This window comes from Streptomyces sp. NPDC048182 (genome assembly GCF_043202555.1).
Classification (GTDB): domain Bacteria; phylum Actinomycetota; class Actinomycetes; order Streptomycetales; family Streptomycetaceae; genus Streptomyces.
The window spans coordinates 113,901-168,990 of sequence record NZ_JBIDAQ010000006.1; the positions used below are offsets into that span (position 1 = coordinate 113,901).

A 55,090-nucleotide genomic window follows, 5' to 3' on the forward strand; every position below is an offset into this window, starting at 1 on the left:
GGCAGCGAGGAGTTCACGAACTGCGGCGGCACCGGCGCACCGCCGGGCCCCGCCTCCACCGGCACCGCCACGATGGCCGCCGTGCCGTACTGCACGCAGACCGCCTTGCCGAAGTCGCTGCCGACGACGAGGTACGAGCCCGCGTCCGGGGCCGGCTGCACACCCCGCTCGGCGGCCAGTTCGGCCAGCGTCGGCACCGGGCGCCCCGGCTGGGCCTGCGCCCAGAAGAACGGGCCCATGTCCAGCGGCAGGCCCGCCGCCACCAGGGTGTGCGCCACCACCGGCGGCACGCCCTGCCGGGACACCGCCGCCTGCTCGAACCGGAAGACGCCCGGCCCGAACGCGCCGGCCAGCTCCTGCCCGATCGCCTCCGGCGGCACGGGCGGCACCGGCTGCACCTGCGGCAGCGGGGCGCGTACCGGCGCCGGCCGCGCGGGGCCGTCGGCCACCTGGTGCAACTCGCCCTGATGCACGAGGAGTTGCCCCATGCCCTGCTGCCGGCTGCCGTGGTCGGTGCCGTACGGCGCGATGGAGGTGATGCGCGCCTGCGGCCACTGCTCCCGGATCATCCGCGCGCAGTACGCGCCGGGCAGCTCGCACGACTCCAGCTCGGTGTGCAGCTCGAGCACCCGGTCCGGCGGCACGTTCATGGCGCGCAGCTCGTGGAAGATCTGCCACTCCGGGTGCGGGGTGCCCGGCGCCGAACGCCGGATCACCTGCTGCTCGGAGCCGTCGTGCGCGCGGTAGCGCAGGACGGCCTGGTAGCCGGGGCCGACCGTCGGCAGGCCCTGCGGCGGCTGCGGATAGCCGTACGACGCCGGGGGCGGGACCGCGCCCGGCGGGGGCGGCGGCACGGCACCCGGCGGCGGCGGCACGCCCGGGCCGCCGGCCGGGGCAGGCGCGGCCAGCACCGTCTCCGCGTGGTGCACGGCGCCGCGGGCACCGCCGGCCGCGCCCTGCGGGCCGGGGGCGGGGGCGGCGGCCGGGGGCGGCGGGGCGCCACCGCCCGTACGGCCCGGGTCGGCCAGCATCGTGGCGGCGTGGTGCACCCCGCCCGGCGGCGTGCCCGGAGGGGCCGGCGGGGCGGACGGGTCGGTCGGGCCGGGCGGAGGGGGTGGAGTGGGCGGACCCTGCGGTGCGATGGGGTTGTTGCCGCCGAGGGACGGCACCATCTGCGTCGGCACGTAGCCGCCCGCCGACGCGCCCGACGCGCCCGACGCGCCCGGAACCGGCGGCGCCGCCTGCGGCGGAGGCGGGGCGCCCGCGCCGCCGCCACGCCGGGGCGGCGGGGCCTTGCTGGTGGCGGCGTCGGCGATGTCCCCGGCGTTCGGCGCGAGCGGCCGGCCCGGCGCCTGCGGCACCCCCGGCGGCGGCGTCGCGGCATGCGGCGCGGGAGCGGCGGGCGGCATCGGCACACCCGGCGCGGTGGCGGGCGGCCCCGACGCGGGCGCACCCGGCGTCGGCACACCCGACCCCGGCGTCCCCGGCCCGGACGCCCCCGGCACCGACCCGGCCGACTCGTCCACCGCCGGTGCCAGCGCCGTCGGCGGCAGCTGGCTCCCCCCGCTCATCAGCGCCGTCTTCGCCTCCGGCACCGCGGGCGGAGGCGGCGGCGTGCCGTCGTCCTCGCTCAGCTGCGGCGCGAACACCGTGTCCGGCAGCGGCACCGAACGGTCCTCACCGGCGTCGGCGTTGGTGTCCGTACCCGCCCAGGGCGTCGCCCCGGCCGGCGCGTCCGGCGCACCACCGGCACCCTCCACACCGGCGGACGGCCACACCGCGCCACCGGTGTCCGAGGACGCCGCCGCACGCTCACCACCGGTGTCCGAGGACGCAGCCGCACGCTCACCCCGCTCACCCCCGGAGGGCTCGCGCCGGTCCGGGATGCCGATCCGGTCCGCCGCCTCCTGCAGCCACTCCGGCGGCGTCAGCAGGAACGACGTCTGGTTCAGGTCCACCCGGGCCGGCGGCGCCGGCGCCGCGTCGTCCTCCTCGTCCGTCTCCGGACGGCCGTACTCCTCCTCGTAGCGGCGGATCACCTCACCCACCGCGAGCGCCGGCCACAGCGTCGCCTCACCGCTGTCCCGCGCGATCACCAGCCGGTGCGCGCCGCCGTCCGAGCGCGGCCCGTCCGCCCGGTCCTCGGCCCACACCACGAACCCCAGCTCGAACTCCCGCACCCGCACCTCCCGGTGCTGGTAAGCCGGCAGCTCGCCGTTGATCCACTCCTCGGCGCGCTCCTGCGCCTGCGCGAAGGTCACCATCGCCCTGCTCACTCCCCTGCCGACGCGTCGTCCGCCCCGGACACCACCCGGGCGAAACCGCCGTCCACCATCAGGTCGGCCACCGTCTCCAGCTCCGGCGGCGAACCCGCCAGCCGGGACAGGAAGACGTCGAAGTCCTCACCGCACGGCAGCAGCAGCCGCCCCACGCGCTCCGCCGGCGGCCACGCCGGATCCACGTCCCGCACGTCGTCGTACGCGCAGAACCACACCGAACCGGCCTTCTCCCCGCGCACCTTCACCGCGAGCAGACCGCCCTGCACGAACGCCACGCACAGGTAGTCCTTCGTCAGATGGTCCCGCAGGCACTTGTTGACGTAGACGAGGTCGTTGACCGCCGCCTCCTCGCGCACCGTGAAGAACGGCTGGTCCACCAGGAGCCCCAGCTCCGCGTCGAGCGCCGTGCCCACCGGCGCGCAGCCGCCCGCCGCCTTCAGGAACGACCGGTAGGCGCCCGGCAGCCGGTACCCGAGGTCCTCCTCGACCCCCTGCACCTGCTGCTCCGTCACCGCCACCCCGGACTTCGGCAGCCCGAAGTGCGCCGGCCGCGTCTCCTGCAACGGCCGCGTACCGCGCTTGCCGTGGTCCACCGCCGACGTCGCGATCCCGCCGTGGTGGCGCAGCAGCGCCTTCACCTCCACCGGGACCAGCTCGAGCCGCCGCGAGTCCGCCACGTGGTGCCACGTCCAGCCGTGCGGCGTCGCCACCGACGGCACCGTGTCCCACAACTCGTGGCCCTCCGCCGCCAGCGCCGCGTTCGCCGACACGTAGTCCGTCAGCCGCAGCTCGTCCACGCCGAAACCCTCCGGCGGCTCCGCGATCTCCACGGCGGCCCGGGCGTACGGCGAGAAGTCGGGATACCCCGCCCCGTCCACCCGCACCCCGCGGGGATGACGGGCCGCCCGCACCGGATCCGGGAAGTGCACGACCTGCCCGGCGTAGGCCGCGTTCGGCGGCGCGGCGTGCCCGAGCCGACCTGTCGTCATGGCGGTAGCCCCCTGCGGCGTCTGTCTCGTCTGCTGCTCTGCACTGCTGGACCGACAGCCTATGCGGTACGCCGACCCCGGTCACCGGCGGCGGAACACCACCCGGCGACCACCGCCCCCGGGCCGTGACCAGCCGTCACCCTCCCGTGACGCACCGCCCATCCACGGGCGTGTCGCCGCGCCCCAGCTTCCTTCCCGGCCACGGCATTTGGCACCCTGTGACCTCCGGGGGATGCACAGGAGGGGAACACACCATGACGGCGACGACGGCGACGACGGAAACACAGACGAAACCGGAGACCGGGTACTCCGGCGACCCCCGCGTCGGCTGGAGCACCGCCGACACCGCCCACGCGCCCGTGCTGCGCCACCGCCGCGACGGCATACTCCCCACCGTCGCCGCCGCCCTCTCCGTACGCGGCACCACCCTCACCGGCACCGCCGCCCGCGCCGACACACCCCCCGCCCTGCACCCCCTCGTGCAGGACTTCCTCGACGCCCTCGCCAGCGGCCAGCGCGACCGCTTCACCGGCCGCTGCGCCGAGACCCTCCTCATCTCCCGGCACCTCACCACCGCCGACACCGGCCGCAGCAAACGCGCCGCCCGCCGCCCCATGACCAACGGCGAGGCCCGCAAGGCCCTCAAACACGCCAAGCTCACCACCCGCCGCATCCGCGAGGACGGCGACCCCCTGCACGGCCACTTCGCCGCGCCCTGCCGCGCCTGCACCGCCCTCACCGCCCACTTCGGCGTCCGCGTCGTCGACCCCGCCGCCCAGGACTGACGCGCCGCCCCTCCCCCGTATCCCCCCGTACGAGACGAACCAAGGGCCGATGCACGCCGACCGCACCTCCACCACCCGCTTCCCCGTCCCCGTCGACGCCGCCCTGCGCGACGCCGGCTGGCAGCCCGGGCGCTGGGACATCAAACAGGCCGAGGACTGGGCCGACACCCTGCGCGACCACACCTCACCCGCCGGGCACCGCCACACCGTCTTCCCCGCCGCCGTCGAGGTCTGGGCCGAATTCGGCGGGCTGCGCATCACCCCCACCGGACCCGGCCGCCAGGTCGCCCCCGCCGGCCTCGACCTCGACCCCCTGCACGGCCTGCACATGGCCCGCACCCTCGCCGACCTCGGCCGCGCCCTCGACACCCACACCTGCCCGCTCGGCACCGAGACCGCCGCCGGCGCCCTGCTCGCCGTCGACACCGAGGGCCGCGTCTACGCCCTCGACCACACCGGCGACTGGTACCTCGGCGCCGACATCGACCACGCCCTGGCCACCCTCGTCACCGGCAACCACCCCGTGCGCCTCACCACCGGCTGAGCCCCTGGACCGGCTAGGCAGTCCCGGCCGCCGGAATCACCGCCGACACCCGGAAGCCCCCCGCGTCCGTCGGCCCCGACACGAAGACGCCGCCCAGCGCGGCCACCCGCTCCTTCATCCCCACCAGCCCGTTGCCCCCCGACGGCAGCCGCGCCGACGACGCCGCCTCGGGTGGCGGCCCGTTCTCCACCTGCATCGCGATCTCCGACCCCCGGTGCGCAAGGCGTACGTACGTCTTCGCGCCCGCCGCGTGCTTGTGGACGTTCGTCAACGCCTCCTGCACCACCCGGAACGCCGTCCGCTCCACCACCGGCGGATACGACCGCTCCTCCCCCTCCACCGACAGGTCCACCACCATCCCGGCCGCCACCGACTGCCCCACCAGCTCGTCCAGCTCCGACAGGCACGGCCCCTCCCCCTCCCCGGCCGCCCGCGACGCGGCCGCCGCCGCGGCCACCCCCACCGCCGCCAACGGCACCGACGCGCCCACCGCCGACGCGACGGGAGCCGACCGCTCCTCGGGCCCGCTGCGCAGCACCCCCAGCATCTCCCGCAGCTCCGTCAGCGCCTGCCGGCCCATGTCCCCCACCAGCGCCGCGTTGCGCACCGCCTTCTCCGGATCCTTGCGCGCCACCGCCTGCAACGCCGCCGCGTGCACCACCATCAGGCTCACCCGGTGCGCCACCACGTCGTGCATCTCCCGCGCGATCCGCGTCCGCTCCTCACCGCGCGCCCACTCGGCCCGCTCCTCCGCCCGCTCCGCGAGCAGCTGCAACTCCCGCTCCAGGCTGTCCGCCCGCTCCCGCAGGCTCTCCATCAGCCGCCGCCGCGCCCCCACATACAGGCCGAGCAGCAACGGCGGCGCGGTCAGCCCCAGCGAGGTCGTGATCGACGCGAAGGGGACGAACCAGTCCCCGATCGTCAGCTCCCCCGTCTCCATGTCCTGCCGCACCCGCACGAACGTCACGATCAACGTCCCGAGCAGCGACATCCCCGCCAGCGAGGCGATCACCCGGCGCGGCAGCTCGCACGCCGCCAGCGTGTACAGGCCGACGATGCCCATCAGGAAGCCCATCTGGGCCGGCGTGATGGCGATCGACACCAGCACCACCGCGATCGGCCACCGGCGGCGCACCACCAGCACCGAACCGGCCAGCAGCCCGAAGACGACCCCCGCCGCCCCCGGGATCCCCGCGTCCCGCGCGAACGGCACGCCCTCCGCTGCGCACTCCACCGCGGACACCGCGGCGAGCCCGACATCCAGCGCCGCGCCGCGCCGCCGCTCCCACCACCAAGGCCCACCCCGGGCCGGTGCGCACTCTTCCCCCGTCGTGGTCATGCCCTCCACCCTACGGGCGCGGCACCTCCCCGAACCGGTGACTTTTCCCAAGCGATACGACGCGATATCCCTCGAACTGATGAACCCCTCGGGGTTTACCCCCGCAACCGGGCATTCCGGCCGGACGGTATGCCCATGGCACGTTCACCGAGCAAGTACGCGGACTTCGAGAACCTGCGCGAGCAGGCGGTCGCGCTGCGCCGCGAGGGCTACAGCCTTCGGCAGATCCGGGATGAGCTGAAGGTCTTCAACAACGACATCCTCAACCAGCTGGTGAAGGGCGAACCGCCCCCGCAGTGGACCAAGCGCCCCCGCGCGAAGGACGACATGCGGGCCAAGGCTCGGGAGCTGCGCCTCCAGGGCTGGACCTACGACCAGATCGAGGTGGAGCTGGGCTGCTCGCGCAGCTCCGTGTCCCTGTGGGTCAGGGACCTGCCGAGGCCGGAGCCGCGCTACACGCCCGAGGAGCAGAGGGCGCTCATGAACGCGGGGCTGCGGCGCCTGCGCGACGCTCAGGACGAGGAACGCGAGCGCGTCAGGGCCGACGCCGCGCGGGAGGCAGGCACGCTCACAGACCGGGAGCTGTTCATGGCGGGTGTCGCGCTGTATTGGGCGGAAGGGTCCAAGAGCAAGCCCTACGACCGGCGCGAGCGCGTGGTGTTCGTCAACAGCGACCCGAGCGTGATCCACGTCTACCTGGCGTGGCTCGACCTGTTGGAGGTGAGCCGCGACCGGCTCGGCTTCCGGATCCTCATCCATGAGTCCGCCGATGTGGAGGCAGCCCATGGCTACTGGGCGGGGCTCGTGGGCGTGGACGCCGCGACCTTCATGAGGCCGACGCTGAAGCGGCACAACCCGAAGACGGTCCGCAAGAACACGGGCGACGACTACCACGGTTGCCTCGTGGTCACGGTCGCTCGCGGCGCCGAGTTGTACAACCGCATCGAGGGCTGGTGGCGGGGCATCACGGGTTACGCGCGAGGGCGTCTCGGGTAAGGTCTGAGGCGCTGTCCCCCGTGGTGTAACTGGCAGCACACAGGTTTTTGGTGCCTGTAGGACAAGGTTCGAATCCTTGCGGGGGAGCTCACGGAACCCAAAGCCTCGGTTCGGGTCCTCACCGGCATCACCCCCGGTGGGGACCCGCACGCGTACCGGCCCGGTAACGCCCCCGGTATCCTGCGGATGTCCACCCCTCAAAGCCGAAGGGCATCCCGTGAGCGCCATTCGCCCGGCCGCCGTCGTCGTACTCGCCGCGGGTGAGGGCACCCGTATGAGGTCGGCCACCCCCAAGGTCCTGCACGAGCTGTGCGGGCGTTCCCTCGTCGGGCATGTGCTGGCCGCCGCCGGTGAGCTGGCGCCCGAGAACCTGGTCGTCGTCGTGGGGCACGCGCGCGAGAAGGTGACCGCGCATCTCGCCGAGGTCGCCCCCGAGGCGCGCACCGCCGTGCAGGAGCAGCAGAACGGCACGGGGCACGCCGTCCGGATGGGCCTGGAGGCCCTCGGCGGCGGCGTGGACGGGACCGTCGTGGTCGTGTGCGGGGACACTCCGCTGCTGACCGGCGCCACGCTGGCCGCCCTCGCCGGGACGCACACCGGAGACGGCAACGCCGTGACGGTGCTGACGGCCGAGGTGCCGGACGCGACGGGGTACGGCCGGATCGTGCGGGACGGTGCGACCGGCGCGGTGACCGCGATCGTGGAGCACAAGGACGCCGACGAGGCGCAGCGCGGCATCCGGGAGATCAACTCGGGCGTGTTCGCGTTCGACGGCCGCCTGCTGGCGGAGGCGCTGGGCAAGGTGCGCACCGACAACAGCCAGGGCGAGGAGTATCTGACGGACGTGCTCGGCATCCTGCGGGAGGCCGGTCACCGGGTCGGGGCCTCGGTGGCGGCCGATCACCGGGAGATCGCCGGGATCAACAACCGGGTGCAGCTGGCCGAGGCGCGCCGGACGCTGAACGACCGGCTGCTGGAGGCGGCGATGCTGGCCGGCGTGACGGTGGTGGATCCGGCGTCGACGTGGGTGGACGTGACGGTGACGTTCGAGCGGGACGCGATCGTGCACCCGGGTACGCAGTTGCACGGCGCGACGCATCTGGCGGAGGGCGCGGAGGTCGGCCCGAACTCGCGGCTGACGGACACCCGGGTCGGTGAGGGCGCCCGCGTGGACAACACGGTCGCGATGGGCGCCGAGGTCGGCCCGCAGGCGTCGGTGGGCCCGTTCGCGTATCTGCGGCCGGGTTCGCGCCTCGGGCTGAAGGCGAAGGTCGGCACGTATGTGGAGACGAAGAACGCGACCGTCGGTGAGGGCACGAAGATCCCGCATCTCTCCTATGTGGGGGACGCGACGATCGGCGAGTACAGCAACATCGGCGCGGCGAGCGTGTTCGTGAACTACGACGGCCAGGAGAAGCACCACACCACGGTGGGCTCGCACTGCCGTACCGGTTCGGACAACATGTTTGTGGCTCCTGTCACGGTCGGGGACGGCGCCTACACCGCCGCGGGCTCGGTGATCACGAAGGATGTGCCGGCGGGTTCGCTGGCCGTGGCCCGTGGCCAGCAGCGGAATATCGAGGGCTGGGTGGCCCGTAAGCGTCCGGGGAGCGCGGCGGCGAAGGCGGCCGAGGCGGTGTCCCGGGAGGCCGGTGGCGAGGGCTGACCGGCGTTCGGGTGCGCCGACGGGGGCGTACCGTGATAAGTGCACATCCGCACCCCAACCGGCCCAGCCGCGCCACCTGGCTGAGCCGTGCAACCTCTGAGGAGAACGTGCTGTGACCGGGATCAAGACGACCGGCGAGAAGAAGCTGATGTTCTTCTCCGGCCGCGCCCACCCCGAGCTTGCCGAGGAGGTCGCCCACGCGCTGGGTATCGAAGTCGTCCCGACGAAGGCGTTCGACTTCGCCAACGGCGAGATCTATGTGCGGTATCAGGAGTCGGCGCGTGGTGCGGACTGCTTCCTGATCCAGAGCCACACGGCCCCGATCAACAAGTGGGTCATGGAGCAGCTGATCATGATCGACGCGTTGAAGCGTGCGTCGGCGCGCTCGATCACGGTCATCGTGCCGTTCTACGGTTACGCGCGGCAGGACAAGAAGCACCGGGGTCGTGAACCGATCTCGGCGCGGCTGATCGCGGATCTGATGAAGACGGCGGGCGCGGACCGGATCCTCGCGGTCGATCTGCACACGGACCAGATCCAGGGCTTCTTCGACGGCCCCGTCGACCATCTGTTCGCGCTGCCGCTGCTCGCGGACTATGTGGGCGCGAAGGTGGACCGGTCGAAGCTGACGGTGGTCTCGCCGGACGCGGGCCGGGTGCGGGTGGCGGACCGGTGGTGCGACCGGCTGGGCGCGCCGCTGGCGATCGTGCACAAGCGGCGGGACAAGGACGTCGCGAACCAGGTGACGGTGCACGAGGTCGTCGGTGATGTGAAGGGCCGGATCTGCGTCCTGGTGGACGACATGATCGACACGGGCGGCACGATCTGCGCGGCGGCGGACGCGTTGTTCGCGCACGGTGCGGAGGACGTCATCGTGACGGCGACGCACGGTGTGCTGTCGGGTCCGGCGGCGGACCGGCTGAAGAACTCCAAGGTGAGCGAGTTCGTGTTCACGGACACGCTGCCGACGCCGAAGGAGCTGGAGCTGGACAAGATCACGGTGCTGCCGATCGCGCCGACGATCGCGCGCGCGGTGCGCGAGGTGTTCGAGGACGGCTCGGTGACGAGCCTGTTCGACGAGCAGTAGAGGTCCTGCGCCCTGCTGCTGTAGATCGTTTTGGGTGCGGCCTCCCCTGCCGAGTACACTTCCCGAGTTGCTCGGCGAGGGAGGCCGCACTCGTGTGTTCACGGGTCTGGTGCTCCGTTATCGACGCGCTCTTCGTAGCAGGCCGTTCGTGGCCGGGTGACCACGTCCGTACCTACCTCTACGAGGAGTGATCATGTCCGAGGTGAAGATCTCCGCCGAGTCGCGTACCGAGTTCGGCAAGGGCGCCGCCCGCCGTATCCGTCGTGACGACAAGGTTCCCGGTGTGCTCTACGGTCACGGCAGCGACCCGCTGCACCTGACCCTGCCGGGCCACGAGCTGCTGATGGCGCTGCGTACGCCGAACGTGCTGATCGCGCTGAACGTCGACGGCAAGACCAACGAGCTGGCGATCCCGAAGTCGGTCACCCGTGACCCGATCAAGGGCTTCCTGGAGCACGTCGACCTGCTGCTGGTCAAGCGCGGCGAGAAGGTCCAGGTCGAGGTCCCGGTGCACACCGAGGGCGACCTGGCGCCGGGTGGCTTCCTGCTCGAGCACGTGCTGGCCGCGCTGCCGGTCGAGGCCGAGGCCACGCACATCCCCGAGTCCGTGACGGTGTCGGTCGAGGGTCTGGAGGCCGGCGCCTCCGTCCTGGCCAAGGACATCGAGCTGCCGAAGGGTGTCACGCTGACGGTCGAGGACGACACCACCGTCATCCAGATCGTGACCGCGCAGGTCGAGGAGGAGCCCGCCGAGGAGGAGGCCGAGGGTACCGAGGCCGCCGCCGAGGGCGACGAGGCCGCCGCGGAGGCCTGAGCCCGAGGGTTCGCCGGCCGCCGTCCCCGCTGTGGGGCGGCGGCCGACGCGTATGCGCTGACGGTGGCTGAGGTGGAGGAGACATGGACGTGACGACCGACGCGGGCGCTCCCTGGTTGATCGCGGGGCTCGGCAATCCGGGTCCGGGGTACGAGATGAACCGGCACAACGTGGGGTTCATGGTGGCGGATCTGCTGGCGGAGCGGATCGGTGGGCGGTTCAAGCGGCACGGCAAGGCGCAGGCGCAGGTGGTGGAGGGCCGGATCGGTCCGCCGGGTCCGGGCAGCCGGCGGGTGGTGCTGGCGAAGCCGATGTCGTACATGAACCTGTCGGGCGGGCCGCTGAACGCGCTGCGGGACTTCTACAAGGTGCCCCTCGCGCATGTCGTGGCGGTCCATGACGAGCTGGACATCGACTACGGGGTGCTGCGGCTGAAGCTGGGCGGCGGGGACAACGGGCACAACGGGCTGAAGTCGATGACGAAGGCGATGGGCGCGGAGTACCACCGGGTGCGGTTCGGGATCGGCCGGCCGCCGGGGCGGATGCAGGTGGCGGACTTCGTGCTGAAGGACTTCTCCGGCGCCGAGCGCAAGGAGCTGGACTATTTCGTGGACCGGGCGGCGGACGCGGTGGAGTGCCTGGTGGTGGACGGCCTGGAGCGGGCGCAGAGTTCGTACAACTCCTGATCGCTCCCGACCGTTTATGATCCCGGCCATGCGCTTTGGAAGAGTCACCGCGATGGGGGCGGTGGCGGTGCTGATCCTGATAGCCGGCGTGTGGGCGTCCTGGGGGACGGCCCAGCACGTGCTGCTGACCAAGGGCCGCGAGCGCGGCACGGTCGAGGTGACCCGCTGCGCGGGCGGCACGTGCTCCGGCACGCTGACGCAGGGGGCGCCGCCCCGGGGCGGCATCGTCCTGAAGGACACCGTGGCCGTCTCGGAGGGCCACACCTACGCGGTGATCATCAAGCCCGGCACCGACGAGGCGGTCCGCTCGGGCCCCTCCGGCATCCTCTACGCGTGGGTCCCCCTGGGCGGCGCACTCCTCCTCGCGTCGGTGGTCGTGGCCGGCGGCATGCGCCGCGTCCGAGCGGGCTGGGCCCTGGCCGGCACGGGTATGGCGTTGCTGACGGCAGCGTTCCTGGCGGTGTGACCCGCCGCCCCGCACAGGAAATGCCGGTGCCCCGAGCCCCCTCGGAGCCCGGGGCACCTTTCGAAGACGTCAGCCGGTGTTGCGCAGCCCCGCGGCAACCCCGTTGACGGTCAGCAGCAGCGCCCGCGCCAGCAGCGGATCCGCCTCGTCCCCCGCCGCCGCGGCCTCACGCTGCCGCCCCAGCAGGGCGACCTGGAGGTAGGAGATCGGGTCGAGATACGCGTCCCGGATCGCGAACGTCTGCTTCAGGTCGGGCTGAGCGTCGAGCAGTTCGGCCTCGCCGGTGATGCGCAGGATCTCCGCGACGGTGAGGGCGTGCTCGGCCTTGATTGCCTCGAAGACGTGCTTCAGCTCGTCCGGCACGAGGGTGTCGACGTAGTGCTGGGCGATGCGCAGGTCGGTCTTGGCGAGGGTCATCTCCACGTTGGAGACGAAGTTGCGGAAGAAGTGCCACTGCTCGTGCATCTCGCCGAGCACCGTGTCCAGACCGGTCTCGCGCAGCGCCTTGAGCCCGGAGCCGACGCCGAACCAGCCGGGCACGATCTGCCGGGACTGGGTCCAGCCGAACACCCACGGGATCGCGCGCAGCCCGTCGAGCGAGACGCCGGAGCCGGGGCGGCGGGAGGGCCGCGAGCCCAGGTGCAGCTCGGCGAGCTGGTCGACCGGGGTGGAGGCGAGGAAGTAGGTCGGCAGGTCGGGGTCCTCGACGAGCCGGCGGTAGGCGGCGTGGGCGGCGTCGGAGACGGTGTCCATCGCGGCGTCCCAGCGGGCGAGCGCCTCGTCGGACTGGCGGGGCGCGGTGTGCAGGGCGGACGCCTGGAGGGTGGCGGCGACCGTCAGCTCCAGGTTCTCCCGGGCGAGGGAGGGGATGAGGTACTTGTCGGAGATGACCTCGCCCTGCTCGGTCACCTTGATCTCGCCCTCCAGGGTGCCCCAGGGCTGGGCGAGGATCGCGTCGTGCGAGGGGCCGCCGCCGCGGCCGACGGTGCCGCCGCGGCCGTGGAAGAGGCGCAGGCGTACGCCGTAGCGGTGGGCGACGTCGCGCAGCCGGCGCTGGGCGCGGTGGATCTCCCACTGGCTGGTGGTGATGCCGCCGAACTTGGAGGAGTCGGAGTAGCCGAGCATGACCTCCTGGACGTCGCCGCGCAGGGCGACCAGGCGCCGGTAGGAGGGGTCGGAGAGGAGGTCCTCCAGGATGGTGTCGGCGGCCTTCAGCTCGTCGGTGGTCTCCAGGAGCGGCACGATGCCGATCTTCGCCCAGCCGGCGTGCAGGTCGAGCAGGCCGGCCTCGCGGGCGAGGACGGCGGCGGCGAAGACGTCGTCGGCGCCCTGGCACATGGAGATGATGTACGACTCGATGACCTCGGGCCCGAAGACCTCCAGGGCGCGGCGCACGGTCTGGAAGACGCCGAGGGTCTTCTCGCCGGCCGCGTCGACGGGCGCCGGGGTGGGGGCGAGGGGCCGCCGGGAGCGCAGCTCCTTCGCGAGGAGCTTGGCGCGGTACTCGCGGGGCATGTCGGCGTAGCGCCAGGACTCCTCGCCGAGCCGGTCGAAGAGCTGGCCGAGGGCGTGGTGGTGGGCGTCGGCGTGTTCGCGGACGTCCATGGTGGCGAGCTGGAGGCCGAAGGCGGCCAGGGTGCGGATGGTGCGGGCGAGGCGGCCGTCGGCGAAGAGGGCGCCGCGGTGCTCGCGCAGCGAGGTCTGCACGATGCGCAGGTCGTCGAGGAGCTGGGCGGTGCCGAGGTAGTCGCGGCCGGGTTCGTGGCCGGTGGAGTTGGCGAGGCGCTGCTTGGTGTTCTCCAGCTTCTGCCGGATGCAGGTGGCCTTGAGCCGGTAGGGCTCCTCGGCGTTGAGCCGCTTGTAGCGGGGGCTGATCTCGGGGAGCCGGTCGAGGTCGGCCTTCAGCGAGGTGAGGAGTTCCTCGGTGGCGCCCGCGTAGCGGATGGAGTTCGACAGGAAGCCGCGCAGCTCGTCGATCATGTCCAGGGCGTCGTTGATGCCGTGCTCGTGCTGGAGGATCAGGACGTCCCAGGTGACCTGGGGGGTGACGTTCGGGTTGCCGTCGCGGTCGCCGCCGATCCAGGTGCCGAAGGTGAGGGGGCGGGTGTCGTCGGGGAGGTCGACGCCGGCCCGCTGGAGTTCGGCGGTGAGGTCCTCCAGGACGTCGCCGACGGCGCCGGCGTGCAGCTCGTCCAGGTAGTAGATGGCGTTGCGGGCCTCGTCGGCGGGCTCGGGGCGGACCACGCGCAGTTCGTCGGTCTGCCAGACGAGGTCGATGTTCTCGGCGAGGCGGGTGTCCAGGCGGCGCCGGTCGGAGGCGAGGACGGGGGTGTCCAGGAGGGCGGCGATGCGGCGCAGCTTGTTGAGGACGGAGCGGCGGGCGGCCTCGGTGGGGTGGGCGGTGAAGACCGGCCGGACGTTGAGGTTGCGGACGGTGTCGCGCAGGTGCTCGGGATCGGCGTCCTTCAGGCGGTCCGCGGTGCGGGCCAGCAGGCCGCCCTCGGCGGCGCGGCGGGCGCGCAGCTCGCGACCGCGGTGGACCTGCTCGGTGACGTTGGCGAGGTGGAAGTAGGTGGAGAAGGCGCGGACCAGCTTGGCCGCGGTCTCCAGCTCCGTGCCGCGCAGCAGCTCGGCTGCGGCGTCGCCGTCCTCGCGGGTGAGGCGGCGTACCTTCTCGACGAGTTCCAGCAGCTCGGGGCCCTCCTGGCGGACGAGGGTCTCGCCGAGGAGGTCGCCGAGGCGGCGGATGTCGGCCCGCAGCTCGGTGCTGGTGGTCGTGCTCTGGTCGTCGGCACTGCTCACAGGTGCGGCTCCTTGCAGTGTTGAAGCTCGTCCGGGAGGGGAACATTGAGAGCGGACCGCGCTGTCCGACCGGTACCAGGATAGGTGTCGGGCGGCACGCGCAGGCTCTCGGGCTCTTGCCGCCGCGCGAGGCGCTGCCATACTTACGACGCCGTAGGTTACGGACCCGTAGCAATGGTGCGTTTCCGGACCTACGGCACCGGCCATCACCCTCGACCCCACAGGGGACCGCATGACCACGAGTTCCGATGTGATCCAGGACGCCGAGCAGGCGTCCTCCGCCACGCTGGGCGGTGAGAAGAAGCGGTCGGTGGAGCAGCTGGCCCTGCTGGCGTTCATCGTCGTGCCGTTCCTGGCCCTGCTGGCGGCCGTGCCGCTGACCTGGGGCTGGGGCGTGACGTGGCTGGACCTCGGCCTGCTGGTCTTCTTCTACTTCCTGGGCTGCCACGGCATCACCATCGGTTTCCACCGGCACTTCACGCACGGCTCCTTCAAGGCGAAGCGGCCGTTGAAGATCGCGCTGGCGATCGCGGGGTCGATGGCGGTGGAGGGGCCGCTGGTGCGCTGGGTGGCCGACCACCGCAAGCACCACAAGTTCTCCGACGCCGAGGGCGACCCCCACTCGCCGTGGAAGTACGGGGAGACGGTGCCGGCCCTGATGAAGGGCCTGTGGTGGGCCCACATCGCCTGGATGTTCGACGAGGAGCAGACCTCGCAGGAGAAGTACGCGCCCGACCTGATCAAGGACCCTGCGCTGCGGGCGATCTCCCGGCAGTTCGCGATGTGGACGCTGGTGTCGCTCGCGCTGCCGGCGCTGATCGGCGGGCTGGCGACGATGTCCTGGTGGGGCGCGTTCACCGGGTTCTTCTGGGGGTCGCTCGTCCGGGTGGCGCTGCTGCACCACGTGACGTGGTCGATCAACTCGATCTGCCACGCGGTGGGCAAGCGGCCGTTCAAGTCCCGGGACCGCTCGGGCAACGTGTGGTGGCTGGCGATCCTGTCCTGCGGCGAGTCCTGGCACAACCTGCACCACGCCGACCCGACCTCCGCGCGACACGGTGTGATGCGCGGGCAGCTGGACTCCTCGGCGCGGATCATCCGCTGGTGCGAGCAGCTGGGCTGGGCGTACGACGTGCGGTGGCCGTCGGCCTCGCGGCTCGACTCGCGGCGCAACACCGAGGCCGGGGACTCCCGCCGCCGGAAGGAAACCGCCGAGGCGGCATGATGGTCGCCGTGGCGACCGACTCCAGCACCCCCGGCAACGACAAGCCCCGGCGCGCGCGCCGCACCCGGATGACCGGTGCGGAGCGCCGCCAGCAACTGCTGGAGATCGGTCGCACCCTCTTCGCCGAGAAGGGGTTCGAGGGCACGTCGGTGGAGGAGATCGCGGCGAAGGCCGGGGTGTCCAAGCCGGTGGTGTACGAGCACTTCGGGGGCAAGGAGGGGCTGTACGCGGTGGTCGTGGACCGCGAGATGCGCCGGCTCCTGGACATGGTGACCGGCTCCCTCACCGCCGGCCACCCGCGCGAGCTGTGCGAGCAGGCGGCCTTCGCGCTCCTCGACTACATCGAGGAGTACACGGACGGCTTCCGCATCCTCGTCCGGGACTCCCCCATCCCGCAGTCGACGGGCACGTTCGCCTCGCTCATCTCGGACATCGCCACCCAGGTGGAGGACATCCTGGGCCGCGAGTTCAAGAACCGCGGCTTCGACGCCAAGCTGGCCCCCCTCTACGCGCAGGCCCTGGTCGGCATGGTCGCCCTGACCGGCCAGTGGTGGCTCGACGTCCGCCGCCCGAAGAAGGCCGAGGTCGCCGCCCACCTGGTCAACCTGGCCTGGCACGGCCTGGACGGCCTGGAGGCGAAGCCGCGGCTGATCGGGCACCGGAAGAGTTGAACGCCGGGCGCGCGGCGGGGGTCCTGCGCCACCATGGGGGCATGCTCACGATTCCCGTCGATGTCGCCGCCCCGCAGCTGGACGAGCTGATCGACCGCGCCACCCGCGACCGCGAGCCCATCGCCCTCGTCGACCACGGCCAGGTGGCGGCACTGCTGGTGTCGCCGCGGGTGATCGCCGACCTGAAGGCCGCCATCGCCCTGGCGGAACGGCGAAGGCAGAGCGCGGAGGGGTGCGCCGGGCCGGAGTCCGGGCGGCCCTGACTGACCCATGGCCGCCGGTCCGGCAGCGGCTCCAGGAACTCCAGGCGGTTGCCGACCGGGTCGGCGGCGTAGAAGCGGGCGTGGTCGGGCAGGGCGTCGTCCCAGGTGACGTGGGTGCCGGCGGCGGTGAGACGGGCCGCGTACGCCGCGATGCCCCGGACCCTGAGGCCCGGGTGGGCCTTGCGGGCGGGCCGGAAGTCGGCTTCCACGCCCACGTGCAGCCGGACGGAGCCGGCCTCGAACCAGCAGCCGCCGCGGGCCGCGAGCGGCGCGGGTTTGGGGACCTCGGTCATGCCGAGGACGCCGGTGTAGAAGGCGCGCAGCGCGGGCTCCGAGCCGGGCGGGGCGGCCAGCTGGACGTGGTCGAGGGCGATCAGCATGCTCAGGTCTCCTTCGCGGCCACCGCGAACACGCGGCGGAACGGGAACACCGTGCCGTGCGGGCCCGCCGGGTATGCCGCGCGGAGCAGGGTGCGGTACTCGGCGAGGAAGGCGTCGCGGGACTCCGGGTCGTCGGCGAGGGCGGTGAGGACGGGGCGCAGCCCTGTGCCCTTGACCCAGTCGAGGACCGGGTCCTCGCCGGGGAGGAGGTGGAGGTACGTCGTCTCCCAGACGTCGGCCGCGCAGCCGGCGGCGGTGAGGTGGGCGAGGTAGTCGGCGGGGGCCAGGACGGCGTCGGCGTGGCGCAGGGTGCCGGCGAGGCGGTCGGCCCAGCGCGGGGAGCCGGCCAGTTCGCGCATCAGGCGGTGGCTGGGGGCGTCGAAGTTGCCGGGGACCTGGAAGGCGAGGACGCCGCCGGGGGGCAGGGCCGCCAGCCAGTCGGGGAGGCGGTCGGCGTGGGAGGGCACCCACTGGAGGGTGGCGTTGGAGACGAGCAGGTCGTAGGGCTCGTCGGGGGCCCAGGTGCGCAGGTCGGCCGGGGCGAAGTCGAGCCGGCCGCCGCCCGGGGTGGGGCCCTCGTGGTCGACGTGGGCCTGGTCGAGCATCTCGGGCGAGTTGTCGTAGCCGGTGACGTGGGCGGTGGGCCAGCGCTCGGTGAGCAGGGCGGTGACGTTGCCGGGGCCGCAGCCGAGGTCGGCGACGCGGGGCCGGTCCGCGGGGAGGTCGGGGATCCGGGCGAGGAGGTCGGCGAAGGGGCGGGCCCGGTGGCCGGCGTGGCGGAGGTACTGGGCGGGGTCCCAGGTGGGCTGCGTCATACGTCCCACCATCCCTCCCAAAGTCTCTTGACGTCAAGAGAGTCGACGTCAAGAGACTTCATGTCGACACAACCACTACACTGATCGCCATGGAGGACGAGGTCGATCGGCTGGTCGCAGCGTGGCGCCGGGAGCGCCCCGACCTCGACGTGGAGCCGCTGGAAGTGCTGAGCCGGGTGAGCCGCCTCGCCCGGCACCTGGACCGCGCGCGCCGGCTCGCCTTCGCCGAGCACCAGTTGGAGCCCTGGGAGTTCGACGTGCTGACCGCGCTGCGCCGCGCCGGCACCCCCTACCAGCTCTCCCCGGGACAGCTGCTCACCCAGACCCTGGTCACCTCCGGCACCATGACCAACCGCATCGACCGCCTGGCCAAGAAGGGCCTGGTCGGCCGGCTGCCCGACCCCAGCGACCGGCGCGGCGTGCTGGTCCGCCTCACCGACGAGGGCCGCGACCGCGCCGACCAGGCACTGGCCGGCCTGCTCGACCAGGAGCGCGCGATCCTGGCGGAGCTGTCCCGCGCCCAGCGCAGCGAACTGGCCGCGCTGCTGCGCCAGTTGACGGCCCCGTTCGACAACATCCCCGGCTGAGCAGGCCGGCGCGGCTCAGGCGCTCGCGCTGTCGCTCCGCTCCGGCGCCAGCCGCGCCGCCGGCTCCACGTCCACCGGCCCGACCCCCGCCCGGCGCGCCAGCGCCACCGCGGCCAGGGTGGAGTGGACGCCCAGCTTGCCGAGGACGTTCTGCATATGGGTGCGCACCGTGTGCGGGGAGAGGAACAGCCGCTCGGCGACGGCCTTGCGGCCGAGCCCGGCGACCATGCAGCGCAGCACCTCGCGCTCCCTCGGCGTGAGCGACTCCACCAGCCGCTCGCTCTCGGTGCGGTGCCGCCGCGCCGCGGTCAGCTCCCGCAGCACGCCGGTCAGCAGGGCCGGCGGCAGATGCGTCTCGTCGCGCAGCACCCCTCGGATGACGCTGAGCAGCCGGGACAGCGAGCAGTCCTTCGCCACCCACCCCGACGCCCCCGCCTGCAGCGCCAGCGCCGCCCGCCGCGGGTCGTCCTTCTCGGCGAGGACGACGATCCGCACCGTCGGCTGCGCGGCCCGCACCCCGGTGACCAGGGCGAGCCCGTCCACCAGGCCGTCCTCGTCACCGCGGCGCACCGGCACCGCCGCCCGGGGCGCGGGCACCTGCCCGCCCAGGTCGGCGTCGACGAGCAGGACGTCGTAGCGCCGCCCCTCGACCGCGGCCCGCTCCAGGCAGCGCAGGGCGGCCGGGCCGCTGCCCGCGGCGGAGACGTCGACGTCGGGCTCGGCGGCCAGCGCGGCGGCGAGCGACTCGGCGAAGATGCGGTGGTCGTCCACGACCAGCACCCGGATGCGCACCATGAAACCCCCTTGCCCGGGGTCCCGAGGCAGGGGACACCCCCGGTGCTGCCCATCAGAGTACGGACGGGCGCCCGGAGCGGAAGGGCCTTTGCAGAACTGACCTCACGGGCCGTTTATGGTGTGCCGCATGTTTCGTCTGGTGACCGAAGTGGACAAGGAGCGGCGCGGTCTGCTGCACAGGCGGCTGCGCGAGGCGAACACGGCGGCCTCGCCGGTGCTGCGCGCGCTGCGCGGGACCCCTCACGAACGCGAATCGCCGCTGCACGTCTGGGCGTCGGACGAGGCCGGCGCCCTCGCCGGCGGCCTGGTCGGCCACACCTGGGCGGGGTGGCTGCACGTCACCTACCTGTGGGTGGACGAGCGGCACCGCGGCGCGGGCCTCGGGGCGGCGCTGCTCGCCGAGGCGGAGCGCACCGCCCGCGCGGAGCGCGGCTGCGCGCGCTCGCGGGTGGAGACGTGGGACTTCCAGGCGCCCGGCTTCTACCTCCGCCAGGGCTACGAGACGGTGTGCGTGATCCCCGACTATCCGCCGGGGATCACCGAGTACACCCTCGTCAAAGTGCTCGCCTAGGCGAGCCGCCGCGCCCCTGCCGACGGGACCGCCTCGAACACGCGCGGGGCGGTGAACCCGGCGTCCGCGAAGGCGCCCTCCACCGCCTTCGTCACGCCGTCCACGTCGGCCGCCTCGACCAGCACGATCGCCGAGCCGCCGAAGCCGCCGCCGGTCATCCGGGCGCCGAGCGCGCCGCTCGCCAGGGCGGTGTCCACGACCAGGTCCAACTCGGGGCAGGAGATGCGGAAGTCGTCGCGCAGGGAGGCGTGGCCCGCGACGAGGACCGGGCCGATGGCGCGGGTGTCGCCGGCCTCCAGGAGCGCCACCACCCGCTCGACGCGGGCGTTCTCGGTGACGATGTGCCGGACCAGGCGCTGGGCCTCCTCGTCGTCGGCGAGGCGTTCCAGGGCCGCGTCCAGCTCGTCGACGGCCACGTCGCGCAGCGCGGCGACGCCGAGCAGGGCGGCGCCCCGCTCGCAGCCGGCCCGGCGCTTGCCGTACTCGCCCTCGCTGTGGGAGTGCTTGACCTGCGTGTCGACCACCAGCAGGCGCATGCCCTCGGCGGCCAGGTCGAAGGGGATCTGCCGCTGGGCGAGGTCGCGGGTGTCGAGGAACAGCGCGTGCCCGGCCTCGCAGCAGGCGGCGGCGGTCTGGTCCATGATGCCGACCGGCGCGCCGACGTAGACGTTCTCCGCGCGCTGGCACAGCCGTGCCAGCTGCCGGCCGCGCAGCCCGAGCCCGTAGAGGTCGTTGAGGGCGAGGGCGACGACGACCTCCAGGGCCGCCGAGGAGGACAGGCCGGCGCCCGAGGGCACGGTGGAGGCGAGGTGGACGTCGGCGCCGGTGATCTCGTGCCCGGCCTCGCGCAGCGCCCAGACCACGCCGGACGGGTACGCCGTCCAGGACCGGTCCGACTCGGGCGCCAGGTCGGCGACGCGCAGTTCGACGGGGTCGCCGCCGATGTCCGCCGAGTGCAGGCGCAGCACGCCGTCGGCCCGGCGGGAGACGGCGGCGACCGCCTGGTGCGGCAGCGCGAAGGGCATCACGAAGCCGTCGTTGTAGTCGGTGTGCTCGCCGATGAGGTTGACGCGGCCCGGCGCCGCCCAGATCCCGTCCGGCTCGGCGCCGTAGCGCGCGGTGAAGCCGCCTCGGACCTGCTCCTGTGCTGCTGCCCCCACTACTGCTCCCTTGCGATGTGCTGCGCGAACTCCCAGGCGTCCGCGACGATACCCGCGAGGTCCGCGCGGGACGGGTTCCAGCCGAGCTTGTCGCGGGCGGTGGCCGCGGAGGCGACCAGGGCCGCCGGGTCGCCGGGCCGGCGCGGGGCGGTCACCTCGGGGACGGGGTGGCCGGTGACCTGCCGGACGGTCTCGACGACCTCGCGGACGGAGAAGCCGTTGCCGTTGCCGAGGTTGCAGATCAGGTGCTCGCCCGGGGTGGCGGCGGCCAGCGCGAGGAGGTGGGCCTCGGCGAGGTCGGCGACGTGGATGTAGTCGCGTACGCAGGTGCCGTCCGGGGTCGGGTAGTCGTCGCCGTAGACGGAGATGGCGTCGCGGCGGCCCTGGGCGACCTGGAGGACGAGCGGGATGAGGTGCGACTCGGGGTCGTGCCGCTCGCCGTGGCGGCCGTAGGCGCCGGCCACGTTGAAGTAGCGCAGCGAGACCGCGCCGAGCCCGTGGGCGGCGGCCTCGCCGGTGATCATGTGGTCGACGGCGAGCTTGGAGGCGCCGTAGGGGTTGGTCGGCAGCGTCGGGGCGGTCTCCGGGATGGGCACCTCGGCCGGCTCGCCGTAGGTGGCGGCGGTGGAGGAGAAGACCAGGCGGCGCACGCCGGCCTCGCGCATCGCGCCGAGCAGCGCCATGGTGCCGCCGACGTTGTTCTCCCAGTACTTCTCGGGCTTGACCACCGACTCGCCGACCTGCGAGAACGCGGCGAAGTGCAGCACGCCGTCGAAGGAGGCGTCGAGCCACTTGCCGGCGTCGCGGATGTCGCCCTCGACGAAGGCGGCGCCCTCGGGGACGCCGGCGCGGAAGCCGGTGGAGAGGTTGTCGAGGACGACCACCTCGTGGCCCGCCTCCAGGAGGTGCCGGCCGACCACGCTCCCGACGTATCCCGCGCCGCCCGTCACCAGGTACTTGCCGCTCATGCCGTAGCTGCCTCTCGAAGTCGCTGGGCCGCGCGCTCCGGCGGCACGTCGTTGATGAAGACGCCCATGCCGGACTCGGAGCCCGCGAGGAACTTCAGCTTGCCCGACGTGCGGCGGATGGTGAAAAGCTCCAGGTGCAGCGCGAAGTCGTCGCGGGTGACGCCCTCGAACTCCTCCAGCGCGCCGAACGGCGCCTGGTGCCAGGCCGAGATGTACGGCGTGGGCGGCTCGTGCTCGCCGAAGATCCGGTCGAAGCGGCGCAGCAGCTCCAGGTAGACGCGGGGGAACTCGGCGCGCGCGGCCTCGTCCAGGGCGAGCAGGTCGGGCACCCGGCGCCGGGGGTAGAGGTGCACCTCGTAGGGCCAGTGCGCCGCGTACGGCACGAAGGCGACCCAGTGTTCACCCGTCAGGACGACCCGCTCACCGGCGGATTCCTCCGCGAGGACGGCGTCGAACAGGTTCTCCCCGCCGGTCGCCTCCTTGTGTGCGGAAAGTGAACGGAGCATGAGGGCGGTGCGAGGGGTGGTGAAGGGGTAGGCGTAGATCTGCCCATGGGGGTGACCGAGCGTCACACCGATCTCGGCGCCACGGTTCTCGAAGCAGAAGACCTGTTCGACGGAGGGCAGATGGGACAACTCGGACGTGCGGTCGGTCCAGGCGTCCAGGACCAGCCGGGCCTGCTCCTCGCCCAGGCTCGCGAAGGAGGCGTCGTGGTCGGAGGTGAAGCAGACGACCTCGCAGCGGCCGGAGTCGCCGGCCAGCGAGGGGAAGCGGTTCTCGAAGACCACCACGTCGTACGAGGAGTCCGGGATCTCGCTGAGCCGCTCGCCCCGCGAGGGGCACAGCGGGCACTCGTCGGCCGGCGGGTGGTAGGTCCGGCCCTGGCGGTGCGAGGCGACGGCGATCGAGTCGCCGAGCAGCACGTCGCGCCGGACCTCGGAGGTGGTCACCGTCCGCTCCAGCGGACGGCGGTCGACCGCGTCGCGCACGGTGTCGTCGCGCAGGTCGTAGTAGACGAGTTCACGACCGTCGGCCAGTCGGGTCGAGGTCTTCTTCACAGCTGGACTCCTCTGCACCTACCGTGAGCGCTCCAACACAATCAAACATAACACGACACAACCCGACCCCTCCGCGCGCATCACAATCCAACAAAGATCCACCAAAGGTCACCAGGGAAAGTGTTCATTTTCTGAACGCGGAGGCGTAAGTTCCGCTCGGATCAGTTCGCGCAACGAAGCGAGTGCTTATGCAGACCCATGTCCACGACACCTACCTCGCAGCGGCGCTGCGGCTCTCCACCAACTGGCTCGACTACACGCTCCTCGGCATCTACTTCGTCGTCGTGCTCGGCATCGGCTTCGCCGCCCGCCGCTCGGTGAAGACGAGCCTCGACTTCTTCCTGTCCGGCCGCTCGCTGCCGGCCTGGGTGACCGGCCTGGCCTTCGTCGCCGCGAACCTCGGCGCGACCGAGATCCTCGGCATGGCCGCCAACAGCGCCCAGTACGGCGTGTACACCACGCACTGGTACTGGGTCGGCGCCATCCCGGCCATGGTCTTCCTCGGCCTGGTGATGATGCCGTTCTACTACGGCAGCAAGGTCCGCTCGGTCCCCGAGTTCCTGCTGCTGCGCTTCGACAAGGCGGCGCACCTGTTCAGCGGCGCCCTGTTCGCCTTCGCCTCGATCCTCATCGCCGGCGTGAACCTCTACGCCCTGTCGATCGTCGTCGAGGCGCTGCTCGGCTGGCCGGACTGGCTGGCGATCGTGGTCGCGGGCGCCTTCGTCCTCGCCTACATCACGCTGGGCGGCCTCTCCTCGGCGATCTACAACGAGGTGCTGCAGTTCTTCGTGATCCTGGCCGCCCTCATCCCGATCACCATCCTGGGCCTGAAGAAGGTCGGCGGCTGGGACGGCCTGTCCGACACCCTGTCCAAGCAGCACGGCGGCGACTTCATGACCGCCTGGGGCGGCACGGGCATCGGCAGCGACAACCCGCTGGGCGCGAACTGGCTGACCATCGTGCTGGGCCTCGGCTTCGTGCTGTCCTTCGGCTACTGGACGACCAACTTCGCCGAGGTGCAGCGGGCGCTGTCCGCGAAGAACCTCTCCGCCGCCCAGCGCACGCCGCTGATCGCCGCGTTCCCGAAGATCTTCATCGTCTTCATCGTGATGATCCCGGGCCTGTGCGCCGCGGCCCTGGTCCCCAAGATCGGCCAGCCCGGCTCGGACCTCACCTACAACGACGCGATCCCGTACCTGATGTCGCAACTGCTGCCCAACGGCGTCCTCGGCATCGCGGTGACCGGTCTGATGGCCGCGTTCATGGCGGGCATGGCGGCCAACGTGTCGTCCTTCAACACGGTGTTCACGGCCGACATCTGGGCCAAGTACGTGAAGAAGGGGCGGCCGGACGAGTACTACGTGCGCTTCGGACGGCTCATCACCGCGATCGGCGTGGTGGCCTCGGTCGGCACGGCGTTCCTGGCCAAGTCGTTCTCGAACATCATGGCCTACCTGCAGACGCTGTTCACCTTCTTCAACGTGCCGATGTTCGTGGTCTTCATCATCGGCATGTTCTGGAAGCGGGCGTCGATGAAATCCGGCTTCTGGGGCCTGCTGGCCGGCACCACGGCCGCGATGGTGAACTACTTCATCTTCTACAAGCAGGGCGTCATCGACATCCCCTCCGACCAGGGCGCGAACTTCGTCTCCGCCATGGCCGGGTTCGTCGCCGGCGCGGTCGTGATGATCGCGGTGTCCCTGTTCACCACGCCCAAGCCGACGTCCGAACTGCAGGGCCTCGTCTACGGCACCCGCTCCCCCGGCCTCGCCGAGGCGCCCGCCGAGGGCGACGACGCGTGGTACCGGAAGCCGGCGCTGCTGGGCTGGAGCGCGGTCGTCGTGGCCGCCCTCTGCTACATCCCGTTCTCGTTCTGATCGCGGGAGGATCGAGAGAGTATGTCTGACTCCAACTCCGACAAGAGCGTCCAGCGGGAGGTCTCCGACCTGGAGACCAAGTCCACGACCGCGGCGCGGCTGTTCGACATCCGGCGGATCATCGGCGGCCTGTTCGTCGTCTACGGCGTCATCGTCACGATCGCCGGCTTCGCGTCGTCCGACGCGGACATCGACAAGGCGCAGGGGGTGAACATCAACCTGTGGACCGGGCTGGCGATGCTGCTCCTGGGGGTGTTCTTCCTGGTGTGGCTGAAGCTCAGGCCGGTGGCACCTCCGCCGCCGTCCACGGAGGACGACCAGCAGTTGTAGCGCCCGTCGCCCCGCACGCCGGGCCGTCCGGTGCGGCTCGGCATGCGTGCGGTCACCGCCTGGCTAGCGAGGGCCCGCCCGGTCCAGCAGGCCCGTTCGCGCGGCCAGGGCCGCCGCCTCCAGGCGGGAGCCGACGCCCAGTTTCATCAGGACGCGCTGGACGTGGGTGCGGGCGGTGGAGGGGGCGATGCCCATGTGGGTGGCGATGACGCGGGTGTCCTCGCCGTCCGCGACGCGGACCAGGACCTCCACCTCGCGCGGGGTGAGCATCGCCAGCAGGCGCTGGCCCTCGTCGTCGGGCTGGGCGGCGGGGTTGAGGAGCTCACCGAAGGCGCCCTGGAGCAGGGCCGGCGCGACCGCCGCCTCCCCCGCGCGGGCCTTCATGATGGCCCGCTCGACGCCCTCGATGCGCTCGTCGTGCCGTACGTAGCCCGAGGCGCCGGCCGCGAAGGCGGCGGCGATGCCGCGCGGGCTGGGCACCGGGCCGAGGACGAGGACGGCCACCTGCGGACGCTCCCGCTTGACCCGCACCACCGGGTCGAAGATCCCCGGCTCGGCCGGCGTCGCGGTGCCGAGGAGGCACACCTCGGGGGCCCGGCTGATCACCAGCTCCGCCGCCCCGGCGGCCGGCGCCGTAGCGGCGAGCACCCGGTGCCCCCGCAGCTTCAGCGCCGACGCGAGCGCCTCCGCGAGCAGCCGGTGGTCGTCGACCACCATGAGCCGAACTCCCATCGAGCAACCCCCAGTCCCCCGCCTACATGCCCAGGGAAGCTACACGCTAGTCCGACCGCGCGCTGCCCCTACCGGCAAGACCGCGCGGCCGGCCCCGCGTCACCCGCCGGCGCCGAACGCGATGGCGAGGTACTCCTTCTCGTTCGGACCGCCCAGGTCGCTGGCGAACACCTGGGACATGTAGAGGTGCCCCTGCCCGTAGACGAGTTCGGCGAAGGTGGGCGACATGCCGTTCTCCGCGTCCTTCACCGCCTCCCCGGTCGGGTTCTCCAGCAGGGTGGTCTGCTTGAAGGACGCGGCGTCGACGCTCACGACCTGGCCGCCCTTCTCGTAGGAGCGCTTGTAGGCCAGCACGTTGGGGCCGTCCATCCGCAGCGGTGTGATCGTGTAGTCCTTGCCCGAGTCGGCCCGCTGCCCGGTCTGCTTCCCGGTGGCCAGGTCGAAGGCGACGATCTCGTTGGACTGGCCGTAGCTCTCGCCCGGGGTGTCGTGCTCCTCGGTCGCGATGTAGAGCCGGCCGGGGCCGACCGCGAGGCCGGAGCACGACTCGAGCTTGGTGATCGCGTCGCACTCGGCCGCGTACTGCTTGCCCGGCGCGGAGATGCGGGTCAGCAGCCGGCCGGTCTTGTTGTCGATGGAGAAGAAGTCGGAGATGCCGCTGCCGTCGCCGGCCGAGTCGCCGACGTCCGCGGCGATCACCAGCGGGTCGGTGGAGACGACGGCCGCGTACTCGATGCCCTGCGCCATCTTGTACTCGGAGAGCACCTTGCCGGACTTCGGGTCGACGGTCTGGATGTTCAGCTGCCGCGCGTCGTAGCCGCCGCACTTGCGCACCGCGACCAGCTTCGGGCCGCCGCCGTAGCCGGCGTCGTAGCAGGAGTCGCTGGTCTTCGGCGCCCACAGCACATGGCCGTCCGCGAGGTCGAAGGCGACGCCGCCCTCGGTGCTGCCGGCCGCGACGGTGCCGCCGCTGACCGTGACGTTGTTGAAGGAGATCGGCCGCGCGGCCTCACCGCCGGTCTTCGTCCACACCTTCTTGCCCGCGTCGAGGTCGATCACCGCGATCTGGGTGCAGCCGTGCGAGGGCTCGGCCTTGGTCGGCATGGCGGGCTGGTAGGCGATGACGGCCTTGTGGTCCGGGGTGACCCACTGGCTGGACGCGCAGACCGGGCCCTCCAGCTTGACCGTCCAGAGCTTGCTGCCCTTGTCGCGGTCGTAGCCGACGATCTCGGCGATGCCGCTCTTGGCGTACACCTTGTCGGTCAGCCAGGAGCCGGAGACGACGACGGTGCTCACGTCCTTGGTCACCGGGGGCGCCGGGACCTGGAAGAGCAGCTTGGAGGCGGGGTCCGCGGGCGGCTTCTCCGCCGGGCCGGCCGGCCCGCCGCCGTTCTCGCCCGACCCGCCCGTGCCGCCCTTGTCTCCCTTGCCGTCCTTGCCGTCCTTGTCGCCGCCCGAGTCCGCCGAGTTGTGCTTGTCGTCGTCCTTGCCGGAGGAGCCGGAGTACCAGACGCCGCCGCCGATGATGAGCGCGATGGCGACGACGGCGGCCACGATGATCGCGACCTGCGCGTTGATCCTCCGCCCGCCGCCCGGGCCGCCCGGCTGGGGCTGCGCCGGGACGGTGGGGGGCTGCGGGTAGCCGTAGCCCGGCTGCTGGGCGGGGGGTGTCTGCGGGTAGCCGTACGACGGGGGCTGCTGCGGGTAGCCGTAGCCGGGCTGCTGGGGCGGGGGCCCCTGCGGCGGCGGGCCGAAGCCGCCGCCCTGCGGCGGCTGGTTGGGCGGCTGGTTCGGCGGGGGCGGGGGCGGCTGGGTCATGGGGTGGTCACCTCGGGGCGGGGACGGGAAACGACGGGACGGGGAAGGAGCGCGCGGAGAAGGTCACTTGCCGTAGGCGAGCATCAACTTCTCCTTCGCTTCGTCGTTCCCGGTCAGCGTGGTGGTGGAGAGGTAGAAGCGCCCGTCGACCCAGTCGACGTCCTTGGAGTAGAAGCCGCTCTCGATCTCCGCCACGCCCGCCGGGTTCTGCAGCAGCTTGGTCGCGGGATGTGCGGTGCCCGTCGTCGGGATCGCCACGACCTGGCCGCCCGCCTCGGAGGAGGGCGCCACGTAGGCGACGAGCCTGCCGCCCTCGGCCTTGACCGGCGTCATCGCCTTGTCGGCCGGGGACTTCACCCGCCACTTCTCCTTGCCGGTGGCCAGGGCGATCGCGACGACCTCGTTGGCCCCGCTGGTCGCCTCGGTCGGCAGGTAGAGCGCGTCGCCGGCGACGACGGCGCCGGAGCAGCCCTGGAGGTCGCGGTCGAGGATGCCGGAGTCGCACGCGGGGGCGAAGTCCTCGTCGACGTGGACCTGGGAGCGGATGCGGCCGGCTGAGGTGAAGGAGGCGATGTTCCACGCCTTCTTGTCCTCGTTGGTGGCGTGCACGACGAGCGGTTCCACCGAGTAGGTCCGCTGCACCCGCCAGCCCTTCGCGTAGCGGTAGGTCCACAGGACCTTGCCCGTCTTCGGGTCCAGCTCCTGGATCTCCTCGTGCTCCTTGGTGCCGCCGGCCCCGCAGGAGGCGACCTGGAGGAACCTGGTCGGGCCGCCCGCGAAGGCGGCCGGGAAGCAGGCGTCCCCGTAGCGCTTCTTGTCGTACAGCTTCTTGCCGGTGGTCACGTCGAAGGCGGTGCCGGACTGGTCGCGGCCGACCATCAACGTGGTGCCGCTGAGGGTGAGTTCGATGGAGAGGGTGGAGTCGAACAGCTCGCCGTCGGGCACCTTCTGCGTCCAGCCCTTGGCGCCGGTGTCCAGGGCGATCTCCTGGAGCTGGTTGCACTTGGCGCGGTCGCTCGTGCCGCTCATGTAGGCGACGACGATCTTGTCGGCGGCGGTCTTCTCGTGGGTGACCGCGCAGATCTTCTGCGGGAAGGTGATCGGCGCCCAGGCGGGCGTGCCGTCGGCCACGCGGAAGGCCAGGAGCTGCTTGTACGCCGCCTTCACCGCCGTTTTGCCGGTGATCCACATGCCGGGGGCGTCGGCGCCGGAACCGGGGGCGTCGGGCGCCTCCTTGTACCAGAGCACCTTGGCCTCGCCGGCCTGGCGGCCCTTGTTGAGGTCCTCGGTCTCCTCGCCGCCCGCCCCGGTGCCGTCCCCGGGGTCGACCGGGGCCTCCTCGGAGGCGGTCGGCTTCGGGTCGTCGCTCCGCACGGCGACCGGCTTCTTCTCCCCGCCGTCGTCGTCACCGCTGCCGACCACCGCCCACACGGTGCCGCCGACCAGGAGCAGGGCCACGACGGCCGCGCCCACGGCGAGGGCGGGGCGGCCCTTGAAGGGGTTGCGGTTGCGGGAGGGGCCGCCGGGGGGCGGGGTGCCGGGGCCGCCGGGGTACGGGGCCTGCTGGGGGTATCCGTAACCGGGCTGGGGCGGCTGGCCGTAGGGGCCCGGGGTGTACGGGCCGGGCTGCTGTTGCTGCGGCGGGGCGTACGGGCCCGAGGTGTAGGGGCCGGGGGTGTACGGCCCCGGCTGCGCGGGCTGACCGTACGGCCCCGGCGGCTGCTGCGGATACCCGTACCCCGGCTGGGGCGGCGGGCCCTGCTCGGGCCTGGGCGGCGGATCCTGCGGCGCGCCGAAGCCACCCGGCTGCGGCGGCTGGTTGGGCGGCTGGCTCATCAGCGCGTTCCCCCTTAGTGCTGCTCACTGTTTCGCGCCACGCCCCGGGGTACGCGCCGGCCCCGGAGACGTCGTACGGCGGCCGTTCGAACGATGCTCGGAGCGCCTTTCTATCACCCGGCGCCGCACGGCGAACGGGCCGCGTCCGCCCCTGTGCCCAAGGGAGAACCGGCCCGTGATGCCCCTGTTACGCGCCCGCACGCGCCCTTCACAACCCCACGGGGACGTTTGCGCGAGGCTCAGGCGTCCTCGGCGAGTTCCAGCCAGCGCAGCTCCAACTCCTCGCGCTGCCCGGCCAGTTCGCGCAGCTCGGCGTCGAGCCCGGCGACCTTCGCGAAGTCGGTGGCGTGCTCGGCGATCTGCGCGTGCAGCTTGGCCTCCTTCTCGGAGACCTTGTCCAACTGCCGCTCGACCTTCTGGAGTTCCTTCTTGGCGGCGCGCACGTCGGCCGCGCTCTTCTCCGGCGTCTCGGTGACCGCCTTGGCGGCGACCGGCGAGGAGGCCGCCGCGGCCTCCTCCATCCGCGCCCGCCGCTCCAGGTACTCGTCGATGCCGCGCGGCAGCATGCGCAGCGCGCCGTCGCCGAGCAGCGCGAAGACGCGGTCCGTGGTGCGCTCCACGAAGAACCGGTCGTGGGAGATGACGACCATCGAGCCGGGCCAGCCGTCGAGGACGTCCTCCAGCTGGGTGAGGGTCTCGATGTCGAGGTCGTTGGTCGGCTCGTCGAGGAAGAGGACGTTGGGCTCGTCCATCAGCAGGCGCAGCAGCTGGAGCCGGCGCCGCTCGCCGCCGGACAGGTCGCCGACCGGCGTCCACTGCTTCTCCTTGCCGAAGCCGAAGGTCTCGCACAGCTGCCCGGCGGTCATCTCGCGGCCCTTGCCGAGGTCGACCCGCTCGCGCACCTGCTGCACGGCCTCCAGGACGCGCACCGTCGGATTCAGCTCGGCGACCTCCTGGGAGAGGTAGGCCAGCTTGACCGTCCGGCCGACCTTGACGCGCCCGCCGGCCGGCTGCTGCTCGCCCTCGCTGGTCGCGGCCTCGGCGAGGGCGCGCAGCAGGGAGGTCTTGCCGGCGCCGTTGACGCCGACCAGGCCGATGCGGTCGCCGGGGCCGAGCTGCCAGGTGACGTGCTTGAGGAGCACCTTGGGGCCGGCCTGGACGGTGACGTCCTCCAGGTCGAAGACCGTCTTGCCCAGCCGGGAGGAGGCGAACTTCATCAGCTCGCTGCTGTCCCGGGGCGGCGGCACGTCGGCGATCAGCTCGTTGGCGGCCTCGACGCGGAAGCGGGGCTTGGAGGTGCGGGCCGGGGCGCCGCGGCGCAGCCAGGCCAGCTCCTTGCGGACCAGGTTCTGCCGCTTGACCTCCTCGGTGGCGGCGATGCGCTCGCGCTCGGCGCGGGCGAAGACGTAGTCGGAGTAGCCGCCCTCGTACTCGAAGACGTCGCCGCGCTGCACGTCCCACATGCGGGTGCAGACCTGGTCCAGGAACCAGCGGTCGTGGGTGACGCAGACCAGCGCGGAGCGGCGCTCGCGCAGGTGCCGGGCGAGCCAGGCGATGCCCTCGACGTCGAGGTGGTTGGTGGGCTCGTCCAGGACGAGGAGGTCCTGCTCCTCGATGAGCAGCTTGGCCAGCGCGATGCGGCGCCGCTCGCCGCCGGAGAGCGGGCCGATGACGGTGTCGAGCCCCTGCGGGAAGCCGGGCAGGTCGAGGCCGCCGAACAGCCCGGTCAGCACGTCCCTGACCTTGGCGTTGCCCGCCCACTCGTGGTCGGCCATGTCCCGGATGACCTCGTGCCGCACGGTGGCGGCGGGGTCGAGGGAGTCGTGCTGGGTGAGCACGCCGAGCCGCAGCCCGCCGGAGTGCGTGACGCGGCCGGTGTCCGGCTCCTCCAGCCTGGCCAGCATCCGGATCATCGTGGTCTTGCCGTCGCCGTTGCGCCCGACGACCCCGATCCGGTCCCCCTCGGACACGCCGAGCGACACACCGTCCAGCAGCGCACGGGTCCCGTACACCTTGCTGACGTTCTCGACATTGACCAGGTTGACGGCCATTTCACTCCTGCACTGGGGGCTCGATCAGCCTTCCAGCGTAGGCCCTCCGGGGGGTGGGGTGGCGCGTGCGGGTGCGGTCACTCGTTGTAGTGACGTGATCGGAAAGGCCCCGCTACCGTGGTGGGTGGGCAGCAGGATCCCGTCCATGGGAGGAACCATGACCGCCGAGCCAGTCTCCGAGAGCGCCGTGCAGGAGCCCGAGCCGCCTTCGCGGTGGCCCGTACCTCCGGTGGAGGGCTGGTCGGTGGAGGACCTGTTCACCTTGCCCGACCTCCCGCCGCACACTGAATTGCTCGACGGGAGCCTGGTCTTCGTGAGTCCGCAGCGCCGTTTCCATTCCCTTGCGATCGATCTACTGGTCAACGGTCTGCGTGGCTCACTCGTCCCGGAATTCCGCGTCCAACGGGAGATGACCGTCGTCATCGACAAGCGCAACGGCCCCGAACCCGACATCAGCTTGGTTCGAGCCGACGCCATCGATGGGATGGATCAGACCCACTTCCAGGTCAAGGACGTCGTCCTGGCGATCGAGGTCGTATCCCCCGACTCGGAGGCACGCGACCGGGACACCAAGCCGCGCAAGTACGCAGCCGCCGGGATCCGCCACTTCTGGCTGGTCCAGATGTCGGGCGAGCACAATCGTCCGGTCGTCCAGGTCTACGAACGCGGCGACGTCACCGGCACCTACGCCCTCACCGGCATCCACCACGACCACCTGAAGATCAGCGTCCCCTACGACATCGACATCGACCTGACCGCCATCGACAACCTCTGACCCTCACACCACCGTCGCCCCGGCCGCCGCCCCCACCGCGGTGCGGACGTCGCGGCACGTACCGGAGGCGCGCAGCACGCCCGCGATGTCGGACGCCGACTCCGCGTCCAGGGCCAGGAAGGCCGTCGTCGGGCCCGAGCCGGAGACCAGGGCGGTCAGCGCCCCCGCCGCACGGCCGGCCGCGAGGGTGTCGGACAGCTCGGGGAAGAGGGCGAGCGCGGCCGGCTGGAGGTCGTTGGCGCAGGCCACCGCCAGCGCGGCCGGGTCACCCTTGGCGAGGGCCGCCAGGACGGGCTGGGAGGGTGCCGGCTCGGGGATGTCGACGCCCTCGGTCAGCCGGTCGAACTCCCGGAAGACGGCCGGCGTGGACAGGCCCCGCCCGGCCAGCGCGAACACCCAGTGGAAGTCGCCGCCGACCTCCAGCTCGGTGAGCCGCTCGCCCCGCCCGATCCCCAGGGCGGCCCCGCCGACCAGGCTGAACGGCACGTCGCTGCCCAGTTCGGCGCAGATGTCGAGCAGCTCGGCGCGGCTCGCGCCCGTACCCCACAGGGCGTCGCAGGCGAGCAGGGCGCCCGCGCCGTCCGCGCTGCCGCCCGCCATGCCGCCGGCGACAGGAATGTCCTTGGCGATGTGCAGGTGCACGTCGGGCGTGTGGCCGTGGCGCTCGGCGAGGGCGACGGCGGCGCGGGCCGCGAGGTTGGTCCGGTCGAGGGGGACCTGGTCGGCGTCGGGGCCGGCGCAGGTGACGCGGAGCCCGTCGGCGGGGGTGGCGGTGACCTCGTCGTACAGGGAGACGGCGAGGAAGACGTTGGCCAGGTCGTGGTAGCCGTCGGGGCGGGCGGCGCCCACCGCGAGCTGGACGTTCACCTTGGCGGGGACGCGGACCGTCACGCTCACGTACTCGTCACTCCCTGGAGGTCTGAGGGGGCCGGGGTCACTGCTTGTGTTCGGCGATACGCGCGAACTCTTCCACGCCCAGCGCCTCCCCGCGCGCCTGCGGCGACACCCCGGCGGCCACCAGCGCGGCCTCCGCCGCCGCCGCGGACCCCGCCCAGCCGGCCAGCGCGGCCCGCAGGGTCTTGCGGCGCTGGGCGAACGCCGCGTCGACCACCGCGAAGACCTCCCGCTTGGACGCCGTGGTCTTCAGCGGCTCGCTGCGCCGGACGAGGGAGACCAGGCCGCTGTCGACGTTCGGCGCCGGCCAGAAGACGTTGCGTCCGATGGCGCCGGCCCGCTTGACCTCGGCGTACCAGCCGGCCTTCACCGACGGGACGCCGTACACCCGGGAGCCGGGCCCGGCGGCGAGCCGGTCGGCGACCTCGGCCTGCACCATCACCAGGGTGCGCTCGATGGTCGGGAAGGTCTCCAGCATGTGCAGCAGCACCGGCACGGCCACGTTGTACGGCAGGTTGGCGACCAGCGCGGTGGGCGCGGGGCCCGGCAGCTCGGTGACCTGCATGGCGTCGGCGTTGACCAGCGCGAAGCGCTCGGCGCGGGCGGGCAGCCGGGCGGCGACGGTGGCGGGCAGCGCGGCGGCGAGCACGTCGTCGATCTCGACGGCGGTGACCCGGTCGGCCACCTCCAGGAGGGCCAGGGTGAGCGAGCCGAGTCCCGGCCCCACCTCCACGACCACGTCGTCCGCACCGACGCCGGCGGTGCGGACGATGCGGCGCACGGTGTTGGCGTCGATGACGAAGTTCTGGCCGCGCTGCTTGGTGGGGCGCACGCCGAGCGCGGCCGCGAGTTCGCGGACGTCGGCGGGGCCGAGGAGGGCGTCGGAGGTTCCGTCGGCTGTGCCGGGGAGGTCGGATGTGCCGGGGGCGTCAGGGGTGCCGGGGGCTTCGGGGGTGGGGCTGCTCACCCCGCAAGGGTAGCCGGGGGTTCAGTACCCGAACGCCCGCGCCGTGTTCGCCGCCAGGTGCCCGGCGAGGGTGTCCTCGTCCGTCCCCCGCACCTCGGCCATCGCGCGCACGGTGACCGGCACCAGGTAGGGCGCGTTGGGCCGCCCCCGGTAGGGCGCCGGCGTCAGGAAGGGCGCGTCGGTCTCCACCAGGACCAGCTCCGCCGGGGCCACCGCGAGGGCGTCCCGCAGGTTCTGGGCGTTCTTGAAGGTGACGTTGCCGGCGAAGGACATGAAGTACCCGGCGCGGGCGCAGACCTCGGCCATGTCGGCGTCGCCGGAGTAGCAGTGGAAGACGGTGCGCTCGGGGGCGCCCTCCTCCTTCAGGACGCGCAGCACGTCGGCGTGGGCGTCGCGGTCGTGGATGACCAGGGCCTTGCCGTGCCGCTTGGCGATCTCGATGTGGGCGCGGAAGGAGCGCTCCTGGGCGTCCTTGCCCTCCGGGCCGGTGCGGAAGTAGTCGAGACCGGTCTCGCCCACGCCCCTGACCTGCGGCAGCGCGGCCAGCCGGTCGATCTCGGCGAGCGCCTCGTCCAGCGCCGCGTCCCCGCCGGCCGGCCGTTCCCCCTGCCGGGACCAGCCTCCCCCAGGCCTAATGGGCTGGGAGGTGCCCCCAGGATCGCCGTGCACGATCCGGGGCGCCTCGTTGGGATGCAGGGCGACCGCCGCGTGCACGGCGTCGTTAGCCGCCGCCGTCTCCGCCGCCCAGCGCGAGCCGGCGAGGTCGCAGCCGACCTGCACGAGGGTGGTGACGCCGACGGACGCGGCCTTCGCGAGGGCCTCGGCCACCGTGCCCGACTGCATGTCGAGGTGGGTGTGCGAGTCGGCGACCGGTACGCGCAGGGGGGCGGGCGGCGGCGGGGCGGCGTTCTTGTCGGGGCTCTTGTCGGCGTTGGCAGGCATGGCCCCGATCCTACGGAAGGGGGCCCGGCGGTCCCTCAGCCCTGCGCGTCGGGCTCCCGGTGCAGGTGGAGGGCGTGCAGGAGGTCGGTCAGGTGCCGGCGCTGACGCGGGACGGCGGGGTCGGGACCGGTGCCGGGCGTCGGCGTGGGCACGGCCGGGTGCGCGCGGGCCGAGTCGACCCGTCCGGGCCGCATGATCCGTACGACGTGGTTGTCGCAGTTGGCGCAGGTGGGCCGGCTCAGGGGGGAGGGGACGACGAGGCCGTCGGCCAGGTACCGCACGTACCGGTGGCCGTCGGCGCCGGTGTAGTGCTCGATCTCGTACGACTGCTCCCACCCGTGGCCGCACCCCATGCAGGCGAAGGAGTACGACTCGTGGACGGTGGCGGTGGTCCCGGCGTGCGGGCCCGTGGTGTCGCTCAGGCTGTCACTCATGCCAGCTCCTACTGATCCGCTGGTCGCGGGGACGGGAACGCCCCCGCGACCAGTGGATGCCCAGAGCGGCCCAAAAGCATCAGAAGCTGTCAATACTTGGCGGCGTCTTGAGCGTCCCTTGCCGTTCCGCCCGCCCGGGCGGGGCGGCCCTTTGCCTTCCCCACCGGCGCGTTTGCCCACCCATGGGGCGCACGGTCGCAGGGAGCGCGAAGGGTGAGGTCACGCGCCCCCGGCGTGCTTCGCGGCCACCACCGCGTCGAACACCTCGCGTTTGGGCAGCCCGGCCTCGGCGGCGACGGCCGCGATGGCCTCCTTGCGCCGCTCACCGGCCTCCTCGCGCACCCGGACCCGCCGCACCAGCTCCTCGGCGCCGACCTCTTCCTCCCCCTTCTCGGGCGCCCCCTCCACCACGACGGTGATCTCCCCGCGCACCCCCTCGGCGGCCCACGCGGCCAGCTCCCCGAGCCCGCCCCGCTTGACCTCCTCGTACGTCTTGGTCAGCTCCCGGCACACGGCGGCCCGCCGCTCCGCCCCGAACACCTCGGCCATGGCGGCGAGGGTGTCGTCGAGCCGGTGCGGAGCCTCGAAGTACACCAGCGTCCGCCGCTCCCCGGCGACCTCCTTGAGCCGCGACAGCCGCTCCCCCGCCTTCCTCGGCAGGAACCCCTCGAAGCAGAACCGGTCCACCGGCAGCCCGGACAGCGCGAGCGCGGTGAGCACGGCGGACGGACCCGGTACGGCGGTGACCCGCACGTCCCGCTCCACCGCGGCGGCGACCAGCCGGTACCCCGGGTCGGACACCGACGGCATCCCGGCGTCGGTCACCAGCAGCACCCGCGCCCCGCCGGCCAGCTCCTCGACCAGCTCGGGGGTGCGGGCGGACTCGTTGCCCTCGAAGTACGACACGACGCGCCCACGGGGCGTGACGCCGAGCGCCTGGGTCAGCCGACGCAGCCGCCGGGTGTCCTCGGCGGCGACCACGTCGGCGCCGGCCAGTTCCTCGGCGAGCCGGGGCGGCGCGTCCCGGACGTCGCCGATGGGGGTGCCCGCAAGTACAAGAGTCCCAGTCACGCCCCCATCCTCCCAGGGCGGGCGGAAGCGGACGCACGCGCGCTCGTCGGCGCCATGCGCGGGACGCACACAGACGCGTTCCCTACGATGGCGCGGTGACCAGTACCGCGTCCTCCATGGACACCCGGCAGGACCAGGCCCCGCACGAGCAGCGGTCCACCTGGCAGCAGCGGCTGCGCCGCTTCGGCCACCGGCCCGGCCCGGCCGACGACGTCCGCGACCGCCTGGTGCCCCCGTACACCCGCCCCGGCCCGCGCCTGTGGACCTTCCTGGGCGTCGCGGGCCCGCTCGCCGGCCGCCTGGAGCGCTGGTCGGCGTGGGTGGGCCCGCTGCTGGTCACCGTCTTCGCCGGGGTGCTGCGGTTCTGGAACCTGGGCAGCCCCAAGGCGGTGATATTCGACGAGACGTACTACGCCAAGGACGCGTGGGCGCTGATCCACCGCGGCTTCGAGGTCGACTGGGACAAGAACGCCAACGACCAGATCCTCCAGTCCGGCGCCCACGTCACGCTCCCCGCCGACCCGGCCTACGTGGTCCACCCGCCGGTCGGGAAGTACGTCATCGGCCTGGGCGAACAGCTCTTCGGCCTGACCCCGTTCGGCTGGCGCTTCATGACGGCGCTGCTCGGCACCCTCTCCGTCCTCCTCCTCTGCCGCATCGGCCGCCGCATGTTCCGCTCCACCTTCCTCGGCTGCCTGGCGGGCGCGCTGATGGCGGTGGACGGCCTGCACTTCGTGATGAGCCGCACGGCGCTCCTCGACGGCGTCCTGATGTTCTTCGTCCTGGCCGCCTTCGGGTGCCTGGTGGTGGACCGCGACAAGGCCCGCGCGCGCCTGGCGGCGGCCCTGCCGGTGGACGAGGACGGCCTGGTCCGCCCGGACGCGGCGATCGCGGCCTCCGCCCGCCTGGGATTCCGCCCGTGGCGCCTGCTGGCCGGCCTGATGCTGGGCCTGGCGGCGGCGACGAAGTGGAACGGCCTGTACGTCATGGCGGCGTTCTGCGTGCTGTCGGTCTTGTGGGACGCGTCGGCCCGCCGGGTGGCGGGCGCCCACCGCCCCTACCTCGCGGCCCTCCGCCGCGACACGGGCTGGGCGTTCCTGTCCACGATCCCGGTGGCCCTCGCGACCTACGTCCTCTCCTGGCTCGGCTGGATCCTCTCCCCCACCGACGGCACGGGCGGCTACTACCGCGACTGGGCGGCGAAGGACGGCAAGGGCAGCTCCTGGTCCTGGCTCCTCCCCGACTGGTGGCGCAGCCTGTGGCACTACGAGAACCAGGTCCTGGAGTTCCACACCCACCTGACCTCGCCGCACACGTACCAGTCCAACCCGTGGAGCTGGCTCGTCCTGGGCCGCCCGGTCTCCTACTTCTACGAGTCCCCGTCCCCCGGCCAGGCCGGCTGCCCGGCCGACGCGGGCGAGAAGTGCGCCCGCGAGGTCCTGGCCCTCGGCACCCCGCTCCTGTGGTGGCTGGCCTGCTTCGCCGTCCTCTACGTCCTGTGGCGCTGGGCCTTCCGCCGCGACTGGCGCGCCGGCGCCATCGCCTGCGGCATCGCGGCGGGCTGGGCCCCGTGGTTCCTCTACCAGGAACGCACGATCTTCCTCTTCTACGCGATCGTCTTCCTCCCCTTCCTCTGCCTCGCCGTCGCGATGCTCCTGGGCGCCCTCATCGGCCCCCCACGCTCCACAGACACCCGCCGCATCGCGGGCGCGACGGCAGCGGGCGTCCTGGTCCTCCTGATCACCTGGAACTTCATCTACTTCTGGCCCCTGTACACGGGCACACCGATCCCGATCGACTCGTGGAGATCGCGGATGTGGCTGGACACGTGGGTCTAGCCGGGCGGACCCGTCATGGAGTGACAGCAGCCTGCCGTGCCCCATGGTGGTTCTTCGTCGTTGGCGGTCGGCCGTCGATCGTCCCTATTCAACGGCTTGGGGGCGGTACGGCCCTCTCCAACGACAGGCTTACGCGCGACCCACGGCGCTGACCAGTGCCCAGCCACTGATTCGCAGTCCGGACTCCGTGACGGACGGCGACTCCTGCCGTAGGGAACGAGTAACACAGGGTCGTAACGAGATGCGTTGAGTCAAGGCGAAACGAGCCTCATCGCCAGTAGCATCACAAGGCTGATCATGAGTGAGGGGGGTCGTGCGCTTGAGTACGAAGTATCTACCGGAGCCCGACCTGGTCACAGAGTTGTTGCCGCCGGGGCGCTACGCCATGACGTTGGAACAGTTGCACGATGAGTTCGTTGCGTCCACAGGATCTGCGATCAGGCAACAGATCTGGGAAGAATGGACTCAGCATCGAGCCATCGTTGAGGCATGGACAGGAGAGATCAGCCGCATGTGGGTAGGAGGTAGCTTCATCTCACCCAAAGCCGACCCTAGCGACGTGGATGTCACCTACCTCGTGCGGGCCGAGGTCTTCGACCGCTTGGACAAGGAGGCTCTCTCCTACCTGGACGACGTCACACTGCGCGGCTGGTGTGTGGAACACAACATGCGCGTTGACGCTCTCCTGTTGCGTCTCCCGATGCGGGCACCTGTCTCCCAGATGGTTCCCAGCCTCCTCCAGCCAGGGGAAGGGGACTCCTACCGGGACCTAGGGCTCTACGATGAAGTATGGCAGTGCACAAAGGCTGACTCAGCCGGGGAACTACCGGGGTCGATGCGGCGCGGTTACGTGGAGGTGCGGCTATGACATCGCACGCCCCCATGCCCGACCCTTCCGACAAGCGTGCCCTTCGAGACTGGATGCGACAGCTTCGCAATTCCACTCTGCATCAAGCGCGCGACACACCGACCACGCCCACAGAATTCTCGGCACGTCAGCGTAGACGTCTACTAGAGGCCCTGAATGTCGAACACGAAGACATCGAGCGCCGCCGCCTTGACGTAGCCCTGACGGGAGCCACTACAGCGGAACACACGGTCCCCGTATCAACCCTTGGCCCATTTCTAACGAATCTACAAGATTCCGTCGCTGCCGTCGCTCAAGCACTTACAGGAAAACCAACCAGCTTCGCCTCCATCCCACGCGACATCCTAGATGCGACGGCCCTTAATGCGGCTACAGTCTATCCCTCTTCTTTTGGACTGACGATTTACGGGCCTCAGCTCGACTCAGTGGATAGCCTCTTCCCTGACCTCCAGAGAGAAGCCCGCACGGTCCTCGATGACGCCGTGGACACGGTACTCGACATTGTCGATCTCTCGGAGGGGCCAAGCCAGTCCAATGACATGCTGGCGGAACAGCTTGTACCGCTGGGGCAAAGAGCCCTCAAACATATCGGCGCCCTCACTTCCGGACTTAGCAAAGCTGGTGTAGGACTGCGGGTTGCCTGGCACACACAAGACGGCCAAGTACGACGTAGCGATTGGAGTCCATCCGGGGTACAACGAGTCCGCTACCTTTGCGAGGTCAGCGAATTCACTGAATCGGAGACCGTGACAGTTACCGGGTGGCTAGGGGCAGCTAGTTCATTCAGCGGGAAGATTGAAATTCGATCGGACAGTGGAGAACTCATCCGCGCCAGCACGGATGAACAGCTGACCCCCATTCTGCATGAATTTTTCAACAAGCGAGTGCAAGCCGAGGTCGAGGTCACGAAGGTTAAATTTGCTGGCGGGCGAGAACGAAATATTTATGCAGTCACCAGACTGCATAACACCTAGTGGCCTCCAGAAAAAAATCTTTACGCAAAGCGCACAAACCTGCGACCCGCTCCATCGGTAATAAGACTCGCGGGAGCGATTAGGCCCGCAAGCCTGGCCGACGGCGAGCAGAACGCGAGACGCGAGATCGACAATAAAGCGGCTATCCAGCAGGTGATGGACGTCGGCGGGACGCCAACGCTGGAATCGCGGTGATCTGCTCCGCCGCAAGGTCGGACCACAGGACGCCGGAGGGGCGATGAGGGGCCCGGCAGACGATGGTTTTGTTTGGCGCCACAATCACGTCAACAGCGACATCGTGATCGGTAGTGGGGATTCGGATGTCCGTAATTTGGAGGGCGTCGACCGTCGTGACGACTGTGGTCGACTCCGTGACCAGCCCGGCCTCCATCAGCAACGCGAACTCGATGTCCGAGTAGCCGGCTCCCTTGCCGAGGCGGGCGCCGGTGCGGTTTACGGCGACGCTGCCGAGGATGATCAGGTCGAGGGGGCTAAGGGCGTCGACGTCGACCGTGGGGGCGAAGCTGGCGGCTACCCGGCTCTGGGCGGCCTCGGCGGGCGGGACGGGGAGGGTGGCTGGGTCGAGGAGGTAGAAGGGTTTCGCGGTGGCCAGTTTCGGGACTGCCATGTAGACCGTCTTGCCCTCTTCCAGGGCGCGGATCCGGACCGGCAACTGGGCCTTGTCCGGGACGCATTTGATGACCTCGGCGTTCTTCCAGACCGGCAGCTCGGCCAGCCGGGCCGCTGCCTCCTCGGCGCCCTTGAAGTGGGGGATGCGGCCGTGTACCGAGGCGTCGTGAACGGCGTCGGCGGCGGTGAGGGCGTCCCAGATCTGGGTGCGCACGGCCTGCTTGGCCTGGTCCAAGGAGCTGTCTGCCACGGGAGTTCTCCCTCGTCTGTCTACGCTGCCGTCATCAGGCCCAGCAGCCGGTCGTGCACCTCGGCGACGAGCGGTTCGTGACGCCAGGGTCGTAGTTCGCGGGCCGCTCCGAAGACGACGTTCATGCCTCCGCCTCCACGCGTCGTCTCCAGCTCATCGATCGCCTCGGTGAGGCCGGCCAACGCCCCGTCGAGATCACCTTGGCGGATACGAGCGAGCGTAAGGTTTCCGAGCACGATTGCGCGTGACTTTCTCCGGTCCCTGAGCTGCTCCGCCGTGTCGGCCAAGAGGGACTCGGCACGACGGTGGTCCCCGAGGGAGAGGTAGCAGGAGCCCGCGAGGCGTCCGAACTGGGTCGGTGAGACCAGGTCAGCGGCAGCGTCCGTGCCGTCGGCGCGCTCCAGGCGGCGCTCCGCCGCACCGAGAGTCCGTTCGCAGTCGGCGGTGCACCGGAGCATCGCGTACGCCTCGGCCACGTGCAGGAGAGCCAGCCCGGACAGGGCCGGGCTTGTCGGCGCCGCCGTCTCCGCCGCGCATTGGGCGAGGTCGAGCCCGGCCCGGGGGTCGGCGGAGCCGTACAGCGCGACGTAACACGTGCGCAGTAAGGCGTGGGCTTCCAACGTCGCGTCGCGCAGGTGGCGGGCGAGGCGCGCGCTCTGCTCGTAGTAGGCGCGCGCGGTCGCGTGGTCTCGGCGTTGGGAGGCGTCCCAGACCAGTTGCCCCATGAGGGTGCAGGCGTCCGCGTACAGGGCGTGGGCTTCGCGCTGGACCCGGCCACGGGCGGTGCCGGCGGCTGCCTGGCCGATGCGGTTGAGCTGTGCGGCCGCCTCCGCGATGAGTCCGGCCGAGGGCACCCGGTCGTAGCGGGCGGCGCAGTCGTCGAAGCTGGTGCGCAGTGCCGCGACCGAGCAGAGGTCCAGGCGGTCTGGGCGGCGTGTCACCGGAGCGAGGTCCTCGCCATCCCGGGGCCCCACGGTTAACAAGAGCTCGAGTTCTTCCGCGTTCACCCGTAAGAGACGGGCAAGGCGAGGGCGCATCCATGGTTGCGGCGCCGTGCGGCCGGATTCCCATCGGGCGACCGTGCTCCGGTCCACCTGCATGCGCTCGGCGAAGGCCTCCTGCGTGAGGCCCAGCGTTCTACGCCTTGCTGCCAGGCCATTGCCGTGAATCGCCATCGCGGGTGCTCCCGGTTCGCCTGCCATGTGACGGAGTTGCGTTGTCGTTGTCCCAGGCGGGGCCCGGGAGTGACGCAGGGGTGCCACATCAGTGCGTCCATTGTGCTCTGGGCCGCAGCCTCTGTGGGCGGTTCCGTGGAACCCCGACGCACCCGTCAGGAAGGTTCCACCCTTCATGTCGTCCCCCATGCCTCCGCCGATGTCCGCCTCCTTCCACGTCCCGCCTAGTCGCGGAGCCGTATCCGTCGCCCGGCGCCATGTGGTCGCACTCGTCCGCGATTGGCGACTGCCGCTCGCCGAAGACACGGTCGAAACGCTGGAGCTGCTGGCCAGTGAGGTCATCACCAACGCTGTGCTGCACACGAGCGGATGCTGTCACGTCACGGTGGCCTGGGACGGCAATCACGTTCGACTGGAGGCCGAGGACACGGGCGCCGGCCATCCGGCGCGACGAGTGCCCGGGCCCGGGCACGCCTCGGGCGAGGGCGGACGCGGACTGCACCTGGTCGACGCGCTCGCCTGTACCTGGGGCTCGCGTCCGTCCACTGTCGGAAAGGTCGTCTGGTTCGAGGTCGGCGACCGGTCGTCGGCCGACAACACGCGTCCTGACATCGACACGCGTGAGCGTGCGGAGTCAGGCCCGGTGCGTCCGGCCCGGAGCCACAGGCCCCGTTCGGCCGGAGGCACCGCGCGGAGCGGACCGCCGCTCCGCATCCGTTGAGCAAAACCCACGTAAGGAGAAACCGATATGCCCGATCACGACAAGCAGTCCGGAGACCCCGGGCACAGGCACACGGGCGACGGACTGCTGATCGCCCGGCGCCGGATCGCCGCCGTCCGTTCGCGGGCCGAGCAGCCCTCGGACGGCGGGTCCACCGGCCGGTCCGACGGCAACGACTGAGAAGGGCCGTCACCGATGACCACCGCCGTACCTCCGGTGGTCGCGCACCTGGGCGAGGACTTCCTCGCCCAGGTGTACGGCCGCACCTACCGGCACTTCCCCGGCAGCCCCGACCGCTTCGGCGGCCTGCTCGGCTGGGGAGACCTCAACTCCCTGCTCACCCACCACCGGCTCGAACCGCCCCGCCTTCGCTTGTCGAGGGACGGCGAGCCGCTCCCCCAGCACGCGTACACCGTGCCCGTGACCACGCGGCGAAACACGGTGTGGCACCGGCTCAAGCCCGCCGAACTGCACTGCCACCTCGCCGAGGGCGCCACGCTGGTCCTGGACGCCGTGGACGAGCTGCACCCGCGCGTGGGCAGCCTCGCCCAAGATCTGGAGCGTCATCTGCGCACCGGAGTCCAGGTCAACGCGTATGCGTCCTGGACGCCCGAGGAGGGCTTCGGGGTCCACTGGGACGACCACGACGTGCTGGTTCTCCAGCTCGACGGTGCCAAGCGCTGGCGCATCTACGGGCCCACGCGGCCGGCACCTCTGCACCGGGACACCGACGTCCCCGAGCCGCCACCGGATGAGCCGCTCGCCGAACTGGTCCTGAGCGCCGGGGACATGCTCTACCTGCCGCGCGGGTGGTGGCATGCCGTCGCCGCTTCCGAAGGCGTCCGCTCCCTCCATCTCACCTGCGGCATGCAGCCCACGACCGGTGCCGACCTTCTGCAGTGGCTGGCGGAAGACCTACGCCGTGACGAGACCGTGCGCAGCGACCTGCCGCGCTTCGGCAGCGAGGAGGAGAGGGCGGACTTCGTCCGGACGCTGGGCGATCTCGTGACAAAGCGGTTCGAGGACGGGGAACTGGTCGACCACTTCCTCGCCATGCGCGATGCCACTGACAGGGCCCGGCTCGCGCCGTCGCTGCCGTACGTCGAAGGCGTGCCTCCGGATCCGGCTCTGTCCGTGCGACTTCTGTCGCCGAGGGCACGGGTCCGCGCCGACGCGGAGGGCCGGGCGATCCTGGCGGCGGGTGGTGAGGAGTGGACCCTCTCCGCTGAAGCGGCGCCGCTGCTCGACCTGCTCCTGCAAGGTGGCCGCCATCGCCTGGACGCCCTCGCCCAAGCAGCCGGTCTCCGTATCGGACAGGTGGCGCTGCTTGTGTCCGAGTTGGTGGAGGGCGAGGTCGCGGCCGTGCAGGAGGCCGAGTGAACGCGCGGCTGGCGGTGGGGACGTACCGGTGCCAGGACGTGGCCCGGGCCGTCTCCGCCGCCCTGCTCTCGGGTGCGACCTGGGTCGATACCGCGCCGAACTACGCGGCCGGTACAGCCGAGGCAGCCGTACGGTCGGTGGTCGACGGGCGGGACGACATCCGCGTCTCGACCAAGGTGGGATTCGTGCCCGGACCGGAGCGGCAGGCAGCCCGGGACGCCGGTGTGCTGCAAGGCGGCCGGGCTCATTGCCTGGCTCGCCAGTACGTGGCCTGGCAGGTCGCGCGAAGCCGTCTTCGCCTCGGGCGCGCACCGGACCTGGTCTTCGTCCATAACCCCGAACACGGCCACACGGACCGGGCCACCGTCGGGCGAACGTTGGCCGAGGCATTCGAAGCGCTCGAGTACGCGGCCACTTCCGGTCGCATCGGAGGCTACGGAGTCGCGACCTGGTCGGGATTGTCGAGTGGCCTGTTCACCACAGCCGAGCTCTTGGCGCTGGCGCAGACGGTCGGTGGTCCACGCCATCACTTCCGAGCCGTCCAGTTCCCCGTGTCCCTCGTCCGACTGGGTCCAGTGGCGGACGCGCTCGGGGAGCACGGGGCACTGGTGGAGGCGCGTGAGGCGGGTCTCGATGTCTTCGCCTCCGCACCCCTCGCCGGTGGCGCGGTCATCGAGGCGATGACGGAGGGGCTCGTGCGGCTCATCGAGCCCGCCGCCTCACCGGCCCAAGCCGCACTTCTGATCGCCCTGTCGGCCCCAGGGGTGACACACGTCCTCCTGTCGGCGAGCACCCCGGCACACTGGGCCGACGCGTCCGGCGCCGCTGCCCGGAAGCCGTTGTCGAGGGAGCGTCTGCGGAGGGTCGTCGATGTCCTGGGAACCTGAGGACGACGCCGAGGTCGTTGCCGGTATGCGGGCCGCTCGGGCCGCGGCGTTCGGCCGGCTCGGGGTGGTCCCCGACATGGGAGGGACCGAGGCGTGGGGGTGGCGGGGGCGGACCCTGGGTGGTCCTGTCAGCGGGCCGCTCGGGAGCGGGTGGCTGCGCGTCGTCCGCAGCCCCGCGGACAAGGCGGGCGGGAAGTGGTGGAGCGGGCCGGAGGATGCCGAGCGGCTGGTGCCGCGGGAGGTGCCTCGGCCGAGGCTGCGGTTGGTGCAGAGGTGGGTGGAGGGAGAGGACGCGTATGCCGCCGAGTTGTACGAGCGTGTCGACGGTGGGGTGCTGTCGTCCACGCCCGTTCTCACGGCCGCCGTGAGCCCGGGGGAGGGCTGGTGGGGTGCGCTTCGCGGCGCGCTCGGGCGCCTCTCCGTCGTCCCCACCGGGCGGGTTGCCGTGCGGCAGGCGTACCTGGACCGGGCCATGCCGCGCTACCTCGGCTTCCTCGACCGCCCTGTGTCCACAGTGCCGCCCGCCTGGTCCACGGCCCATGGCGACCTGCACTGGGCCAACCTGACCGGCCCCCGGCTCGGCGTACTCGACTGGGAGGGCTGGGGCACCGCCCCGGCGGGCTACGACGCCGCCCTGCTGCACGCCTACAGCCTGGCCGTGCCGGAGACCGCCGCCCGCGTCCGGCGGGAGCTGTCCGAGGTGCTCGACAGTCCCGCCGGACGGTTCGCGGAGCTGGTCGTGATCACCGAGCTTCTGCAGAGCGCGGAACGTGGCGACCATCCCGCCCTGGTTCCCGCGCTGCGGCGGCGGGCCGTCGAGTGCCGGGCCTGACGCGTCGTAGGGCCGTGGTGCTGCCCATTCCGTACGGGCGGGGTCAGTTCCACGGTTCCTCGTCGGGGTCCTCGCCCAGCAGTTGTGCCGCGGCCGTGCAGAGGGCTCGGCCGTGGAGTTGGTTGCTGCCCCACGCCGGGCCCCATGCGGCGGACGCCGCCTGGGCGACGGCGCGCCAGGAGTGGTCCTCGTCGCGGCGCCATCGGCGGATCCGGCAGGCCATCTCCCGGGTGATCGTCACGGTGTCGTGGGGCATGTGCGCGGCCGTCCTAGCGCACCACCCGGTGGCGGAGGTACACCACGCGGGAGGCGAAGGTGCGGGTCTCGACGAGGGTGAGGTCGACCCGGCGGTCCGCCCGTGGGAAGAACGGCGTGCCGCCGCCGAGCAGGACCGGGTAGACCATCGCGCGGTACTCGTCGATCAGGTCGGCGGCAGCCGCCTCGGCGGCGAGGGTCGCGCCGCCGATGGCGATCTCGCCGTCGCCCGGTTCGGCGCGCAGGCGGGCGATCTCCTCCGTCACGGTGCCGGTGGCCAGGCGGGCCGCCGCGCCCCGCACCGACGTCAGCGTGGTGGAGAAGACCACCTTGGGGAGCGGCTTCCACAGCTCCGTCCACTCGCGGTCGGCGGCGTCGAGGGAGGCGTCCTGGTCGGCGGTCTCCCAGTACAGCATCGTCTCGTAGAGGCGGCGGCCCATCAGGTGGACGTCGACGCCCCGGATCTCGTCGGTCCAGTAGCGGAAGACCTCCGGGTCGGGGGCCGTCCAGTCGATGCCTCCGCCGGGGTCGACGACGTAGCCGTCGAGGGAGGTGCTCATCGAGTAGGTCACGCTGCGCATCGCCTGGTCCTCCTCAGTGCGGGTCTGCCCTGAGTCGTACCAGGCGGCGCGGCCTCACGTGGCGGATTCCAGGGCGGCTCGCCACACCGGGCTGTCGACGTAGTGGTTGTCGTAGTGGTCCGCCGAGGCGGCGATCTCCGCCGGGTCGGCCTCGCCCCGCATCACCCGCCCGAGCAGGCGCAGGTAGTCGAAGCGGCCCATGCCGGGCGTGAAGACGAAGAGCACGTCCGCCTCGTGGCCGGGCGCCGCGGCGAAGGCGTGCGGGGTGTGCGGCGGCACGGCCAGGAAGTCGCCCGCGCCGAGGACGGTGACCTCCTCGCCCACCAGCACCCGGAGGGACCCGCTGATCACGAAGAACAGCTCCGTCGCCGAGGTGTGGAAGTGGGCCGGGGCTCCCACCGCGCCCTCGGCGAACGTCGACCGGTAGCTGGTGAAGCCGGCCGAGTCGGCGAGCAGGGTCATCGTGCTGCTGGGGTCGGCGCAGGTCTCGGCCTCGGCGTGGCGGGTCAGCAGGGGGCTGGTGGCGGGCTGGGAGGAGGCGGTCATGGGAGAGGTCCTTTCCGGGTGGTGTCAGGCGCTGAAGACGGCGGCGGGGTCGCCGGCGTACCAGGCGTTGTCGATGCGCAGGCGCCGGATCACCCAGCGGTGGCCGGCGCGGACCAGATCGACGTCGTAGGGGTTCTTCAGGAGGGCGAAGGTGCCGCGGTCGGCGGTCAGGAGGTGCTGGGCCTCCACCAGCGCGGTCAGCCGGGCGGTGTCGCCGGCGAGGGCGACGCGCGCGTTGGTGACCTGGTGGGTGGTGTCCACCCGCCCGGTGAACAGGCCGAGGATCGTGGTGACGATCGTGTCCCGCCCGACCATCAGCGGCGGCCGGCCTCCCCACTTCGCGGCGGCCGGGGCGAAGTCCAGCTCGGCGTCGGCCGCGAACGCGGAGGCGAAGAGCGCCGGGTCCTTGAGGTCCTGGCCGAGGCCGAACCGGTACAGCGCGTCGAGGACCTCGGCGCGGTCGCGCAGCTCGGCGACCGTGGCCGCCGGGTCGGCGACCGGGGCGGTCAGGGCGCGGTCTTCCGTCACGTACGTCACGGTGCTCCTCGGTTCCCTTCAGAGGTGAGTGGATCAGCTGTCTCCAGCCTCGCCGGGCGCGACCGGCCGATCAACGCCGATCTGTGCAAGGATCCTGAAGTCAGGGTTAACGATGCGGGGGGGGGGACGGGCGATGCTGGAGCGGCACGAGCTGGAAGCCTTCCTCACCCTGGCCGAGGAGCTGCACTTCGGCCGGACCGCCGAGCGCCTGCACCTCTCCACGGCCCGGGTCAGCCAGACCATCGCGAAGCTCGAACGGCGGGTCGGCGTCCCCCTGTTCCACCGCACCAGCCGCCGCGTCGAGCTGTCGCCGGTGGGCGCGCAGCTGGCGGAGGACCTGCGGCCGGCCTGGGCGCTGGTCACCTCCGCGGTGGAGCGGGCGATCGACGCCGGCCGCGGTCGCACCGGCACCCTGCGCGTCGCGTTCGTCGGCGCCGCGGGCGGGCAACTGCTCTCCGGCGCGGCGGAGTTGTTCCACGGACGTGAGCCCGGGTGCGCGGTGGAGCTGCGCGAGGCACAGCTCGCGGAGGTCTTCCCCTGGCTCCGCGACGGCGAGGTCGACACCGCGCTGGTCCACCATCCCGCCGGCGAACCGGGCCTGGCCTTCGGGCCGGTGCTGGTGCGCGAGTCCCGCATGCTGGCCGTTCCGGTGGGCCACCCCTTCGCCCGCCAAGAGTCGGTCTCCATGGAGGACCTGGCCCGGGTGACGCTCCTGCGGCTGCCGGAGAACGTCCCCGACGCGCTCCGGCGGGACTGCGCACCGTCCACCACACCGGCCGGCCGCCCGATCGGACACGGCCCCGCGGGCGCGACGTTCAACGAGGTCCTCACCCGCGTCGGCGCCGGCCAGGGCTGCTTCACCGTCGGCGCGCAGGTGCGGCGCTACTACGCCCGACCCGACGTCGCCTTCGTGCTGCTCCGCGACGCACCCCCGCTGCAGTGGGCGCTGTACTGGCGCGCCGACGCCGCGACGGCCCGCGTCCGCGCCTTCAGCGACTGCGCCTCGGCGCTGGTGGGCGGTTAGACCAAACCCACCCGGCGCTTGCCGCCGCGCAGTTCGCGCGCCGTGTCCAGGAAGCGCGGGAGCACCCGAATCTCCGGGTACGGCGCGCTCACTTGGCGATCTCCCAGATGTGGCCGCCCGGGTCGCGGAAGCTGGCGGTGCGGATGCCCCAGGGGCGGTCCATCGGGCCGTTCAGCAGCGTCACGCCGCGGGCGGTCAGCTCCTCGCACATCGCGTCCACGTCGTCCACGGGCAGCGTGAGCTGCAGGCGGGAGCCGGCGTCCGGGGCGGCCACGGGGGCGGGGGCGATGAGGGCGGGGGCCTCCGTGGAGCTGAGCAGGTTGATGACGGTGCCGCCGAAGCCGAACACCGCCGAGTTCGCGTCCTCGAAGGCCACCGGCAGTCCGAACACGTCCTGGTAGAACCGCTTGGTGGCGGGCAGGTCCTCCACGAAGAGGGTGATGGCGCTGATCGCGCCCGGCCACGGGGTCTCGCTCGTCGGGTGGGTCACGGGGATCAGGATCTACGAGCCGACGCCCCGTTGGACAGCCCCGCGAGCCCCGCCCTTCCAGAAGCATCTCCGTTGGGCAACGAACGGGCACACCGGTACCGTCCGCCCCTCCCACGGCATAGAGTGCACCGCACACGCACTTCTGAACGCGTTCAAGAACGCGCCGGGGGGCGTAACGGGGACATTCCGGGGAGGGAACTGCCATGGGCAGGGGGGTCAAGGCCGCCGTCATCGGCGGCGTGTGCGCCGTGATGCTGGGCGGCGCCGGGTACGGAGCGTACAACGTTGTGTCGGCGCTCGACGGCTCGGGACCGGCCGGAGCGGGCGAGAAGAGCGGGCCGCCCGACGCGGACGAGGTGAAGGAGACCGCGGAGGACTTCTTCACGGCCTGGGAGAAGGGCGACGCCACCGCCGCCGCCCAGCTCACCGACAACGCCGCCGTCGCCCGGACCCTGCTCGCCGGCTACCGCGACGACGCCCACATCACCGACGTCTCCATCACGCCGGGGCAGACCCGCCCGGACGGGGTGAGCGTGCCGTTCACGGTGAAGGCCAAGGTGTCGTACGACGGGGCGAGCAAGCCGCTCTCCTACGACAGCACCCTCACCGTCGTCCGCGGCGCGACCACCGGACGCGCCCTGGTCGACTGGGACCCCGCCGTCGTCCATCCGCAGCTCAAGGCCGGTGACAGCCTGGTGACCGGCGAGGCCGCCTCTCCGGCCGTGCGCGCCGTCGACCGCGACGGCAAGACGCTGTCCGTGAAGGCGTATCCCTCGCTCGGCACCGTCCTCGACCAGCTGCGCGCCAAGTACGGCGACAAGGCCGGCGGCACCCCCGGCGTCGAGCTGGCGATCCGGCACACGGTGGACGGCGCGCCCGACACCTCGCTGCTCACCGTCAGCGAGGGCAGGCCCGGCGCCCTGCGCACCACGCTCAGCGCGAGCGTCCAGGCGGCGGCCGAGAAGGCCGTGCGGCGCTACGACAAGTCCTCCGTGGTCGCCGTGAAGCCGAGCACCGGCGAGGTGCTGGCCGTGGCGAACAACCCGGCGAGCGGCTTCGACGCCGCCTTCCAGGGCAAGGTCGCCCCCGGTTCGACCATGAAGGTCATCACGGCCGCCATGCTCATCGACAACGGCGTGACCAGCATGAACGGGCCCGCGCCCTGTGACGACGAGGCCGTGTGGCAGAGCCAGACCTTCCACAACCTCACCAACATGAAGCCCGACCCGGGCGCCACGCTCGCCGACAGCTTCGCGCGGTCCTGCAACACCGCCTTCATCAAGCTCATCGACGAGAAACCGCTGAGCGACGCCTCCCTCACCGAGGAGGCCCAGGAGCGCTTCGGGCTCGGCCGGAACAACTGGAAGACCGGCATCGTCTCCGCCGACGGCTCGGTGCCCGCCGTGGCGGGCCCGGACCGCGCCGCGAACGCCATCGGCCAGGGCCAGGTCCAGATGAACCCGCTGAACATGGCCTCCGTGACGGCCACCGCCATCACCGGCACCTTCCGCCAGCCCTACCTCGTCTCCCCGAAGCTGGACGACCGCGAACTCGCCACCGCCAAGGGGCTCCCGCCGGGCACCGCCGCCCAGCTGAAGCAGATGATGCGGCGCACCGCCACGCAGGGCACCGCGGCCCCCGCCATGTCCGGGCTCACGGGGGACATCGGCGCCAAGACGGGGTCGGCGGAGGTCGACGGGCAAGCCGTGTCCGACAGTTGGTTCACGGGCTTCCGGAACGACGTCGCCGCGGCGGCCATGACCCTGGAAGGCGGCCACGGCAGCGACGCGGCCGGCCCGATCGTGGTCGACGTGCTGCGCGCGGGGGGCTGACCGGCGTAGGGCGGGACGGCACGACTCCAGGCTTGTCCCGTCGTTCACATGACAGGGCGGGGCGGGGGCGCCATGCCCGACAGGGCACAGCACAGGCACGGCACAGGGCAGCGGAAGAGACGGGAAGCGCAGTGGGCAGCAGGAGGGCCGCCGGGGGGCGGCGGAAGAAGGCATCCGCCGCGGTCGTCGGCACGGTGGCCGCCGTCGTCGTGGCCGGGGCCGGGTTCGGCGCCTGGGCGCTGTACGACGGCGGGGGCGACGACGGCACGGGGCGGGGCGGCAGCGCGGCGCCGGAGAAGAGGGCGAAGACCGGCCCGGTGACGGCCGCCGAGGTCACCGCCACCGCGCAGCGGTTCCTCACCGCCTGGCAGCGCGGCGACGTACCCGCCGCTGCCGCCGCCACCGACGACCCGGAAGCCGCCACCGCGCTGCTCACCGGCTACGCCAAGGACGCCCGCGTCAAGGCCCCCGTCCTCACGCCCGGAGCCCCCGTCGGCGCCAAGGTGCCGTTCGCCGTCAAGGCGACCGTGACGTGGAAGGACACGGCCAAGCCGCTCGCCTACGACAGCGCGCTCACCGTCGTGCGCCGCGCCGGCGACGGCGAGCCCCGCGTCGACTGGCACGCGGCCGTGGTCCACCCCGCGCTGCGCGACGGCGACAAGCTGGTGACCGGCGAGTCCGGCACCCCGCCGGTCAAGGCCCTGGACCGGTCGGGCGGCGAGATCACCGCCGCGAAGTACCCCTCCCTCGGCACCGTCCTGGACGGGCTGCGCGCGAAGTACGGCAAGAAGGCCGGCGGGGCGGCGGGCATCGAGCTGCGCGTCGTGCGCCACGAGGAGGGCGGGGACGACGACGGCAAGGGGGCCAAGGGCGGCGAGGCGGGCGAGGCCGCCGACAAGACGCTGCTCGAACTGCGGCCCGGCACCCCGGGCACCGTGAAGACCACCCTCGACCCGGCCCTCCAGGCCGCCGCCGAGGAGCAGGTCGAGGGCAAGGCCGACGCCTCCGTCGTACTGCTGCGCGCCTCCACCGGCGAGATCCTCGCCATCGCCAACGGCGGCCACGGCTTCAACACCGCCTTCCAGGGCTCGCTGGCCCCCGGCTCCACGATGAAGGTCGTCACCTCCTCGCTGCTGATCGAGAAGAAGCTGGCCTCGATCGACAAGCCGCACCCGTGCCCGAAGTACGTGAGCTACGGCGGCTGGAAGTTCCAGAACGACGACAAGTTCGAGATCAAGGACGGCACCTTCCTGGCCAGCTTCGCCCGCTCCTGCAACACCGCCTTCATCAGCCAGGCCGGCAAGCTGAAGGACGACGACCTGACCCGGCAGGCCCAGCAGGTCTTCGGCCTGGGCCGGGACGACTGGGCGATCGGCGTGCCGTCCTTCGACGGCGCCGTGCCCGTGCAGAGCGCCGCGCAGAAGGCGGCATCCCTCATCGGGCAGGGCGGGGTGCGGATGAACCCGCTGAACATGGCGTCCGTCGCGGCGACCGTGAAGACGGGCACCTTCCACCAGCCCTATCTGGTCTCGCCGAAGGTGGACGGCCGCGCGCTCGCCACCGCCTCCCGGGCGATGTCCCCGGCCACCCTGTCCCAGCTGCGCCGGCTGATGGCGTACACGGCGGCCTCCGGCACGGCGGCCGAGGCGATGGCCGGGGTCGGCGGCGACGTGGGCGCGAAGACCGGCTCGGCGGAGGTCGACGGCCAGGACAAGCCCAACGGCTGGTTCACGGCGTACCGGGACGACCTCGCGTCCGCCGGCGTCGTCCAGCGCGGCGGCCACGGCGGCGACACGGCGGGCCCGATCGTGGCGGCACTGCTGAAGCGCGGCTAGCCGCTCACCAGCCGGGAGTCCTCCACCGGCGCGGGCCGGGAGTCGTCGACCGGCGCCGTCGCGGGCCGGTCCGTCGTCGCCGCCAGGTAGGTCTGGCGCAGGAACCGCATCAGCGCCCGCGTGTCGAACTGCACCACCGAGCAGCCCTCCGCCCCGTGGAACTCGACCACCGCCTGCACCCGGCCGCAGGGCCACACCCGCACCTCGCCGGTGCCGGCGGGGGCACGCAGGCCCTGTTCGAGGAGGGCGCGGGAGAAGGTCCACTCGCGTCCCCGGGCGGGCAGTTCGAGGCTGACCGCGCGGGGGTCGGCGTCGGGGTCGTAGCGCAGGGCGACGGGTGTCGCGCCGCCGTCGACATCGCCGGGGCGGTCGGTGTCCGTGAGGATGTGCACTCTCGCGTACTGCTCGACCACGGACATCGGAACGCCCCTCACGCTGTGTCGACCGGCCAGGGCCTCTCGGGTCCCCCGCTCGGCGGGAACCCCACCTCCACTGTCCCATATGTGCGCCATGTCACCCTCCTGAGCGGCCACCCGGGCGGGGGCACCGAGATGACCATGCGATGACGACCTCCTCGCTCTTGCAAGCCCTTCGCAACAACCCCCTATCATCGATGGGTGCACGTACCTGACGGATTCATCAACGCCCCGACCTCCGCCGTGACCGGCGTCGTCGCCGCCGGCGCCATCGCGGTGAGCCTGCGCGGCGCGCGCCGCGAGCTGGACGAGCGGACCGCGCCCCTCGCGGGCCTGGTCGCGGCGTTCATCTTCGCCGTGCAGATGCTGAACTTCCCCGTCGCGGCGGGGACCAGCGGCCATCTGCTCGGCGGGGCGCTGGCGGCGATACTCGTCGGCCCCTTCACCGGGGTCCTCTGCGTCTCCGTCGTCCTGCTGATGCAGGGCATCCTCTTCGCGGACGGCGGCCTGACCGCGCTCGGCGTGAACATCACCGACATGGCGATCGTCACGACCGTCGTCGCCTACGCCCTCTTCCGGGGGCTGGTGAAGGTGCTCCCGCGAGGCCGCCGCACCGTCACCGTGGCCTCCTTCGTCGCCGCGCTGATCTCCGTGCCGGCCGCCGCCGTCGCCTTCACCCTCATGTACTGGATCGGCGGCACGACCGACGTCTCCATCGGCAAGGTCGCCAGCGCCATGATCGGCGTGCACGTGCTGATCGGCATCGGCGAGGCGGTGATCACCGCGCTGACGGTCGGCGCGGTCATCGCCGTACGCCCGGACCTCGTGTACGGCGCCCGGGGCCTGCGCCAGAAGCTCCAGCTGCGGGTCGACGGCGAGCTGGTCGACGCGCCCGACGCCGAGCCGACGCCCGCCCCGGTGGCCGCCCGTTCCCACCGCAAGGTGTGGATCACCGGCCTGGTCACCTCCCTCGTCCTCGCCGGCTTCGTCAGCTTCTACGCCTCCGCCAACCCGGACGGCCTGGAGAAGGTCGCCACGGACAAGGGCATCGACAAGAAGGCCAAGGAGCACGCCAGCTCCGACTCCCCGCTCGCCGACTACGGCGTCTCCGACATCACGAACGCCCGCCTCTCCGGCGGCCTGGCCGGGGTGATCGGCGTCGGCGTCACGATCGTCGCGGGCAGCGCGGTCTTCTGGGGCGTGCGCAGGCGCCGCGCCGACGACACCTCCCCCACGAGCACCACCGTGCCCGGCGACCTGCCGCCGGCCGCGCACAGCACGAAGGACTGACATGGGCGCCGGCCACGCGCACCGGCTCTACCGGCACGGGCACTCCCCCGTGCACG

General features: G+C 72.2%; 54 protein-coding genes, 1 tRNA gene and 2 pseudogenes (2 of these 57 only partly in view). 29 read left to right on the top strand and 28 right to left on the bottom strand.

From position 1 onward, the window contains the following. Positions 1-2,264 carry the 5' portion of an SUKH-4 family immunity protein gene (locus ACGFZL_RS13870; protein WP_393691399.1) on the bottom strand. 190 nt of this gene lie to the left of the window's left edge, so only the first 2,264 of its 2,454 coding nucleotides appear in the window; the start codon lies at positions 2,262-2,264; its stop codon lies off the left edge, out of view. A gap of 8 nt (positions 2,265-2,272) precedes the next feature. Beyond that, complete coding sequence (locus ACGFZL_RS13875; protein ID WP_355174251.1) at positions 2,273-3,268, bottom strand: SMI1/KNR4 family protein; 996 nt, start codon at positions 3,266-3,268, stop codon at positions 2,273-2,275. A gap of 254 nt (positions 3,269-3,522) precedes the next feature. Here ACGFZL_RS13875 and ACGFZL_RS13880 point away from each other — a divergent pair, with 254 nt between their 5' ends. Both ACGFZL_RS13880 and ACGFZL_RS13885 read left to right on the top strand, forming a co-directional pair. Then, positions 3,523-4,053, top strand: a complete 531-nt coding sequence (locus tag ACGFZL_RS13880; RefSeq protein WP_355174249.1) for a YwqJ-related putative deaminase — start codon at positions 3,523-3,525, stop codon at positions 4,051-4,053. 49 nt (positions 4,054-4,102) lie between these two features. Beyond that, entirely contained in the window at positions 4,103-4,597 is a 495-nt protein-coding gene (locus tag ACGFZL_RS13885) for an SUKH-3 domain-containing protein (RefSeq protein ID WP_355174247.1), read from the top strand. Positions 4,598-4,610: 13 nt separating this feature from the next. Here the strand turns inward: ACGFZL_RS13885 and ACGFZL_RS13890 are convergent, their stop codons facing one another. After that, positions 4,611-5,936: a sensor histidine kinase gene (locus ACGFZL_RS13890; protein ID WP_393691402.1), complete on the bottom strand. Its 1,326-nt coding sequence runs from the start codon at positions 5,934-5,936 to the stop codon at positions 4,611-4,613. Positions 5,937-6,071: 135 nt separating this feature from the next. Here ACGFZL_RS13890 and ACGFZL_RS13895 point away from each other — a divergent pair, with 135 nt between their 5' ends. From ACGFZL_RS13895 to ACGFZL_RS13925, 7 genes are all read left to right on the top strand, one after another. After that, positions 6,072-6,932 (top strand): hypothetical protein, encoded by an 861-nt coding sequence (locus ACGFZL_RS13895; RefSeq protein ID WP_393691404.1) that lies wholly within the window; start codon positions 6,072-6,074, stop codon positions 6,930-6,932. A gap of 14 nt (positions 6,933-6,946) precedes the next feature. After that, positions 6,947-7,019, top strand: a tRNA-Gln gene (locus ACGFZL_RS13900). A 130-nt stretch (positions 7,020-7,149) separates the two neighbouring features. Then, the gene (glmU, locus tag ACGFZL_RS13905; RefSeq protein ID WP_393691406.1) at positions 7,150-8,598 is read left to right on the top strand and encodes a bifunctional UDP-N-acetylglucosamine diphosphorylase/glucosamine-1-phosphate N-acetyltransferase GlmU; all 1,449 of its coding nucleotides are present in this window, start codon (positions 7,150-7,152) and stop codon (positions 8,596-8,598) included. Positions 8,599-8,710: 112 nt separating this feature from the next. Next, on the top strand, positions 8,711-9,685 hold the full coding sequence (locus ACGFZL_RS13910; RefSeq protein ID WP_355174239.1) for a ribose-phosphate diphosphokinase: 975 nt from the start codon (positions 8,711-8,713) through the stop codon (positions 9,683-9,685). Positions 9,686-9,878: 193 nt separating this feature from the next. Next, on the top strand, positions 9,879-10,499 hold the full coding sequence (locus ACGFZL_RS13915) for a 50S ribosomal protein L25/general stress protein Ctc (RefSeq protein WP_393691409.1): 621 nt from the start codon (positions 9,879-9,881) through the stop codon (positions 10,497-10,499). An 83-nt stretch (positions 10,500-10,582) separates the two neighbouring features. Further along, positions 10,583-11,185 carry an aminoacyl-tRNA hydrolase gene (pth, locus tag ACGFZL_RS13920; protein WP_393691411.1) on the top strand — a complete coding sequence of 201 codons (603 nt, stop codon included), beginning with the start codon at positions 10,583-10,585 and terminating at the stop codon, positions 11,183-11,185. Between the two features lie 28 nt (positions 11,186-11,213). Then, positions 11,214-11,651 carry a hypothetical protein gene (locus ACGFZL_RS13925; RefSeq protein ID WP_393691413.1) on the top strand — a complete coding sequence of 146 codons (438 nt, stop codon included), beginning with the start codon at positions 11,214-11,216 and terminating at the stop codon, positions 11,649-11,651. 69 nt (positions 11,652-11,720) lie between these two features. On the opposite strand, the gene ppc is transcribed toward ACGFZL_RS13925, so the two are convergent. Continuing rightward, positions 11,721-14,453 (bottom strand): phosphoenolpyruvate carboxylase, encoded by a 2,733-nt coding sequence (gene ppc / locus ACGFZL_RS13930; RefSeq protein WP_393691415.1) that lies wholly within the window; start codon positions 14,451-14,453, stop codon positions 11,721-11,723. A gap of 232 nt (positions 14,454-14,685) precedes the next feature. Here ppc and ACGFZL_RS13935 point away from each other — a divergent pair, with 232 nt between their 5' ends. Together ACGFZL_RS13935 and ACGFZL_RS13940 are read left to right on the top strand one after the other, a co-directional pair. Further along, the gene (locus ACGFZL_RS13935; protein ID WP_393691417.1) at positions 14,686-15,678 is read left to right on the top strand and encodes an acyl-CoA desaturase; all 993 of its coding nucleotides are present in this window, start codon (positions 14,686-14,688) and stop codon (positions 15,676-15,678) included. Continuing rightward, entirely contained in the window at positions 15,675-16,349 is a 675-nt protein-coding gene (locus ACGFZL_RS13940) for a TetR/AcrR family transcriptional regulator (RefSeq protein ID WP_355174228.1), read from the top strand. Before ACGFZL_RS13935 ends, ACGFZL_RS13940 begins: the two co-directional genes overlap by 4 nt. Positions 16,350-16,635: 286 nt before the next feature. Here the strand turns inward: ACGFZL_RS13940 and ACGFZL_RS13945 are convergent. Both ACGFZL_RS13945 and ACGFZL_RS13950 read right to left on the bottom strand, forming a co-directional pair. Next, positions 16,636-16,992, bottom strand: a pseudogene (locus ACGFZL_RS13945) (VOC family protein); the annotation flags it as partial. Between the two features lie 2 nt (positions 16,993-16,994). Further along, a complete protein-coding gene (locus ACGFZL_RS13950) occupies positions 16,995-17,807 on the bottom strand; it encodes a trans-aconitate 2-methyltransferase (protein WP_393691420.1) in 813 nt (270 codons plus the stop codon). Between the two features lie 89 nt (positions 17,808-17,896). On the opposite strand from ACGFZL_RS13950, the gene tamR reads away from it, so the two are divergent. Next, positions 17,897-18,394: a MarR family transcriptional regulator TamR gene (gene tamR / locus ACGFZL_RS13955; protein WP_355174220.1), complete on the top strand. Its 498-nt coding sequence runs from the start codon at positions 17,897-17,899 to the stop codon at positions 18,392-18,394. Positions 18,395-18,409: 15 nt separating this feature from the next. Here the strand turns inward: tamR and ACGFZL_RS13960 are convergent, their stop codons facing one another. Next, positions 18,410-19,189 (bottom strand): response regulator transcription factor, encoded by a 780-nt coding sequence (locus ACGFZL_RS13960; RefSeq protein ID WP_355174218.1) that lies wholly within the window; start codon positions 19,187-19,189, stop codon positions 18,410-18,412. Positions 19,190-19,304: 115 nt separating this feature from the next. Between ACGFZL_RS13960 and ACGFZL_RS13965 the strand changes: the two genes are divergently transcribed. Next, positions 19,305-19,760: a GNAT family N-acetyltransferase gene (locus ACGFZL_RS13965; protein ID WP_355174216.1), complete on the top strand. Its 456-nt coding sequence runs from the start codon at positions 19,305-19,307 to the stop codon at positions 19,758-19,760. Here ACGFZL_RS13965 and galK read toward each other — a convergent pair. The 3 genes from galK to galT are packed head-to-tail and all read right to left on the bottom strand — an operon-like array spanning position 19,757 to position 22,946. Further along, a complete protein-coding gene (galK, locus tag ACGFZL_RS13970) occupies positions 19,757-20,920 on the bottom strand; it encodes a galactokinase (RefSeq protein WP_393691423.1) in 1,164 nt (387 codons plus the stop codon). The genes ACGFZL_RS13965 and galK overlap by 4 nt on opposite strands. After that, positions 20,920-21,888: a UDP-glucose 4-epimerase GalE gene (gene galE / locus ACGFZL_RS13975; RefSeq protein WP_393691425.1), complete on the bottom strand. Its 969-nt coding sequence runs from the start codon at positions 21,886-21,888 to the stop codon at positions 20,920-20,922. Before galE ends, galK begins: the two co-directional genes overlap by 1 nt. Next, positions 21,885-22,946, bottom strand: a complete 1,062-nt coding sequence (gene galT / locus ACGFZL_RS13980; RefSeq protein WP_393691427.1) for a galactose-1-phosphate uridylyltransferase — start codon at positions 22,944-22,946, stop codon at positions 21,885-21,887. The genes galE and galT overlap by 4 nt, the downstream gene beginning before the upstream one ends. Before the next feature lie 188 nt (positions 22,947-23,134). Here galT and ACGFZL_RS13985 point away from each other — a divergent pair, with 188 nt between their 5' ends. Together ACGFZL_RS13985 and ACGFZL_RS13990 are read left to right on the top strand one after the other, a co-directional pair. Beyond that, complete coding sequence (locus ACGFZL_RS13985) at positions 23,135-24,823, top strand: sodium:solute symporter family protein (RefSeq protein ID WP_355174208.1); 1,689 nt, start codon at positions 23,135-23,137, stop codon at positions 24,821-24,823. 21 nt (positions 24,824-24,844) lie between these two features. Beyond that, positions 24,845-25,153, top strand: a complete 309-nt coding sequence (locus tag ACGFZL_RS13990) for a hypothetical protein (RefSeq protein WP_355174206.1) — start codon at positions 24,845-24,847, stop codon at positions 25,151-25,153. Between the two features lie 63 nt (positions 25,154-25,216). Here ACGFZL_RS13990 and ACGFZL_RS13995 read toward each other — a convergent pair whose 3' ends face one another. The 4 genes from ACGFZL_RS13995 to ACGFZL_RS14010 all read right to left on the bottom strand — a co-directional run bounded on the left by ACGFZL_RS13995 (position 25,217) and on the right by ACGFZL_RS14010 (position 31,590). Beyond that, the gene (locus ACGFZL_RS13995; protein ID WP_355174204.1) at positions 25,217-25,885 is read right to left on the bottom strand and encodes a response regulator transcription factor; all 669 of its coding nucleotides are present in this window, start codon (positions 25,883-25,885) and stop codon (positions 25,217-25,219) included. Positions 25,886-25,984: 99 nt separating this feature from the next. Next, positions 25,985-27,703 (bottom strand): PQQ-binding-like beta-propeller repeat protein, encoded by a 1,719-nt coding sequence (locus ACGFZL_RS14000; protein ID WP_393691430.1) that lies wholly within the window; start codon positions 27,701-27,703, stop codon positions 25,985-25,987. 63 nt (positions 27,704-27,766) lie between these two features. Next, positions 27,767-29,539 (bottom strand): PQQ-binding-like beta-propeller repeat protein, encoded by a 1,773-nt coding sequence (locus ACGFZL_RS14005; RefSeq protein WP_393691432.1) that lies wholly within the window; start codon positions 29,537-29,539, stop codon positions 27,767-27,769. A 239-nt stretch (positions 29,540-29,778) separates the two neighbouring features. Next, the gene (locus ACGFZL_RS14010; protein WP_393691434.1) at positions 29,779-31,590 is read right to left on the bottom strand and encodes an ABC-F family ATP-binding cassette domain-containing protein; all 1,812 of its coding nucleotides are present in this window, start codon (positions 31,588-31,590) and stop codon (positions 29,779-29,781) included. A 157-nt stretch (positions 31,591-31,747) separates the two neighbouring features. Here ACGFZL_RS14010 and ACGFZL_RS14015 point away from each other — a divergent pair, with 157 nt between their 5' ends. Then, entirely contained in the window at positions 31,748-32,365 is a 618-nt protein-coding gene (locus tag ACGFZL_RS14015) for a Uma2 family endonuclease (RefSeq protein WP_393691436.1), read from the top strand. A 3-nt stretch (positions 32,366-32,368) separates the two neighbouring features. Here ACGFZL_RS14015 and ACGFZL_RS14020 read toward each other — a convergent pair whose 3' ends face one another. From ACGFZL_RS14020 to rsmI, 5 genes are all read right to left on the bottom strand, one after another. Continuing rightward, positions 32,369-33,262, bottom strand: coding sequence for a 4-(cytidine 5'-diphospho)-2-C-methyl-D-erythritol kinase (locus ACGFZL_RS14020; protein ID WP_393691438.1), 894 nt, complete (start codon positions 33,260-33,262; stop codon positions 32,369-32,371). Positions 33,263-33,299: 37 nt separating this feature from the next. Then, positions 33,300-34,226 (bottom strand): 16S rRNA (adenine(1518)-N(6)/adenine(1519)-N(6))-dimethyltransferase RsmA, encoded by a 927-nt coding sequence (gene rsmA, locus ACGFZL_RS14025; protein ID WP_393691440.1) that lies wholly within the window; start codon positions 34,224-34,226, stop codon positions 33,300-33,302. A gap of 21 nt (positions 34,227-34,247) precedes the next feature. Further along, on the bottom strand, positions 34,248-35,168 hold the full coding sequence (locus ACGFZL_RS14030) for a TatD family hydrolase (RefSeq protein WP_393691442.1): 921 nt from the start codon (positions 35,166-35,168) through the stop codon (positions 34,248-34,250). A 35-nt stretch (positions 35,169-35,203) separates the two neighbouring features. Next, the gene (locus ACGFZL_RS14035) at positions 35,204-35,602 is read right to left on the bottom strand and encodes a hypothetical protein (protein WP_393691444.1); all 399 of its coding nucleotides are present in this window, start codon (positions 35,600-35,602) and stop codon (positions 35,204-35,206) included. A gap of 219 nt (positions 35,603-35,821) precedes the next feature. Beyond that, on the bottom strand, positions 35,822-36,673 hold the full coding sequence (gene rsmI, locus ACGFZL_RS14040; protein ID WP_393691446.1) for a 16S rRNA (cytidine(1402)-2'-O)-methyltransferase: 852 nt from the start codon (positions 36,671-36,673) through the stop codon (positions 35,822-35,824). A 95-nt stretch (positions 36,674-36,768) separates the two neighbouring features. Between rsmI and ACGFZL_RS14045 the strand changes: the two genes are divergently transcribed. The 3 genes from ACGFZL_RS14045 to ACGFZL_RS14055 all read left to right on the top strand — a co-directional run bounded on the left by ACGFZL_RS14045 (position 36,769) and on the right by ACGFZL_RS14055 (position 40,353). After that, complete coding sequence (locus ACGFZL_RS14045) at positions 36,769-38,511, top strand: dolichyl-phosphate-mannose--protein mannosyltransferase (protein WP_393691448.1); 1,743 nt, start codon at positions 36,769-36,771, stop codon at positions 38,509-38,511. Positions 38,512-38,824: 313 nt separating this feature from the next. Further along, positions 38,825-39,379 carry a DUF6932 family protein gene (locus tag ACGFZL_RS14050; protein WP_393691450.1) on the top strand — a complete coding sequence of 185 codons (555 nt, stop codon included), beginning with the start codon at positions 38,825-38,827 and terminating at the stop codon, positions 39,377-39,379. Between the two features lie 482 nt (positions 39,380-39,861). Continuing rightward, complete coding sequence (locus ACGFZL_RS14055; RefSeq protein WP_393691452.1) at positions 39,862-40,353, top strand: hypothetical protein; 492 nt, start codon at positions 39,862-39,864, stop codon at positions 40,351-40,353. A gap of 142 nt (positions 40,354-40,495) precedes the next feature. Here the strand turns inward: ACGFZL_RS14055 and ACGFZL_RS14060 are convergent, their stop codons facing one another. The 3 genes and pseudogenes from ACGFZL_RS14060 to ACGFZL_RS14070 all read right to left on the bottom strand — a co-directional run. Next, positions 40,496-41,233, bottom strand: coding sequence for a 5-formyltetrahydrofolate cyclo-ligase (locus ACGFZL_RS14060; protein WP_393691454.1), 738 nt, complete (start codon positions 41,231-41,233; stop codon positions 40,496-40,498). Positions 41,234-41,253: 20 nt separating this feature from the next. Beyond that, positions 41,254-42,174: a transcriptional regulator gene (locus tag ACGFZL_RS14065; protein WP_393691879.1), complete on the bottom strand. Its 921-nt coding sequence runs from the start codon at positions 42,172-42,174 to the stop codon at positions 41,254-41,256. Between the two features lie 99 nt (positions 42,175-42,273). After that, a pseudogene (locus tag ACGFZL_RS14070) lies at positions 42,274-42,597 on the bottom strand (helix-turn-helix transcriptional regulator); the annotation flags it as partial. Between the two features lie 10 nt (positions 42,598-42,607). Here ACGFZL_RS14070 and ACGFZL_RS14075 point away from each other — a divergent pair. The 5 genes from ACGFZL_RS14075 to ACGFZL_RS14095 are packed head-to-tail and all read left to right on the top strand — an operon-like array spanning position 42,608 to position 46,228. After that, the gene (locus ACGFZL_RS14075; protein ID WP_393691456.1) at positions 42,608-43,129 is read left to right on the top strand and encodes an ATP-binding protein; all 522 of its coding nucleotides are present in this window, start codon (positions 42,608-42,610) and stop codon (positions 43,127-43,129) included. A gap of 27 nt (positions 43,130-43,156) precedes the next feature. Continuing rightward, complete coding sequence (locus tag ACGFZL_RS14080; protein WP_393691458.1) at positions 43,157-43,309, top strand: hypothetical protein; 153 nt, start codon at positions 43,157-43,159, stop codon at positions 43,307-43,309. A gap of 15 nt (positions 43,310-43,324) precedes the next feature. Then, positions 43,325-44,509 carry a cupin domain-containing protein gene (locus tag ACGFZL_RS14085; protein WP_393691460.1) on the top strand — a complete coding sequence of 395 codons (1,185 nt, stop codon included), beginning with the start codon at positions 43,325-43,327 and terminating at the stop codon, positions 44,507-44,509. Further along, a complete protein-coding gene (locus ACGFZL_RS14090) occupies positions 44,506-45,396 on the top strand; it encodes an aldo/keto reductase (protein ID WP_393691462.1) in 891 nt (296 codons plus the stop codon). Before ACGFZL_RS14085 ends, ACGFZL_RS14090 begins: the two co-directional genes overlap by 4 nt. Then, entirely contained in the window at positions 45,380-46,228 is an 849-nt protein-coding gene (locus ACGFZL_RS14095) for a hypothetical protein (RefSeq protein WP_393691464.1), read from the top strand. Before ACGFZL_RS14090 ends, ACGFZL_RS14095 begins: the two co-directional genes overlap by 17 nt. Before the next feature lie 43 nt (positions 46,229-46,271). Here ACGFZL_RS14095 and ACGFZL_RS14100 read toward each other — a convergent pair whose 3' ends face one another. Genes ACGFZL_RS14100 through ACGFZL_RS14115 form a run of 4 tightly spaced genes read right to left on the bottom strand, consistent with a single transcriptional unit; the run spans position 46,272 to position 48,147 of the window. Next, positions 46,272-46,484, bottom strand: coding sequence for a hypothetical protein (locus ACGFZL_RS14100; RefSeq protein WP_393691466.1), 213 nt, complete (start codon positions 46,482-46,484; stop codon positions 46,272-46,274). 13 nt (positions 46,485-46,497) lie between these two features. Continuing rightward, positions 46,498-47,064 carry a dihydrofolate reductase family protein gene (locus ACGFZL_RS14105; protein ID WP_393691468.1) on the bottom strand — a complete coding sequence of 189 codons (567 nt, stop codon included), beginning with the start codon at positions 47,062-47,064 and terminating at the stop codon, positions 46,498-46,500. 54 nt (positions 47,065-47,118) lie between these two features. Further along, positions 47,119-47,610 (bottom strand): cupin domain-containing protein, encoded by a 492-nt coding sequence (locus ACGFZL_RS14110; protein ID WP_393691470.1) that lies wholly within the window; start codon positions 47,608-47,610, stop codon positions 47,119-47,121. A gap of 24 nt (positions 47,611-47,634) precedes the next feature. After that, a complete protein-coding gene (locus ACGFZL_RS14115; protein ID WP_393691472.1) occupies positions 47,635-48,147 on the bottom strand; it encodes a nuclear transport factor 2 family protein in 513 nt (170 codons plus the stop codon). A 133-nt stretch (positions 48,148-48,280) separates the two neighbouring features. On the opposite strand from ACGFZL_RS14115, the gene ACGFZL_RS14120 reads away from it, so the two are divergent. After that, positions 48,281-49,171 (top strand): LysR family transcriptional regulator, encoded by an 891-nt coding sequence (locus tag ACGFZL_RS14120; RefSeq protein ID WP_393691474.1) that lies wholly within the window; start codon positions 48,281-48,283, stop codon positions 49,169-49,171. A gap of 88 nt (positions 49,172-49,259) precedes the next feature. Here the strand turns inward: ACGFZL_RS14120 and ACGFZL_RS14125 are convergent, their stop codons facing one another. Beyond that, a complete protein-coding gene (locus tag ACGFZL_RS14125) occupies positions 49,260-49,661 on the bottom strand; it encodes a VOC family protein (protein WP_393691476.1) in 402 nt (133 codons plus the stop codon). Positions 49,662-49,864: 203 nt separating this feature from the next. On the opposite strand from ACGFZL_RS14125, the gene ACGFZL_RS14130 reads away from it, so the two are divergent. Next, positions 49,865-51,493 carry a penicillin-binding transpeptidase domain-containing protein gene (locus tag ACGFZL_RS14130; RefSeq protein ID WP_393691478.1) on the top strand — a complete coding sequence of 543 codons (1,629 nt, stop codon included), beginning with the start codon at positions 49,865-49,867 and terminating at the stop codon, positions 51,491-51,493. Between the two features lie 131 nt (positions 51,494-51,624). Further along, positions 51,625-53,328: a penicillin-binding transpeptidase domain-containing protein gene (locus ACGFZL_RS14135; RefSeq protein WP_393691480.1), complete on the top strand. Its 1,704-nt coding sequence runs from the start codon at positions 51,625-51,627 to the stop codon at positions 53,326-53,328. Here the strand turns inward: ACGFZL_RS14135 and ACGFZL_RS14140 are convergent. Continuing rightward, entirely contained in the window at positions 53,325-53,747 is a 423-nt protein-coding gene (locus ACGFZL_RS14140) for an SsgA family sporulation/cell division regulator (protein ID WP_393691482.1), read from the bottom strand. The genes ACGFZL_RS14135 and ACGFZL_RS14140 overlap by 4 nt on opposite strands. Before the next feature lie 198 nt (positions 53,748-53,945). Here ACGFZL_RS14140 and ACGFZL_RS14145 point away from each other — a divergent pair, with 198 nt between their 5' ends. Further along, entirely contained in the window at positions 53,946-55,034 is a 1,089-nt protein-coding gene (locus ACGFZL_RS14145) for an energy-coupling factor ABC transporter permease (RefSeq protein ID WP_393691484.1), read from the top strand. A 1-nt stretch (position 55,035) separates the two neighbouring features. Next, positions 55,036-55,090, top strand: the 5' end (the start) of a protein-coding gene (cbiQ, locus tag ACGFZL_RS14150) for a cobalt ECF transporter T component CbiQ (RefSeq protein WP_355174163.1). 707 nt of this gene lie beyond the right edge of the window; 55 of the gene's 762 nt are visible here — the first part of the coding sequence; its start codon is at positions 55,036-55,038; its stop codon lies beyond the right edge, outside the window.

Coding starts and splice junctions, on each gene's coding strand:
- ACGFZL_RS13875 (WP_355174251.1), bottom strand. CDS start 3,268: ATGACGACAGGTCGGCTCGGGCACGCCGCGCCGCCGAACGCGGCCTAC.
- ACGFZL_RS13880 (WP_355174249.1), top strand. CDS start 3,523: ATGACGGCGACGACGGCGACGACGGAAACACAGACGAAACCGGAGACC.
- ACGFZL_RS13885 (WP_355174247.1), top strand. CDS start 4,103: ATGCACGCCGACCGCACCTCCACCACCCGCTTCCCCGTCCCCGTCGAC.
- ACGFZL_RS13890 (WP_393691402.1), bottom strand. CDS start 5,936: ATGACCACGACGGGGGAAGAGTGCGCACCGGCCCGGGGTGGGCCTTGG.
- ACGFZL_RS13895 (WP_393691404.1), top strand. CDS start 6,072: ATGGCACGTTCACCGAGCAAGTACGCGGACTTCGAGAACCTGCGCGAG.
- ACGFZL_RS13915 (WP_393691409.1), top strand. CDS start 9,879: ATGTCCGAGGTGAAGATCTCCGCCGAGTCGCGTACCGAGTTCGGCAAG.
- pth (WP_393691411.1), top strand. CDS start 10,583: ATGGACGTGACGACCGACGCGGGCGCTCCCTGGTTGATCGCGGGGCTC.
- ACGFZL_RS13925 (WP_393691413.1), top strand. CDS start 11,214: ATGCGCTTTGGAAGAGTCACCGCGATGGGGGCGGTGGCGGTGCTGATC.
- ACGFZL_RS13935 (WP_393691417.1), top strand. CDS start 14,686: ATGACCACGAGTTCCGATGTGATCCAGGACGCCGAGCAGGCGTCCTCC.
- ACGFZL_RS13940 (WP_355174228.1), top strand. CDS start 15,675: ATGATGGTCGCCGTGGCGACCGACTCCAGCACCCCCGGCAACGACAAG.
- ACGFZL_RS13950 (WP_393691420.1), bottom strand. CDS start 17,807: ATGACGCAGCCCACCTGGGACCCCGCCCAGTACCTCCGCCACGCCGGC.
- tamR (WP_355174220.1), top strand. CDS start 17,897: ATGGAGGACGAGGTCGATCGGCTGGTCGCAGCGTGGCGCCGGGAGCGC.
- ACGFZL_RS13960 (WP_355174218.1), bottom strand. CDS start 19,189: ATGGTGCGCATCCGGGTGCTGGTCGTGGACGACCACCGCATCTTCGCC.
- ACGFZL_RS13965 (WP_355174216.1), top strand. CDS start 19,305: ATGGTGTGCCGCATGTTTCGTCTGGTGACCGAAGTGGACAAGGAGCGG.
- galE (WP_393691425.1), bottom strand. CDS start 21,888: ATGAGCGGCAAGTACCTGGTGACGGGCGGCGCGGGATACGTCGGGAGC.
- ACGFZL_RS13985 (WP_355174208.1), top strand. CDS start 23,135: ATGCAGACCCATGTCCACGACACCTACCTCGCAGCGGCGCTGCGGCTC.
- ACGFZL_RS13990 (WP_355174206.1), top strand. CDS start 24,845: ATGTCTGACTCCAACTCCGACAAGAGCGTCCAGCGGGAGGTCTCCGAC.
- ACGFZL_RS13995 (WP_355174204.1), bottom strand. CDS start 25,885: ATGGGAGTTCGGCTCATGGTGGTCGACGACCACCGGCTGCTCGCGGAG.
- ACGFZL_RS14000 (WP_393691430.1), bottom strand. CDS start 27,703: ATGACCCAGCCGCCCCCGCCCCCGCCGAACCAGCCGCCCAACCAGCCG.
- ACGFZL_RS14005 (WP_393691432.1), bottom strand. CDS start 29,539: ATGAGCCAGCCGCCCAACCAGCCGCCGCAGCCGGGTGGCTTCGGCGCG.
- ACGFZL_RS14010 (WP_393691434.1), bottom strand. CDS start 31,590: ATGGCCGTCAACCTGGTCAATGTCGAGAACGTCAGCAAGGTGTACGGG.
- ACGFZL_RS14015 (WP_393691436.1), top strand. CDS start 31,748: ATGACCGCCGAGCCAGTCTCCGAGAGCGCCGTGCAGGAGCCCGAGCCG.
- ACGFZL_RS14030 (WP_393691442.1), bottom strand. CDS start 35,168: ATGCCTGCCAACGCCGACAAGAGCCCCGACAAGAACGCCGCCCCGCCG.
- ACGFZL_RS14035 (WP_393691444.1), bottom strand. CDS start 35,602: ATGAGTGACAGCCTGAGCGACACCACGGGCCCGCACGCCGGGACCACC.
- ACGFZL_RS14075 (WP_393691456.1), top strand. CDS start 42,608: ATGTCCGCCTCCTTCCACGTCCCGCCTAGTCGCGGAGCCGTATCCGTC.
- ACGFZL_RS14080 (WP_393691458.1), top strand. CDS start 43,157: ATGCCCGATCACGACAAGCAGTCCGGAGACCCCGGGCACAGGCACACG.
- ACGFZL_RS14085 (WP_393691460.1), top strand. CDS start 43,325: ATGACCACCGCCGTACCTCCGGTGGTCGCGCACCTGGGCGAGGACTTC.
- ACGFZL_RS14095 (WP_393691464.1), top strand. CDS start 45,380: ATGTCCTGGGAACCTGAGGACGACGCCGAGGTCGTTGCCGGTATGCGG.
- ACGFZL_RS14100 (WP_393691466.1), bottom strand. CDS start 46,484: ATGCCCCACGACACCGTGACGATCACCCGGGAGATGGCCTGCCGGATC.
- ACGFZL_RS14105 (WP_393691468.1), bottom strand. CDS start 47,064: ATGCGCAGCGTGACCTACTCGATGAGCACCTCCCTCGACGGCTACGTC.
- ACGFZL_RS14110 (WP_393691470.1), bottom strand. CDS start 47,610: ATGACCGCCTCCTCCCAGCCCGCCACCAGCCCCCTGCTGACCCGCCAC.
- ACGFZL_RS14120 (WP_393691474.1), top strand. CDS start 48,281: ATGCTGGAGCGGCACGAGCTGGAAGCCTTCCTCACCCTGGCCGAGGAG.
- ACGFZL_RS14130 (WP_393691478.1), top strand. CDS start 49,865: ATGGGCAGGGGGGTCAAGGCCGCCGTCATCGGCGGCGTGTGCGCCGTG.
- ACGFZL_RS14140 (WP_393691482.1), bottom strand. CDS start 53,747: ATGTCCGTGGTCGAGCAGTACGCGAGAGTGCACATCCTCACGGACACC.